The organism is [Mycobacterium] fortunisiensis (assembly GCF_019050325.1).
GTDB lineage: Bacteria > Actinomycetota > Actinomycetes > Mycobacteriales > Mycobacteriaceae > Mycobacterium > Mycobacterium fortunisiensis.
The window spans coordinates 1-57,671 of the sequence record NZ_VOMB01000010.1; the positions used below are offsets into that span (position 1 = coordinate 1).

48 protein-coding genes and 2 pseudogenes (1 of these 50 running past the window's edge) are annotated in these 57,671 nt (G+C 67.0%); 27 read left to right on the top strand and 23 right to left on the bottom strand.

The features are described from left to right. Window positions 1-502: 502 nt before the first annotated feature. The 3 genes from FR943_RS06680 to FR943_RS06690 are packed head-to-tail and all read right to left on the bottom strand — an operon-like array spanning window position 503 to window position 2,388. Complete coding sequence (locus FR943_RS06680) at window positions 503-1,510, bottom strand: hypothetical protein (RefSeq protein ID WP_217155580.1); 1,008 nt, start codon at window positions 1,508-1,510, stop codon at window positions 503-505. Then, window positions 1,503-1,916, bottom strand: a complete 414-nt coding sequence (locus tag FR943_RS06685) for a type II toxin-antitoxin system RelB family anti-toxin (protein WP_217155581.1) — start codon at window positions 1,914-1,916, stop codon at window positions 1,503-1,505. Before FR943_RS06685 ends, FR943_RS06680 begins: the two co-directional genes overlap by 8 nt. Continuing rightward, entirely contained in the window at window positions 1,882-2,388 is a 507-nt protein-coding gene (locus FR943_RS06690) for a hypothetical protein (RefSeq protein WP_217155582.1), read from the bottom strand. Before FR943_RS06690 ends, FR943_RS06685 begins: the two co-directional genes overlap by 35 nt. 213 nt (window positions 2,389-2,601) lie before the next feature. Here FR943_RS06690 and FR943_RS06695 point away from each other — a divergent pair, with 213 nt between their 5' ends. From FR943_RS06695 to FR943_RS06715, 5 genes are all read left to right on the top strand, one after another. Continuing rightward, window positions 2,602-2,994: a hypothetical protein gene (locus tag FR943_RS06695; RefSeq protein ID WP_217155583.1), complete on the top strand. Its 393-nt coding sequence runs from the start codon at window positions 2,602-2,604 to the stop codon at window positions 2,992-2,994. Between the two features lie 61 nt (window positions 2,995-3,055). Next, window positions 3,056-3,442: a hypothetical protein gene (locus FR943_RS06700; RefSeq protein WP_217155584.1), complete on the top strand. Its 387-nt coding sequence runs from the start codon at window positions 3,056-3,058 to the stop codon at window positions 3,440-3,442. 20 nt (window positions 3,443-3,462) lie between these two features. After that, entirely contained in the window at window positions 3,463-4,107 is a 645-nt protein-coding gene (locus FR943_RS06705; RefSeq protein WP_217155585.1) for a vWA domain-containing protein, read from the top strand. Between the two features lie 32 nt (window positions 4,108-4,139). Continuing rightward, a complete protein-coding gene (locus tag FR943_RS06710; RefSeq protein ID WP_217155586.1) occupies window positions 4,140-4,913 on the top strand; it encodes a hypothetical protein in 774 nt (257 codons plus the stop codon). A gap of 99 nt (window positions 4,914-5,012) precedes the next feature. Then, window positions 5,013-5,960 carry an RNase H family protein gene (locus tag FR943_RS06715; protein WP_217155587.1) on the top strand — a complete coding sequence of 316 codons (948 nt, stop codon included), beginning with the start codon at window positions 5,013-5,015 and terminating at the stop codon, window positions 5,958-5,960. 35 nt (window positions 5,961-5,995) lie between these two features. Here the strand turns inward: FR943_RS06715 and FR943_RS06720 are convergent. From FR943_RS06720 to FR943_RS06730, 3 genes and pseudogenes are all read right to left on the bottom strand, one after another. After that, window positions 5,996-6,457 (bottom strand): annotated as a pseudogene (locus tag FR943_RS06720) (hypothetical protein); the annotation flags it as partial. Between the two features lie 3 nt (window positions 6,458-6,460). After that, complete coding sequence (locus tag FR943_RS06725; RefSeq protein WP_246584896.1) at window positions 6,461-6,709, bottom strand: hypothetical protein; 249 nt, start codon at window positions 6,707-6,709, stop codon at window positions 6,461-6,463. 407 nt (window positions 6,710-7,116) lie between these two features. After that, entirely contained in the window at window positions 7,117-8,472 is a 1,356-nt protein-coding gene (locus FR943_RS06730; protein ID WP_217155589.1) for an IS256 family transposase, read from the bottom strand. Window positions 8,473-8,522: 50 nt separating this feature from the next. On the opposite strand from FR943_RS06730, the gene FR943_RS06735 reads away from it, so the two are divergent. After that, window positions 8,523-10,031 (top strand): transposase, encoded by a 1,509-nt coding sequence (locus tag FR943_RS06735; RefSeq protein ID WP_504970597.1) that lies wholly within the window; start codon window positions 8,523-8,525, stop codon window positions 10,029-10,031. A gap of 378 nt (window positions 10,032-10,409) precedes the next feature. Here FR943_RS06735 and FR943_RS06740 read toward each other — a convergent pair whose 3' ends face one another. The 3 genes from FR943_RS06740 to FR943_RS06750 all read right to left on the bottom strand — a co-directional run bounded on the left by FR943_RS06740 (window position 10,410) and on the right by FR943_RS06750 (window position 19,347). Next, window positions 10,410-11,108, bottom strand: coding sequence for an endonuclease/exonuclease/phosphatase family protein (locus tag FR943_RS06740; protein ID WP_217155591.1), 699 nt, complete (start codon window positions 11,106-11,108; stop codon window positions 10,410-10,412). A gap of 104 nt (window positions 11,109-11,212) precedes the next feature. Next, window positions 11,213-15,481, bottom strand: coding sequence for a hypothetical protein (locus tag FR943_RS06745; RefSeq protein WP_217155592.1), 4,269 nt, complete (start codon window positions 15,479-15,481; stop codon window positions 11,213-11,215). An 11-nt stretch (window positions 15,482-15,492) separates the two neighbouring features. Then, window positions 15,493-19,347 (bottom strand): hypothetical protein, encoded by a 3,855-nt coding sequence (locus FR943_RS06750; RefSeq protein WP_217155593.1) that lies wholly within the window; start codon window positions 19,345-19,347, stop codon window positions 15,493-15,495. Window positions 19,348-19,477: 130 nt separating this feature from the next. Between FR943_RS06750 and FR943_RS06755 the strand changes: the two genes are divergently transcribed. The 3 genes from FR943_RS06755 to FR943_RS06765 all read left to right on the top strand — a co-directional run bounded on the left by FR943_RS06755 (window position 19,478) and on the right by FR943_RS06765 (window position 22,847). After that, a complete protein-coding gene (locus tag FR943_RS06755; RefSeq protein WP_217155594.1) occupies window positions 19,478-21,235 on the top strand; it encodes a DUF6398 domain-containing protein in 1,758 nt (585 codons plus the stop codon). A gap of 191 nt (window positions 21,236-21,426) precedes the next feature. Continuing rightward, entirely contained in the window at window positions 21,427-22,569 is a 1,143-nt protein-coding gene (locus tag FR943_RS06760) for a hypothetical protein (RefSeq protein ID WP_217155595.1), read from the top strand. Between the two features lie 62 nt (window positions 22,570-22,631). After that, a complete protein-coding gene (locus FR943_RS06765) occupies window positions 22,632-22,847 on the top strand; it encodes an antitoxin (protein WP_217155596.1) in 216 nt (71 codons plus the stop codon). 137 nt (window positions 22,848-22,984) lie between these two features. Here FR943_RS06765 and FR943_RS06770 read toward each other — a convergent pair whose 3' ends face one another. From FR943_RS06770 to FR943_RS06780, 3 genes are all read right to left on the bottom strand, one after another. Next, the gene (locus FR943_RS06770; RefSeq protein ID WP_217155597.1) at window positions 22,985-23,188 is read right to left on the bottom strand and encodes a hypothetical protein; all 204 of its coding nucleotides are present in this window, start codon (window positions 23,186-23,188) and stop codon (window positions 22,985-22,987) included. 68 nt (window positions 23,189-23,256) lie between these two features. After that, complete coding sequence (locus FR943_RS06775) at window positions 23,257-25,245, bottom strand: OPT family oligopeptide transporter (RefSeq protein WP_217155598.1); 1,989 nt, start codon at window positions 25,243-25,245, stop codon at window positions 23,257-23,259. A gap of 92 nt (window positions 25,246-25,337) precedes the next feature. Beyond that, entirely contained in the window at window positions 25,338-26,300 is a 963-nt protein-coding gene (locus FR943_RS06780; RefSeq protein ID WP_217155599.1) for an ADP-ribosylglycohydrolase family protein, read from the bottom strand. Window positions 26,301-26,367: 67 nt separating this feature from the next. Here FR943_RS06780 and FR943_RS06785 point away from each other — a divergent pair, with 67 nt between their 5' ends. Beyond that, entirely contained in the window at window positions 26,368-27,006 is a 639-nt protein-coding gene (locus FR943_RS06785) for an NUDIX hydrolase (RefSeq protein ID WP_217155600.1), read from the top strand. A gap of 123 nt (window positions 27,007-27,129) precedes the next feature. Beyond that, the gene (locus tag FR943_RS06790; RefSeq protein WP_217155601.1) at window positions 27,130-28,092 is read left to right on the top strand and encodes a mechanosensitive ion channel family protein; all 963 of its coding nucleotides are present in this window, start codon (window positions 27,130-27,132) and stop codon (window positions 28,090-28,092) included. Window positions 28,093-28,259: 167 nt separating this feature from the next. Here the strand turns inward: FR943_RS06790 and FR943_RS06795 are convergent, their stop codons facing one another. From FR943_RS06795 to FR943_RS06805, 3 genes are all read right to left on the bottom strand, one after another. Beyond that, window positions 28,260-28,793 carry a hypothetical protein gene (locus tag FR943_RS06795; RefSeq protein WP_217155602.1) on the bottom strand — a complete coding sequence of 178 codons (534 nt, stop codon included), beginning with the start codon at window positions 28,791-28,793 and terminating at the stop codon, window positions 28,260-28,262. Continuing rightward, window positions 28,790-29,329 carry a hypothetical protein gene (locus tag FR943_RS06800; protein WP_217155603.1) on the bottom strand — a complete coding sequence of 180 codons (540 nt, stop codon included), beginning with the start codon at window positions 29,327-29,329 and terminating at the stop codon, window positions 28,790-28,792. The genes FR943_RS06795 and FR943_RS06800 overlap by 4 nt, the downstream gene beginning before the upstream one ends. Window positions 29,330-29,507: 178 nt before the next feature. Beyond that, window positions 29,508-29,750, bottom strand: coding sequence for a hypothetical protein (locus FR943_RS06805; protein WP_217155604.1), 243 nt, complete (start codon window positions 29,748-29,750; stop codon window positions 29,508-29,510). A gap of 324 nt (window positions 29,751-30,074) precedes the next feature. Between FR943_RS06805 and FR943_RS06810 the strand changes: the two genes are divergently transcribed. The 10 genes and pseudogenes from FR943_RS06810 (at window position 30,075) to FR943_RS06855 (ending at window position 39,337) form a co-directional block, all read left to right on the top strand. Continuing rightward, window positions 30,075-30,722, top strand: coding sequence for a DUF2510 domain-containing protein (locus FR943_RS06810; protein WP_217155605.1), 648 nt, complete (start codon window positions 30,075-30,077; stop codon window positions 30,720-30,722). Between the two features lie 54 nt (window positions 30,723-30,776). Further along, the gene (locus tag FR943_RS06815; protein WP_217155606.1) at window positions 30,777-33,209 is read left to right on the top strand and encodes an AAA family ATPase; all 2,433 of its coding nucleotides are present in this window, start codon (window positions 30,777-30,779) and stop codon (window positions 33,207-33,209) included. Between the two features lie 5 nt (window positions 33,210-33,214). Beyond that, complete coding sequence (locus tag FR943_RS06820; protein ID WP_217155607.1) at window positions 33,215-33,577, top strand: hypothetical protein; 363 nt, start codon at window positions 33,215-33,217, stop codon at window positions 33,575-33,577. A 7-nt stretch (window positions 33,578-33,584) separates the two neighbouring features. After that, complete coding sequence (locus FR943_RS06825; RefSeq protein ID WP_246584897.1) at window positions 33,585-33,992, top strand: hypothetical protein; 408 nt, start codon at window positions 33,585-33,587, stop codon at window positions 33,990-33,992. Between the two features lie 13 nt (window positions 33,993-34,005). Then, window positions 34,006-34,191, top strand: a pseudogene (locus FR943_RS06830) (alpha/beta hydrolase); the annotation flags it as partial. A 101-nt stretch (window positions 34,192-34,292) separates the two neighbouring features. Next, complete coding sequence (locus tag FR943_RS06835) at window positions 34,293-36,623, top strand: esterase-like activity of phytase family protein (protein WP_217155608.1); 2,331 nt, start codon at window positions 34,293-34,295, stop codon at window positions 36,621-36,623. A 185-nt stretch (window positions 36,624-36,808) separates the two neighbouring features. After that, window positions 36,809-37,882: a calcium/proton exchanger gene (gene cax, locus FR943_RS06840; protein ID WP_217155609.1), complete on the top strand. Its 1,074-nt coding sequence runs from the start codon at window positions 36,809-36,811 to the stop codon at window positions 37,880-37,882. 40 nt (window positions 37,883-37,922) lie between these two features. Next, window positions 37,923-38,165, top strand: a complete 243-nt coding sequence (locus tag FR943_RS06845) for a type II toxin-antitoxin system VapB family antitoxin (protein WP_217155610.1) — start codon at window positions 37,923-37,925, stop codon at window positions 38,163-38,165. Next, a complete protein-coding gene (locus tag FR943_RS06850; protein WP_217155611.1) occupies window positions 38,162-38,554 on the top strand; it encodes a type II toxin-antitoxin system VapC family toxin in 393 nt (130 codons plus the stop codon). Before FR943_RS06845 ends, FR943_RS06850 begins: the two co-directional genes overlap by 4 nt. An 81-nt stretch (window positions 38,555-38,635) precedes the next feature. Next, on the top strand, window positions 38,636-39,337 hold the full coding sequence (locus FR943_RS06855) for an LpqN/LpqT family lipoprotein (protein ID WP_217155612.1): 702 nt from the start codon (window positions 38,636-38,638) through the stop codon (window positions 39,335-39,337). A gap of 9 nt (window positions 39,338-39,346) precedes the next feature. Here FR943_RS06855 and FR943_RS06860 read toward each other — a convergent pair whose 3' ends face one another. After that, complete coding sequence (locus tag FR943_RS06860) at window positions 39,347-40,969, bottom strand: peptide chain release factor 3 (protein WP_217155613.1); 1,623 nt, start codon at window positions 40,967-40,969, stop codon at window positions 39,347-39,349. A gap of 207 nt (window positions 40,970-41,176) precedes the next feature. On the opposite strand from FR943_RS06860, the gene FR943_RS06865 reads away from it, so the two are divergent. Beyond that, window positions 41,177-42,433 (top strand): L,D-transpeptidase, encoded by a 1,257-nt coding sequence (locus tag FR943_RS06865; protein ID WP_217155614.1) that lies wholly within the window; start codon window positions 41,177-41,179, stop codon window positions 42,431-42,433. 7 nt (window positions 42,434-42,440) lie between these two features. Here the strand turns inward: FR943_RS06865 and FR943_RS06870 are convergent, their stop codons facing one another. Next, entirely contained in the window at window positions 42,441-43,001 is a 561-nt protein-coding gene (locus FR943_RS06870; protein ID WP_217155615.1) for a TetR/AcrR family transcriptional regulator, read from the bottom strand. An 86-nt stretch (window positions 43,002-43,087) separates the two neighbouring features. Between FR943_RS06870 and FR943_RS06875 the strand changes: the two genes are divergently transcribed. Then, window positions 43,088-43,969: an SDR family oxidoreductase gene (locus FR943_RS06875; protein ID WP_217155616.1), complete on the top strand. Its 882-nt coding sequence runs from the start codon at window positions 43,088-43,090 to the stop codon at window positions 43,967-43,969. Window positions 43,970-43,980: 11 nt separating this feature from the next. On the opposite strand, the gene FR943_RS06880 is transcribed toward FR943_RS06875, so the two are convergent. Next, window positions 43,981-44,622 (bottom strand): TetR/AcrR family transcriptional regulator, encoded by a 642-nt coding sequence (locus FR943_RS06880; RefSeq protein WP_246584898.1) that lies wholly within the window; start codon window positions 44,620-44,622, stop codon window positions 43,981-43,983. A gap of 146 nt (window positions 44,623-44,768) precedes the next feature. Here FR943_RS06880 and FR943_RS06885 point away from each other — a divergent pair, with 146 nt between their 5' ends. From FR943_RS06885 to FR943_RS06895, 3 genes are all read left to right on the top strand, one after another. After that, on the top strand, window positions 44,769-46,580 hold the full coding sequence (locus FR943_RS06885; protein ID WP_308170486.1) for an alpha/beta hydrolase: 1,812 nt from the start codon (window positions 44,769-44,771) through the stop codon (window positions 46,578-46,580). Window positions 46,581-46,685: 105 nt separating this feature from the next. Further along, the gene (locus tag FR943_RS06890; protein ID WP_217155617.1) at window positions 46,686-46,835 is read left to right on the top strand and encodes a hypothetical protein; all 150 of its coding nucleotides are present in this window, start codon (window positions 46,686-46,688) and stop codon (window positions 46,833-46,835) included. 247 nt (window positions 46,836-47,082) lie between these two features. Beyond that, window positions 47,083-47,232 (top strand): hypothetical protein, encoded by a 150-nt coding sequence (locus tag FR943_RS06895; RefSeq protein ID WP_217155618.1) that lies wholly within the window; start codon window positions 47,083-47,085, stop codon window positions 47,230-47,232. On the opposite strand, the gene recD is transcribed toward FR943_RS06895, so the two are convergent. From recD to FR943_RS06920, 5 genes are read right to left on the bottom strand one after another with little or no spacing between them, the layout of a single operon-like run. Continuing rightward, window positions 47,229-48,890 carry an exodeoxyribonuclease V subunit alpha gene (gene recD, locus FR943_RS06900; RefSeq protein WP_217155619.1) on the bottom strand — a complete coding sequence of 554 codons (1,662 nt, stop codon included), beginning with the start codon at window positions 48,888-48,890 and terminating at the stop codon, window positions 47,229-47,231. The two genes, FR943_RS06895 and recD, sit on opposite strands and share 4 nt — an antisense overlap. Further along, window positions 48,890-52,144: an exodeoxyribonuclease V subunit beta gene (gene recB / locus FR943_RS06905; RefSeq protein ID WP_217155620.1), complete on the bottom strand. Its 3,255-nt coding sequence runs from the start codon at window positions 52,142-52,144 to the stop codon at window positions 48,890-48,892. The genes recD and recB overlap by 1 nt, the downstream gene beginning before the upstream one ends. Beyond that, window positions 52,141-55,326, bottom strand: coding sequence for an exodeoxyribonuclease V subunit gamma (gene recC, locus FR943_RS06910; protein WP_217155621.1), 3,186 nt, complete (start codon window positions 55,324-55,326; stop codon window positions 52,141-52,143). The genes recB and recC overlap by 4 nt, the downstream gene beginning before the upstream one ends. 24 nt (window positions 55,327-55,350) lie before the next feature. Beyond that, window positions 55,351-56,550 (bottom strand): MFS transporter, encoded by a 1,200-nt coding sequence (locus tag FR943_RS06915; RefSeq protein WP_217155920.1) that lies wholly within the window; start codon window positions 56,548-56,550, stop codon window positions 55,351-55,353. 47 nt (window positions 56,551-56,597) lie between these two features. Continuing rightward, on the bottom strand, window positions 56,598-57,074 hold the full coding sequence (locus FR943_RS06920) for a MarR family winged helix-turn-helix transcriptional regulator (RefSeq protein WP_217155622.1): 477 nt from the start codon (window positions 57,072-57,074) through the stop codon (window positions 56,598-56,600). Between the two features lie 123 nt (window positions 57,075-57,197). On the opposite strand from FR943_RS06920, the gene FR943_RS06925 reads away from it, so the two are divergent. Further along, window positions 57,198-57,671, top strand: the 5' portion of a protein-coding gene (locus tag FR943_RS06925) for a hypothetical protein (RefSeq protein ID WP_217155623.1). The gene runs 366 nt beyond the window's last position; 474 of the gene's 840 nt are visible here — the first part of the coding sequence; the start codon lies at window positions 57,198-57,200; its stop codon lies off the right edge, out of view.

The following is a 57,671-nucleotide window of genomic DNA, read 5'->3' on the forward strand; positions in this document are numbered from 1 at the left end:
CCGATACCGGAGGCCCTCACCTGTTCACCGGCGCCACGCCGTTCACAACCTCCCCGAGAGTTACAGCTAGCCAGGCCGGACATTCTCTAGTCGCAACTGCCGCAAACGCCCGTCAGTGAAAGCTCCATACCGCAGTCGCACAGGGCCGCTTTGCGTCGGACATCGCGGGAGCGTTCACTTCCCACCCGAGCCTGGTTGACCGGATGCAGGACGTACCACGTTCCCTTTCGAGAGCTGGGCCCGCGGCCCACCGCATTGGGGGCGATGTGGAGGGCCTCCGCTTCGGAGTCGAATCCGTTCGTAGCCCCGTACTCGATGTGTAGGTCACGACCGCCGGCGCATCGTGTGGCAACGACATACGACTTGCCAACGTGGTGAACGACGCGATACCCGCTGATGCCGACGGCATTGGTCATGTCGCGGATGAAGGCGTGATTCTCAACCGGTATCCGTGCCTCCGACAATGCCGCGATGAGAGAGTCTGACGACTGATCTGATCTGTTCATGGTTCCCGGTCCTCTCCAAACGTGGTTGTGGCCTGCACCTGTTCCCAACAGGCGCGAACGTGCTCTGCGGCCACCAGCAACGGCGTCGAATCGTCACTGCCGTCCGGTCCGGTGTCGCCGTCGCTGTTCACCGCGTTGCGCGACGTTTCTATTGAAGCTCCGAGAAGATCGACTGCTTGACTCAACACCTTGAAGGCATCTTCCATTGCGATTTGCGCTACTGCATCGTCGATTTCGGCCAAGGCGGCGTCGGTGGCCGCATCCCCGTCGGTTGACCGCAAAGCTTCCACGGATTGGCGTACCGCGGACTCTCCGTATTCACGCACCATCCAGGCCACTGTTACTTCCTGGGGAGGCGGGAGCGCTGCCAGCGCGTCGAGCAGTTCGTCAAGCTCGGGCGTCTGTCCCTCTCCGCCGAAACGCGACACAAGCCCCGACTCCTCGTCGACGAAAAACTCGGCAATCTCCTCTTCCCCGTTGTCGCTGGTTCTTGTTGCGATGCCGTGCATCAAGAACTCTGAGGGCTTCTCCTCGACGATGGGCTCGTCCTCGACGGTGAGTGTGAGATCTCCGGCGTGAAGCAACGGCAACGGCGACGCCGGTATCGACATCTGGGCGGCGAGCGAAGCTATTGCCGACCTGACGTAGGGGTACACAGCCAGGGCACCGACTTGCTCGGTGAATTCTTGTACGATCTCGGGCTTGCCGCGCGAAACTGGTGTCGGCAGAAAGAAGATGGCCTCTCCCTCGACCACGAAAGATCCATAGGCGTTGCAGGTTTCGATTCGACATCGCACACCGAGTTGTTCATCTTCCAATCGCGTGCAGAGATTCACCGCGGCCTCATCGTCAGGAGTGTCTGGTGCATGCAACTCCTCGGGCCGTGAGTCCAATGCACGAAGGTCGGCCGTCGCATTGCGATTGCCGATGAGTTCATGGATGACAACCTGCCGAAGTTCTGCGACCTTGATGAGCTCTGCGGCCGTTTCGATCTCGTCAGCCATTGCGGGTCTTCACACGAGAACGCTTCGGCACGCGCGCCACGTAACGCTTCTCGGTGACCGCCGGTTGCGTCGGCGACGCCGGGCGGCGGCGTGATTCACGTGGCAGTTCAGGCAGGCCCGGTTTCAGTGGTGTCGCTGAGATTCGCGCTTCATAACCGAGGGCACACAGGTAGCGGGCCACGGCCGCGATCTTCATATTGCCGTCACCGTTGAGAACCTGTGACACGCGTCCCTGCGTGACGTCGAGCTTCTCGGCGAGAGCTTTCTGGTCCAGGGCCGAGGCGTCGAGTGCCTCGTGCAGAAGTCTCATCGTCTGGCTCGCCAGGGCGGCAGCGGCCAGCCCTTGCGCACCGGCGTCGGTGGCCTGCTCCTCATCGATCAACGTCGGATCGGGCTGATCGGTCATGGCCTAGGTCCTCCTCTCTGACTCTCTGCGATTCCGCGAGGTCGTGCTGTGGGGTTTTCTGGCCCACCTTCGTGAATGCGTGGCCCAACCGGATCAAGCGGTCAAAGTTGGGGATCTGCCAGAATTCGCTGTCGGGTGCATCGGCCTCAGCGTGACGTTGGATCGGTAGCTTCGGTGTGTAGCCGCCGCTACCGTCGGTGTCGAAGAACGTGAGGCGCTTATCGCCGTGGCGGAACTCCCAAACGCCCTCGTCGAGGGCTTTGACAGCATCCCGGTAGACCGGCTCGCCAGTATTTGCCCAGTGTCTTAATGCGTTGAGAAACCAGTGGTAATCATCGATCTGCTCGTCTGACGGTTCGGCCCGTCCCGTGCGGTCCCAGGCTCCCTTTTTCAAGGCGTCCAGGAACAGCCCAGCAGGTGACCGGCCGTCCGAACAGACTGCGCAGTCCACTTGGTGAATCTGTCCTTTCACGATTGCCCGCCTGTCCATTACCCTCCTCAAGTTTAGTAAATGCTAAACCGAATGCGCAAGCTCTCGGGGGGATGGTGGCATTCGCGACCGACAGCGGTGCGCCGACGGATCGGTGCTCAGCGGCAACTCGAGAGCTTGTCGGTGGCCTCTGCCATTCTGTCCGGCTGGCCTGAGCCCGGGGCAGCGCAACCGAGGATGAAAGGCAGGAAAACAATGATCCGCGATTCTCGGGACGGCCGCATCTACGCGGCCGAGTTAGACGACGACCTGTTCGATCGGATCGCCCTCGCCCTTGAGGGCGTCGACGTGATCGAGACGCTCAGCATCAAGCGGCCCAACTGGATCTCCGCGTTCGACCGCACCGGCGTGTGGGTGGAGACCGAACGGTCACGGGCCCGCGGCTCCGGCGCCCAACGCGTACCGGCGTGGATGTTCGACGTGGCCTGGAAGCAATTGTGCAAGAACGGAAGTCTGAGCCAGATCGAGCTGCTCAACGACCTCAACGTCAAGCGTTCGGCGTTCGTCTGCGCGCTGCTCGCGCAGCTGCCCGATGTGGTGGTTGTGCAGAACCGCCCGACGGTGCTCGAGAGGATCACGCCGGCATGAACCGGCCGACAACGAATCCGCAGTTATTGCGGAGTCCGCAATTTCTGCGCTATAGTCGGTCATGTCCAAGTCGAACCCCTACGAACAGATTCGCAAGCATCTGGCCCACGCGGAGTCCGCCGAGAACGCCGCCGACGCCCTGCAACACCTGCGTCTCGTTCTGACCGACGTCGGCCGGCTTCTCGACGAGCAGCTGGCCCGGGCCGTCGTCGACGACGAAATGTCGCTTGCGGCAGCCGGAAAGAATGCCGGCCTCACCGAGAACGCGGTGGGTCCACGGCTGGCCAACACCGCCAGGCTGGCTCCCTACGCAACCGGGGGGAGCCGTGTCACCGCCGAAGACGTCAAGCGTGCCCGCAACGACAAGCACGCCCGCACCCCGCTGCCACCGGCAGCCTCACCCGAACCGATGCGGTTCAAACCGCGCCGAAAATCAAAGCCCACCTAGGAATTTCAGAAAGGACCATCATGGCCAACACAAACCTCACCCACCTCGTGTTCCTGCTCGACCGGTCGGGATCGATGCAATCGATCAAGTCCGACGTCATCGGCGGCTTCGATGCCTTCCTCGCCGAGCAGCGGCAGGCCGACGGCCAGTGCGTCGTGACCCTGGCGCAGTTCGACAACGAGTACGAGGTTGTCTACCAAGGAATCCCGCTGCAAGAGGTGTCGTCGTTGGAGCTGTCGCCCCGCGGCTCCACCGCGCTGCTGGACTCGATGGGCAAGCTCATCACCGACACCGCCACGCAGATCGATGCGTTGCCCGAGAACGAGAAGCCGGGCACGGTCGTCGTGGCCATCATGACCGACGGTCACGAAAACGCGAGCCACGAGTGGGGTCGGCCGGCCATCAAAGCCCTTGTCGAGCAACAAACCAACGAGCACGGCTGGGAGTTCCTCTACATGGGTGCCGACCAGGACGCCGTGGAGGTCGGCTCGCAGCTGGGTGTCAAGGCCGAGCAGTCCGTCACGTACGGACGCGGGAAATCCCGCGAGGCCTGGGCCGCGGCGTCCGACAACGTCCGCCGCTACCGCGGCGCCAAGATCATGGACGCGGACGCCATCATGCCCGAGTTCAGCGACGCGCAACGCTCCGAGCTGGCCGACGACTAGCGGCGACGTCGCCCGAACCGAACTCCTCAGGCGTGGGCGGCCTGATCTTCTTCGTCATCCTGCTCATCGCCATGGTGCCGAAGCCGGTCTGGATCGCCCTCGGCGGCGTCATCGCGATCGTTGTCGTGAGCTGGGCCGGCTACAAGCTCGTCGTCGTGCTGGAGGAACGCAGTTACGAGGCAGCGAAACGGGACCGGGCCGAACAAGCGGCGCGGGCTGCAGAAGCCAAACGTCAACGCGAACAACGTATCCGCACCGCGAAACAGCGCCGTATCGACACGCTCGGCAAGCGCAACGCCGGACTCGTGGAAGCCGCCCTGAGTGACGTGAAACGGGTCGCCGCGTCAGAAGCGGCCCGCGCCGGATGGCTGGGAGACGTCGACTTCAGCGCGGACATCAATGCGATCACGGCCAACTTCGAGAAGGCGTACGCACTGCGCGGGGTGACCGACAAGCTCTCGGCGCTGGACAAGCCCAGTGTCGAGGACCGCAAGATCCTCGCCGAGGCCAAGACCACCGCAGCCAACCTGGAACGCGCGGCGATCGAGCGGGTGGAGCTCATCGGCAAATGCGCCAAGGAAGCCCAACTGATCGACAAGTCATTGCGCACCGAACGCGAGGACGCCAAGGTGGCCGAGCAGCGCGCCGAACTGCACGCGAAGTTGAGCGCCATGCTGTACGGGATCGAGGCCACCCCCGACACCACTCGCGCCGACTCGGCGGTGGACGCGGTGATGGCGCGGGTACAGGCCTACCGAGAGATCAAGAGCCAGATTCAGCGGGCCCGTGACGACGGTGCCGCATAGCCGCGTCGAGGATCCCGCCGGAACTGCCTCGGATCGCCGGGCCGATGTCGGTGCTCGGCCGTATCCTCTCCTCACACGAAACCGACCGGGGGTGAGCCCATGACTGTGGTACCGCAGGCACGGCCGCCGCGCGGCGATCTCGTGTACGCGAAGCCCCGACCTGCGGTGACGGTCGCCATCGCCGTCGCAGAAACCGACCGTGGCTACCACTACGTCGCCTTCACGCAGCTCTGGTCCTGTTCCGCAGTGACGGCCGCGCCCAACGCAGAAGTTGCCGTGCTGGACGCCATCGATGCGGTCCGCGCTCGCTTTCGCGGGCCCGCGCGATTCCGGTTCGTGGTGAACGTGACCAGCGGCAGCCCGCTGTGGCGCTATGCCGGGCAGATCTCCGAGGCGGCACAGCACTGGTGGATCGAACGTCCCGATCACAAAGACCGATCGCTGGTCGAGGCCGCCGCCGCGCACGTGGCTGCCCTCACCGACACGGCCCCTCCGACGTCACCACCGGCGCCGGAGCTCGGACCGATCATCGTGGCCACCGACGGCTCAGTGCGGCGCAAATACGCCGGCTTCGGTTGGCTCGCCTCGTCGGGGGAGTACGGACTCGCCGGCTACCGGACCTCCTCCAAGCGCGTCGGGGCCCAGAAGGTGTTGGTGGCCGAGCTGCGGGCGATTCATGCCGCGGTGTGCGGGCTGCCCGGTCATCACGTGGTGGTGCTGTCCGACAGCAAACCTGCCGTCGCGATGGTCGACCGATGGAAGTGCGGCACAGCGGTGATGCCCGCCGGGTACCCGGTGGAGGAGTCCGGCGGGGAACACTGCCTCAACGCCGCCCGGCGTCGCATCTACCTCGAGCGTGACCGCATCGAGGTGCGGTGGGTGCCGGGGCATCGGGGTGAGCCCCTAAACGAGGGGGCTGACGCTTTGGCGCGGCTGGGCTCACGCTATCGCCGCGGGGACCTGGACCTCGACGACTCCGAGTACCACCGCCGTGCGGCCGGGATCGCCCAGTCATTCGCGGCGGAGTTCCGTCGCTCCGGCACCTGACGGCTCCTGGGAAGCTACTGCCGCTCGCTGCGCCGCGGCCGCCCGGTCTTGCGCGGCCACCCCGCGTGGAACTTCCGTACCGCTGCGGCGTCCCACACCGCGCCGCCGCGTAGCTCGGCCAGCGGGGCCGGAAATGTCGCCATCGAACGCAGTTGATGGACACGCTGGCGCGCCACGCCGAGTTCTTCGGCAATTTCGGCGGCCGACATCAGCTCCGGCATCGTCGGGGCCTCCGCGCGCATCCTGTGCACCGATTCCCGCATGATCGAAACACCAACCGGCTCAGCATGAATCACGCTCTTCACTTCGACGGCCATCTTGTCGGCCGCCTCCAGCATGGGGAGGTGCCCGTCGGCATACACCGTGACATCGACACCCACACCGGGTCGGCGGGCGACGGTCCCGTCGAACGCCTCTACGTCATCGGCCCATTGGTCGAGGATGTCGTCGGGAGGACCAACCTCGAACGTATAGGTGATCGCCCAGTCGTCAGTCATGGCTCAGCCTTCTTGTTGCGTTGCGCCCGTTGTTCTTTCTTGTTCGGTACGGGCCACGGAAGTCCCGCTTTCTTGACTTGCGGTGAGCATGTCCAGGCGCCGGCGGTATGGATTGCTCGGTGTTGCCGGATAGCGCGCGACGTAGTTGCCATGAAGGTCGAAGAATCGGCGGTAACCGTTCTTGTCGACCTCGATGGTCCAGCCCTGCGACTCCGCCCACTCGATGATGTCGCTTATGTTGTCATCGCCCATGATGACTTTTTTCTTGCTAGTTGTCAAGAATTATGTGCGGGGTGTGCGCACATGGGTCGCCTTGCTTCGAGGTTGCGACCGACAGCGCCGGCATACGGCGGGCTCGTGGCGCCCGGTCTCGCGGGCGGAAGTGGTTAGCCACACTCTGTGCGGCGGATGGCGGCCACTATGTGACTGTTGCAGAATTTGGCGGCTGAAGTCGGCCTGGTTGCGTGACTTGGAGGGTGGTTCTCGAGACACTTGGGTGTGGCTCGTGGGTATCGTCCAGTGGTTCGCGATCAGCAGTTCTTGTTGCCGCCCAACATTATTGACTGGTTGCCCGAAGATCACCTGGTCTGGTTTGTGATCGAGGAGCGTGTCAAGTTCTCTGTGTAGGTCGTTTTAACTGAAACGTTCGGTTGTGGTGTTTACAGATACCGCTCGATGCGGTCTGGGTAGACCAGAGCGAGTTGTTCGAGGGCTTTCTTCCAGTTGGTGACCACCTGTCCTTCCACGAGCCGTCCGGGGGCTGTTCGGCCGCGTTTCTGACCGCGTTCCTTGGCGCGCTCGGCGGCGCGTTTGTCTTCGATATTGCAGATGGCCAGCCACAGCAGTTTGACCACCGCAGCGTCGTTGGGGAACTGGCCGCGGTTCTTGGTGACCTTGCGCAGTTGGTAGTTCAATGACTCGATCGAGTTGGTCGTGTAGATCACCCGCCGCAGCTCGGGCGGGAACGCCAGAAACGGGATGAACTGCTCCCACGCCCGTTCGAAAACCATTGCCACTGTGGGGTTTTTCTTCCCCAGCTCCGACCCGGCGAACGCATCCAATTCCGCGCGAGCAGCATCGGCGTCGGGTGCGGTATAGATCGGTTTGAGCGCGGCGGCCACGGCTTTGCGGTCGCTGTAGGACACGAACCGCAACGCGTTGCGGATCAGATGCACCACACACGTTTGCACCGCGGCTTGTGACCAGGTCGCCGCGATCGCTTCGGGAAACCCGGTCAACCCGTCGCAGCACACGATGAGCACGTCTTTGACGCCACGGTTGGCCAGATCAGCACATACCGACGCCCAAAACGCCGCTCCTTCGTTCTGCTGGACCCAGATCCCCAGAACGTGCTTGACGCCGGCCATATCGACGCCTACGGCGATGTGAGCGGCCTTGTTACGAGTGTGGCCACCGTCTTTGACCTTGACCACGATCGCGTCGAGGTAGATCACCGGGTAGATCGGGTCCAGCGGCCGGCGCTGCCATGCCAGAACTTCATCGGAGATCTCATCGACGATCTTGGAGATCGTCTCATGCGACACCTCGGTCCCGATCGTCGACTGGAGGTGAAATTGAATGTCGCGCAACGTCATTCCACCGGCATACAGCGAAATGATCATGTCGTCGAGTCCGCCGGTACGGCGCTGCCCCTTGGGCACCAGCCGTGGGGTGAACGAGCCGTCGCGGTCCCGCGGCACGTCCAGGGGCACCGGGCCGGCCTCGGTGGCCACCGTCTTGGGCGAGGTGCCGTCGCGGGCATTGGGCAACCCCCGGCCCGCCGGGTCCCCCTTCTCATAGCCCAGATGATCAGTCAGCTCGGCGGCCAAGCCACGCTCCAGGGCCAGCTTGATCAGCCCGGGCAGCAAGCCGCCCTCACCGGTCAGCGCGACCTCGCCGGTGTCGATCTGAGCCATCAATTCATCTACAGCACCCGAGGCCCGCAGCGCTTCGGCCATCTCCACCGTGGAACCAGCCTCGGCCAACGCCATCTCCATGTCCTTGCCTGTCGTCACGTCCTGAGATCCTTCCGTCAGGACCTACACAGACCATCTGACACCCCCTGATCGAGGTCGTCGAGCAGTTGGATACGACGGCGTTTCACGCCAACCGCAAGCTGGGTCGGGCAGGTCGGCGGGCCTATGACCCGGACATGCTGCTGGCGTTACTGATCTTTGCCTACGCCAGCGGGCAACGTTCCTCGCGGCGCATCGAACAGCTCTGCAGCGATCATGTGGCGTTTCGGGTGCTGTGTGCCCAGGACGCGCCTGACCACACCTCGATCGCCCGGTTCCGCGCCGCCCATCACGACGCGTTTACCGATCTGTTCGCCCAGGTCCTGGCATTGTGTTCGGCCGCGGGGATGGTCAAAGTCGGGGTGGTGGCCATCGACGGCAGCAAGATCGCCGCGAACGCGTCCCGGGGAGCCAACCGGTCACCGGAATCGGTGCAGCGCGAGGTCGAGCGGATCAGCGCGCAGATCGCCAAAAACGTCGTGTCCGAAGCGGCGGCCATCGATGCCGCCGAAGACGCTGAAGACGATCGGCCAGGTGAGGGCAGCGATGGCCTGCCCGAACAGTTCGCCCGTCATAGTGGTCGGGCGGCCAACATCGCCAAAGCCGTCGCAGAACTGCACCGCCGCCGCGACGCCGACGCGCACGCCGATGCCGCCGATCTCCAGGATGCCCAGGAGTATCTGAAGCGAGTCGAAGCCGGTGGTCCGGTCGGTCGGCCACCGGGAAATGTCGACCCGGTGCGCTATCACCAAGCGCGAATTCAACGTGCCCACAATCTCATTGAGTCGGTCGAGGGCATCAAAGGCGCGGCCGCCGCTAAAACCCGCCGTGATGCCCGCTGCAAGCTCAAGTCCGCGCAGAAGGCGTTGGATAAGGTCCGGGCCGACATCGCCGCCGGTTATCAGCCCGACCTGCGCGGCAGGGCCGCCCAGCGGCGCCATCTTCGGGCCAGACGGGCACACGCCCGCGGCACGTGGGCAGATCCGGTCAACATCACCGATCCCGATTCCCGGTTGATGCTCGAAGGTTCAGGTGGCGGATCGGTGCAGGCCTACAACGCCCAGTTCGCCGTCACCGATGATCACTACGTCCTGGGCGTGCACACCAGCCAGGACGCCAACGACACCCACTGCTACCTGCCGGCCATCACCGAAGCCACCACGCAGGCCAGTGCACTGGGAAAACAGATCGACCTGGTGCTCATGGATTCGGGCTACTTCACCGATGAAAACCTCACCGCCGCCGGGCCTGAGCGGCTCATCGCTCCGGGAAAGAACCGTGACCTGCACACCGAGGCCCGCGACAATCCCACCGACGGGCCCCCACCACCAGAGCTGGACCCCAAAGACGCCATGCGCCACCGACTGCGCAACCCCGCCAACGCGCAGCGCTACAAACGTCGCGGAGCCACCGTCGAACCCGTCTTCGCCCACCTCAAAGACCAGATCAAACTGCGCCGCTTCTCCCGCCGAGGACTACCGGCAGTCACCGCCGAACTCCACCTCGCAGCCACCGTCATCAACCTGCTACGCCTGCACAACGCACAACCGGCCACCTAGAACACCGGCGTTGACAGGCCAAACCCCTCACACGGCCGAAGCCATGCCGCAGGATCGACCCGTCGCGCCAAAAATGCAACAGTCACTATCAAGCAGCAATCCGCCGCCTAAGCCTCCTCGAAGCCCACAGGTGGATGCCGACCTGGACAGTTCCCCGCGGCGCTGTGGCGAACGTGTAGCCTTTCCGCCAAATAGCGTGGAGAAATCCCGGATAGCCTGCACACTCGTCACAGTGCCGGGCTGTGACATCGTCCCAGTGCCCGATGCGCCGGACGCGATCCCAGGACGGGCGAACATGTCATCGGAAATCTGTCCTTCGACGCCCATTCGGACCGCAACGCCACCCTCGTCGTCGATGAGGAACCGCCTTCGGTGGGCTCAATCGAACACCGCCACCAGCCCCGAATGATCCGTCTCGCCGGCAAGCCTGGGCGCGTGGTCGAATTCGCATGCCTTGACCCGCTGAGCGATCTCCGGGGTGGCGTAGAGGTGGTCGAGGCGGAAGCCGTTGTCGCCGGGCCGGCTGAACCACGAGTACTCGCGGTCCGTCGGATGCAGGGAGCGCCACACGTCGATGTATCCGGAGCCGATCAGCCGCCCCGGCATCTGCGGCCCGACGAACTTCGTGCCCCTCGGATCTTTGTCGAGATCGTTGTTGCCCGTGTTGAAGTCGCCGATCAGCAGGTCGACTTCGCTGCCCCGGGCCCGCTCGATCAACGCCTCCCAGTAAGGCAGCTTCGCGTGGGCCTGCGGCAGGTAGACCCCGCACACGATGACGCCATCGACCTCGGCGCACCACAGGTGGCGTGCGTCCAGGTCACGGGTGAACGCGGCGGCGCGGTCGATCGGCGTGCGCGACGCGATGAGCACGCTGTTCTGCGTGGGGCCGGCCGCGGGATGAGTGGTCTCGTACCCGGCGCGTTCGAGTTCGGCGATCAGCAGGGCACCGGTGTCGTTGGCCCGGAACTCCGTCACCACGAGGAGTTCGGCGTCATAGCCCAGCAGCCGCGCGGTGAGCGCATCGGCGGACTTGTTGCCGCCGTGGCGGATATTCAGCGTGGCAATGGTTCTCGTCACCGGAGTGTCCTCTCGCTCGACATGGGATCTCCAGCGAGCCGCACAGTATGAACGACGCCACCGACAAACCGCCCTGGCCGCGGCACCGACCGGCGGCGCACGGCCTACAGCGCGAACGTGTCCGCATACACCAGCCGCTGGCGGACCGGCCGCAAGTTCGGGAACTCCACTGACCCGGTGCGCAGCTGCCACGCGGCTTCGAATGGATCCTCGGTGTCCCCGTCGTCGGTGGGATGAATCTCGAACTCCTGCAGCAATACCCGGTAGGTCCACCCGTCCTCGCGGGTGAATGCGCCCAGGGTGCCCGACCAGGACACGTCACCCAATCCGGCCGCGCCGACGGTCGGCGGCATCGAGATCGGCTCGCCCACGGTTGCCCATGCCAGGTCCGGGTCATCGCCGTCAGCGAGCCGTTGCACCGTGGCGCTCACGTGTCGGGTCAGGGCGATACTGCCGGCCGGGGTGCGACCGGCACCAAGTTCACCGAAGCCGGCCGGACCGCGCAGGGACACCGACGTCCGGCCGCCCAGCAGCGGCCGGACCGTGGCGGTGCGTTCGGGCAGCAGCTGGGCGAACTCGCCGATCACCACCCGGGAAAGATGCTGTCCGTCAATCGAATGCGGCTGATACCGGCACAACCCCAACCGGACGAACGGCTGGTAGGACGCCCCGGCGTCGAGCTCGATGTCGCAATACCAGAGCTTGCGGTCGGCATCGAATTTCGGCGTGTGACCGACAACGGTGACCTTGGCCTTGTTCGTCTCTTCCAGCTCCAGATTGCTGCGCACCGCGGTGCGCAGCGGGAACTGGTGGATGTAGGGCCCGTCCGACGGTGTGGCACTGCCGAATACCGGATCCGCGCCGACCCGGGTGACCAACGTCTCCGGATCCCCGAACTGCGTCACGTCGGCCAGGATGTCGATGACCGGACTCAGCGTCGCCGCGACACCGCTGAGCAGCTTGGCTTGTCCGCCCTCGACCTCGCCGCGCAGCTGGGCGGCGCTCACACCCACACCGCGCAGCAGCCGCTCGGACAACGGTGCGCCGGCCGCTCCGGCGAGCTTCACCGCACCGCGTTCGGCCGCCTTGGTGACGAAATCGTCGGCGCTGCGCTGGTCCGCCAGCTCCACCTCGAGCCCGAGACGCTGATCCAACGGCCAGGTGAGCCAGGGCTGATTCTGCAGGACGACACCGAGCAGCTCGCCGTCACCCGACGAGTACCACGGCCTGCGCAGGTACACCCGCAGGCCACCGCCGTGCCGGATGCGCCGCTGCCCCAGCAGAATCTGTGCGCCCAACCCGCCACTCGTCCGGACCGGCATGGGTTCGTCGGTCCAGCGGAAGGTCGGGATGACATAGGCCACCTCGGGTGGATCGGGGCGACGCGAACTCGGCACGACGAGTTGGGTTTCCGGGCCGGACCGCTGGATCAGCGAGTGCCCGTCTTCGGTCCCGTCGATCACCTTGGGCGGGAAGTACTCGCGGAACCGGGTGGTGGCCACCGCGTGATAGGTCGCGACGCGGTGCCGGGTGTCGCCGAACTCATGCCGAAGCTGATGCGTATTGCCTTGCCCAGTCGGGTTCGTCGCGTCGTCGCGGCCAACACGGCAGGAATCCTCGAACGCTTCCAGGAGAAAATCGCCGACATGTGAGCTCAGGTTGCGCACCCCCAGCCCGTTCACGCCGTCCTCGGGCGCATCCTGCTTCACATCGTCGACCTGCTCGGTCCACTGCGCCTCGATATCCAACCGGCCGGTGCTCTTGGCGTGGTTGGCGATCACCCCGTCCAGCGCGCAGAACGTCTCACCGCGCTTGCGCAGCATCCCGGCGTCCTCGACGGCGATCACCGGATCGGCCAACGGCTTCTCGACGGCATGCACCACCGTCAACTCGATCCACGGCGTGAGCATCCAGTTGCGGCTCTCCAGCGCCTCGTGCCGGCGGTCGTTCCAGTCTTCGGGCAGCACGGTGTTGGCCAGAATCAACTCGTACATGCCCTGCAGCTCGAGATCGGCCGCGTCGACGGCTGAACTGATTCGCACGGTGTACATCTCGGCCTGCGGCACGTGGACAGACAACACCCGGCCGGCCTCGTCCCACACCGGGCCGGCATAGTTGCCCGCGGGCGTCACCGGCGCCGGCGCCGGCCCGTCCGAGATGGTAAGGCGGATCGGCTGACGGTCCCACCAGGCCCCGGTGTCACTGGGCCAGTTGATCCGCCGATAGATCTCCGGATCGAGGAAGAAGCGGTTGAACCGGATCCCGCGACTCGACACGTCCGGCAGATAAGGCAACGAGAGCGCCTCGGCCTCAACCACCTCCGGAAGCGCCCCGGACTCACGACTGGCGATTTCGAACGCCTGTTGGATCTTGGCGGAATCCCCACTGCCGATCGCCTCGTCGAACATCCCGTGCAGCTCGGCCATCTGTTGAGAGGTCTTGGGCGCGACGATCCACCGGTCGTCACGGTCGAGGTAGGGCAGGCCGGTGACGTTGTGATCGGCCAGCTCCTGGACCCGGGGCAGCGCCAGATAGTCGGCGACATTCACACCGTCGGTGCTGCGAATGACCATGCGCAGCTGCGACTCACCCTCGCCGTACTTCCGGCGCGGCAGCACGGCCGGCGCGGGCACCGGCTCCCAGCGGTGGAAAACTGTGGGGGCGCTGGCGTGTTCGTCGCCGATCACTTCACGGCTGACGCTGTTGCCGGCGAGATCCACGGTGCGGGCCCGCAGCCGGTAGGAGCTGCCGTAGCGCAGCGCGGGCAGCGAGCCCGGCGCCGCCCTGAACGACGTCTCCAACGGAAGGCCCTTGTCGAGCGGGGCGCGGCCGTCGAGTTCGTTCTGCTCACGGGGCGATCGGCCCGCGTTCTTTTCGTCCTGCGGTGTCAGGCCGGCACCCGGTCGTGGGGCGACCATGCTCCAGCCGGACCAGGACGCCACCGCCTCGTGCAGATACAGATCCTGGTCGCCGGGCACCGCGGTGGTCGAGGATCCCTTGACGAAACCTTCATCGGGAGAGACGTCGAGGGGCACCACCTCACCGCTGTCCCGGTGATAGCGGTAGCTTCCGACCCGCTCGACCAACGAACGGAAGTCACGATTGCCGTCCCGCTCGGCGTCGTACCGGTAACCACGGATGACGTCGTCAGCCCACAGCTGCATGGATATGCCGTTGCGTTCGGCATCGGCATTCACCGATGTCTGACTGAACTGGTTGGCCACGTGGGCCGCCGCATCGCGCCGGACGATGGTCAACCCGCCGCCGCGCAACGCCGGCAGCGACGACGTGGTCGACGCCATCGTCGCTCCCTGCTCGCTGACCAGGTCGCGCCGGCGGGCGATTGTGGAGGCGGTGTTCGTCGCCTTCAATGCCGAGCCGTCGATGTCGATCTGGTGCACGGCATAGAAATCCGACTGCAGCAGCAGTTGACCGTCCTGGATGTCGGTACGCCCGCCGGGCCGCTGCCGGGGCAGGAAGAACCGGTGGTCGTAGTACTGGTAGTTCATCCACGGCGTCGCCGTCGGTGCGTTCATCCAGTCGACGGCATCACCGCGCACGATCAGCCGATACCGGTGCTCGCCGGCGAGTGCGGCGTCGGCGGGCATCCGAACGTCGATGGCCAGCGCCAGCCGGCGCAGCAACGCCGGATAGTCGCCCAGTGCGGCGACGTAGGAGTGGAAGTCGAGGCCCGGCCGGTCCGGTGGTGGCGTCGGGACGGCGGCTGGGTGGTAGTCGTCGCGGCCCCGCAGCCGCTCCCCGCGGTCATAACGGTCGTAGAACCGGTTCGCCAGCACAAACGACCTCTGCCGCACGGCGTTTGGCTCACTGTTGAGGACGGCCCACGGCACATGATTGCGGCCGTGGAACATCCGCTCGATCATGTCGTGGTCGCCGGAGCGATAGTCCCCGATGCGGCCGAGGTCGTCGGCGAGCGCACCCAGCACCGGATCCTGCACCGACGGAAACTCGGTGGGATTCTGCGACCCGACCGTTGCATACAGCGAGAGCACCTGCTGGGCAACGGCATCGGCCGGATAGGAGTACAGCCGCCGGTCGCCGAACTCCTGCACGACGGGTTCGTCGACATGGACGTGGCCGCCGAACAGCAACTCCCACGTCGGCGGGTCCGGTACCCCCAGCGGCCCGGGATCCGGGGTCAGATCGAAGGTACCCACGCCGTCCACCTCGGCGACGAACTCCAAATTCGCCACCGTGTCGGGCCAGTGCCGAAACAGCGGAAACGCGTCGAGCGGTTCGCAGCCGCCGCCGGTTCGCAGCCGCGGTGTGACAAAGATGGTGGACCGCAACTGATCCGCATCCCGGTCGACGCCGTTGGGCAGCAGGGTCCAGATGACGTTTTCGGTGGCCATGGCTCGTTTCCTCAGATCGGGCAGAACGCGTCGCAGTATTCGTCCCAGGCCCGCGTGCCGTCCGCGGATGGCACGCCCAACATCTCCCGGAAGCTGGGATCCCGGTCGGAGCCTTTGAACTTCTTCTCGCAGGTGATCTCGACGCTCTTCGACAGCATCGCGACCTCGACCTCGACGGTGAGGGTGGCCCGGCCCGTGGCGGTGTTGGTGTCGAAGTCATAGTTGAGTTCGAGGTACAGCTCGATCGACACCGAAATGAGGCCCAGCACATCGACTTCACCGTGCAGGCGGAAGTAGCCGGTGAGCTGACTGTCGTCGCCGGCGGCGGTGGTCTGCAGTTTGAAGTAGATGCCGGCCATACAGTCGACGGTGCCGCTGGCCACCCCGAAGTCGAGTGCGGCCGCCGCACCGAACTCGAACGCCGCCTCCAACATACGGCACTGCTGGGGCGCGACGGTGATTCCGAAGAACCCGCCACCGCCAAACAGCCACACGGTCAACCGGAACGGGTTCTCCCGGGTGCAGAAGCCGAAACTGAAATCCAGTGAGTCACCGATGAACGGGATGTTCGCCTGCGCGGCCAGCGACACGTTGGACAGGCTCATCACCCCGAGCGGAATGTCGGGCAACGCCAGGTCGAAGCCGGCCGTGATGCCCTGGGCGTCGACGTCCAGATACGGCGGGTCGGAGAACCCGTTGAGCGGAATCAATGACCGCAGAACGTTGACGAAGGAGAGCGGCCCGCCGAATTCCACCCCGGGTTTGGCGAGTTCGATGTGCACGTCGGTCTTGCGGCCGGGGGTGGCGGTGAACTCGATGACGTCGATGTTCAGTGCGATGAACGAGTCCTCGCCGCCGAGCAGTTGCAGTTTGAACGGGCTGATCGAACACGTCGTCGTCACCGAGGGCTTGATGCCCGGTTTCGTCGCGGCCTGCACTTCGACACACAGGTCCAGGGTCGCCCGGGCGGCGAGATCCGTTTCGCCGGCTTTGGGACGGGGTTGGAACAGCGGTGCATCCTGCGGCCAGGGCGCCAGCTGGGTGGACCAGGTGAGTTTGGCGTGGACCGTCTCGGGCAGGCTCATGCCGTTCATCAGTTGGCTTGCGGCTTCGATGATGTCGCTACCGGGGCCGACATATTCGCCCAGGCGTTGGATGATTCCGGTGAGCTGGACCCGCACTGTGTTCGGCAGTGCCGAGGCGCCGTCGATCGTCGAGTTCAGCTCGCCCAGATCGGTTCTCAACAGTTGGATCGCTGACTGGGCGTCGTCCAGCGTGGAGATCTTGGCGAAGGCCGTGAGGACCGCCTGCGCCTGGTTGCCGGTATCGGCCAGGGCGGTGAGTAGGCCCTGCAGCCCGGCGTCGGCCTCGGCGGCATAGCGGTTTTGCAGATCGGTGGCGACGGCGCTGATCCGGGCCAGGTCGTCGAGGAAACCGGTGACCTGGTTGACGCTCTTGGCGATGAACGACGGCATGTTCTCCGGGGTTAGCCCGATATCCGCCAAGAGGTCGGAAAGCTCCACCGCCCCAAAGAGTTTCCCGGGGATCTCCAGACCGCCGAAGAAATTCTCTGGGGTCATGGAGCCGCTGACGGCCTCGGCGATTAGCCCGCCGATCGGTCCCTTGCTGCCGGAGAGCCCGGTCACCGCCAGGCTCGGCGTCACGAATCCGCCGGAGCGGTCGGCCTGTTGGGCGAAGCTCATGACCGCGGCGGCGTCTTTTGGCTTCACGACCTCGAGAAACACGTGAGTGTGATTGTCGGCGAAGCCGTTCTCCCGGTAATGCGCGGGTTGCTTCATCAGCACCGGCTCGGCCGCTCCGGCCAGCGCATTCATCGCCGGGACCACCACACCGGCGCTGCTCAGCATGGGCCAGAACTGGGCCTGGTCCTGCTTTTCCACGGCGACCTTCGTGATCAGGGCGGCATCGAATTCCAATGTGTCGACGCTCAACGTGGTGTCCAGACTGGCTCCGGAGGTGGGATCGGTGGCGGCGGCAAACGCGACGCGCTGCCCGCCGAGGTGATGTATGCGCTTGGCGGGGTCGGCGCTGAGGTAGGCCGCCCGCACCGCGGCCAGCGACGCCTCGTCGACGTTGCGCTCCCGCCCGACGAACAACAGCGGACCGCCGTACTCGACGATCTGGTTCTCCCGATCGGTGGCCAGGATCTTGAACGGGAACGGGGTGTTGTTGGCGGTGGGGAAGAAGCAGAACGCCCCGGTCAACCCGCCCTCCTGCTCCGGGTCGTTGAGGTCGGGGGTGATCCTGGTGAGGATGCTGACCGACGAGAACGGCATCGCCAGATCCAGACGAATCTCGTTGTTGTCCGGGTCGTTCGGGTCGCGCCAGGTCTTCTCGCCTTCGGGATACGTCATGGTCTGTTGGCGCACCACGATGAAGAACCGCTGCCGCAGATAGGCATAGCGACCGGGCAACGGCGCATTGGGCTGAATCTTGCGCTCGGTGACCTTCACCAGCGACGCGGGATGACCGAACGGGTACAAGAACCCGGCATAGACCACCTTCACCTCGTGGTCGCGGCCCATCGCGGCGCGGTGCTTCCACTCGGTGATCGAGAAATCGCCGTTGGGCAGGGTGTCGGTGCTGAACTCGGAGCGCAGCCATCCCCCGAGGGCGGACAGCATGAGCAGGTCGACGTCGACCGCGGGCGGATCCCACGGCCGCCGCTTGCTCTTCAGGGTGAAGTCCGACGTTTCATGGACCAGCATCCGGCGATCCCTGGAGGTCAGCGATTTCGTGAACGAAGGATCGTCGGATCCGCCCATCACATCCCAGTTCCCGTCGTGCGGTGGATGGTCGATGTCGCGGGCCCAGATGGCGCGCACGGTGCGGTCCTCGGAGTTCTCCTCATCGATGCAGATACCGTCGGCGTCGGTGGTGGTACGCACGCCGAGGCGGCTGTGCCACAACTCGATTCGTCCGTCGTGCTCGACCGGGGCCTCGGTGTGGGCGAAGCCGCCGCCGTGGTGGGGCGAAAGTTGCAGGCGCCAGGGCAATTCGATCGCGGTCTCGGTCGACGTCGGCGCCCGCGGGGCCGGGGGACGCAGCAGCACCGTCGGCCGGGCCGTGATCTGCGCGGAGATCCCGAGGTCGACGGCCAGCCGCGATGTCGCGGTGACTCGGGCACTGATCTGTTTGCCGAGCCGATGGTCCAAGACCCGGGCAGTCGCCGCGGATCGACCGACGGCGCCGATCACCGACGGCACAGCCTGCGCCTGATTGGTCAGCAAGACCTGCTGCACCCGTGCGGTCGTGATGGCATCCGCGATCTGCTCACCGATCGGGATCAGGATGCGAAGCGGGTTCTCGGCATGCGGGGCGACGCTGAGCGGGAGTCTGCTCATGGCTGCCAGCAGCCCGTCGAGCGACCAGGCAATGGTTTCGTCGGCCACCATGAACGCGAGCCGGGAGTGCGCGCTCAGCGAGGCCAGCACCGGCGGAGCGAGCGGCGTGACCTCCTTGTTGGGAGGCGTCGCCTTGGCCTCGTCAGTGAATTCGAATCCGTACGGTGGCTCCGGCGACGCGACGAGGTCGGCCGGGCCTTGCTCGGAGAAAGCCTGCTCGACCAGATGCTGGGGCGGGAAATCTGCGATGAGGAACGCCGGCCGGGCGTCATCGCGGCGGGCCAGGGCCAGCGTCCCGTCGACCTGGACGCGGTGCAGGTTCTGGAACGAGAAGCGCACCAACAACATGTCAGCCGTCCGCAGCACGGTGACCGGTGACGGGCTGCGGGCCAACGCCTCGGCCGGATTCGGCAGGTCGACGGGACGGCCCACCCGACGCAGGGTGACCCGCTGTCCGAGGCGTCGTTCCAGGATGGGCGATATATCGTCTCGTCCGGCCATGACCGCCCCCTGTCGCCTGCGCTGATCCCAGCTCAAATCGTCCAGGCACGGGCGCCGGCGCACATGCGTAGTGCACTACTCGAATTGTTTGCGCTCAGAAATTGGATCCACGGCGACTAGCCTCGATCCCATGTCGAAATCGAACCGCCAGCGCCGCGCGGCCAAGCATCGCAAGGCGCGCCGAGACGACCGTTCGATGCGCCACCAGGCCGCCGAGCCGGATCTCTTCACGCAGATACGCACGGCTCTGGTCGACCCCGATCCGCTGCACCTGCTCAGCTATGTCAGTAGCCTGCTGACCGCCGTCGACCCCCGGGGCAAAACCCATCCGTTCGCCCCAGCGGGTGAGGGTCCGGATGGGCCGACCCGCGAAGAACTCGCCGCGATGTTCATGGACGTCCCGACCCCGGAAACCACCGCGCTGCTGTCGGTGGTCGCCGAGTTGGCCGGCGACGACGAGCTCCTGCATGCCCGCATCCGTCGTGAACTGGCCACCCGGCCCGAGGCCGGTCCGCACTGGATCAGGAGGCTGGCGGAGGCGTCGGCCTACCGAGCGGTGCGGATGGCGCATGTGCTCGGCGACGGCGACAACATCATGATCGGGGTGCGCCTCGGGGACCACGAGCTCACCCTCGTCGTCTACGTCGATCACAACCTCGGCCAATTGGTCAAGGACGCCTTCGTGGTGTCTGAACCGATTGCCGTCATCCTCGCCCAGTATCAGACCATCGCCGACGAACCCGACCTGATATGGGAGGAGCTCAGCCTGGCCGACGCACGTGCCTGGGTCGACGAGGCAATCGCGATCGGTGCCATCACCTACCCACCCATCGAAACCGAATCCTGGCCCGGGTGTCGTCCGCTGATCGAGTGGATCATCCGCAGCTTGCCCGAAGGTGGATCCGGCTATCAACGGCCCCAATGGGATTCGAAAAAGCTAGACCGGTTGGCGGATCGATTCTTCGCCTCGCAGTGGGGGCGTTCGCTTGACGACGCCGACCATCGCGGCCTACTCGAGTCTCTGCTCTGGTACGGCACCGACTACGGCCCGGGCGATCCGCTGCGATGGAGCGGGGTGCAGGTCGAGATTCTGTTCATGGACTGGCTGCCCCGCAAGGTCGTCGCACCCACCGAATATCTGGCCGAGGCGCCGGAGCTGCTGCGGGCCTTTGTGTGCTTTGCGCACAACGAATCTGACGTACGTGCCGACCTGACCGAACAGACGCTGGCCGCGATCGATTACTACGCCCCGGAGTATCAGAAGATAATCCGCTCGCCCCGGCCGCAGGGGCCCGCGGCGTTGCTCGACGCGCTCGGAGAGTTCGACGAGCCGTACTGGTACCAGGAGATGGAGCTGGAGACCCTGGCTCGGCAGGTGGGCGGTGAAGAACAGCTGGACCAGTTGGACACCGTCCCGCTGCCCGACGAGCCGTTCGACTGGTCGGGCATTCCCGACGACGTGACGCCGCGGGTGGCCGAAGTGCTGGAATTGGCGGACGGCTGCTGTGACGCGTTGCTCGACGTCGAATACCGCACCATCGCTCGGCGGGTGCTCGCCCGCGTTGCTGCCACGGGGCCGGCAGTATTCCGGCGCAAAGCGCGCGCGGACACGGCGGCCGCGGCGGTGGTGTGGATCGCCGGCAAGGCGAACGGCCAATGCGAGCTGGCCGCCGGACGCCAACGCCTTCGATCTACCGACATCACACGGCATTTCGACATCAAGGGCAGCCCGTCGCAACGCGGGGAGGTCATGCTGCGGGCGGCAGACTTCCCGAGCCACGGCTACGACGTGGAGCTCGGCTCACCCGACTATCTGACCGCCGAGCGTCGCGAACAGATCATCCGGCGGCGCGACGAGCTACGGGAGCAGATCGCGTCGGACGACTGAACGGGTTTTTGCAGGTTTCTGCAGTCGGTGCGGACAGGACTGCGCGGACGGCACTGTGACGAATGTGCAGCCTTTCGGGACAATCTTGCCAAAATACCACCAAAGGCTGCACATTCGTCACAGCGTTTGCGCAGGGCATGTGGAAGCGCGACGCCGCCGGACATGTCAGAGCCCCTGAGTAGCCTCCGCCTATGGGAGACAAACGACGTGAGCGTAAGGCCAAACAGGCTCGTCGTGACGTGCGGCGTGCGAAGAAACGCGACCTGGAATCTCGTCCCGACACGACCTTCAAAGACGCGATCCTCAAGGTGGGTAAGGGCAGACATCCCCTCAGCCTGCTCGCCATCGCCGGCTATCTGATCCATCGGACCAAGCCAGACCCACTGGCCTGGCCGAAGGTGGAACCGGACGCCGGCTTTCTGGATCGGTTCGTCGCCGGCATGATCGGTGAGCGGAATCGGGAGACGACGGAACTGCTGGCTGTGCTCACCGAACTCCTCCTCGACGACCCGGAGTTGGCGCTGCGATGCCGAGAAGCGGTCTCCAAACGCGATGACTCTCTGCCGCAATGGATCACGGCGCTTCCGCAGATTGAGGTATACCGTGCGGTGCGCGTAGCCGACGTGCTCGGCGACGCCGACGAGCTCATGATCGGTGCGCGCCTCAACGACCAATATGAGCTGACCGCGGCCGTTCTGATCGACCACAACGCGCTGTCTGACGTCATCGACGCTGCCGTTGTATTCGAGCCGATCGACAAGGTTCTTGCGCGGGCGGCTGAATCCAGCGGTGACACCTATGTTGTCGAGATGACGCCGGCCGATGCCCGGACGTGGATCGAGGATGCCCTCGCAGAGTCGACTTTCACCCGGGTTACCGAAAGCTGGCCGCAATCGCAGCCGCTGATCCAGTGGCTCGTAGGGCAGCTGCCCGAAGGCGGTGCGCACCGGCCACCAACAGACTGGATGGCAGCCGGGCAGTTGTGTGACAGGTTCTTCGCCACCGATGCGGCAGCACCATTCGCCGACCCCGGCCACCGGGACTTGTTGCTTGCGCTTTTCGAGACTGGTTGTGGTGATCCGCTGCGGTGGAGCGAGATCCGCGTTGAACGCACGATCGGAAGCCCGTGCCTTGACGACGTTTACGGTCCTTTGGAGATCGTGTTGGATGCGCCGGATCTACTGCGCGCCTTCATCCCGTACGCCCACGCGCAGAGCGGGATTCACGACGATTTGACCGCTCGAACGATCGCTACGATCGACAAGCTGCGGTCTAGCTACAAGCGGGCGATCTTGAGGCAGGCGGAGCGTTGGGATCTCGACGATGCCGGCTAGGGACACAGCTGATGCAAGCAGAATTGCGACCAGAATACAAACAACCTGCTTACAGTTGGAGTGTGCGAACCCTGCATCTGCGTAACGTCCCCGACGACGTCATGGATCGCCTGGAGCGGATGGCACGCGCGGCGAGCACGTCGGTGACCGCCATTGCGATTCGTGAACTCGATGCCGCGACTCGCCGAGTCGACAATGCGGCGTTGGTCGCTACGCTGCCCGATCTGGACATCCCGACGCGGTCCATCGTCGAGCAGTTGGGGTCAGAACGCAGGTGATCGTCGTCGATGCGTCGGCGGCCGAGAACGCCAGTAAGATCTGCGTATTCGTCACAGTGTCTCGCTCCCGACTTCATTGCGAGGCTGCCACTGACGCGCGCCTTCCGTAAGCGGCGCGTCACCGGCGCGGCGGCTGATTACCCGCGCACTGCGGCAGCAATCCGCAGCCCGAGATCCTCCAGCTCGTCGAGCACGAAACCGGCACCCCAGATCTGGTCTCGTTTCCGATCGGTCAACCCGCGGAGAACACCGGCGCCGCGCAGCCGGCCGATGGCGTCGAACACGCTGCTGCGCGGCGCGTCGACCAGAGCGACCGCGTCGTCAGCAGACAAAATGAGCACTGATCTGACTTAGTGGAGATAAGTCGGATGAGTGCGGGCCGTAGTCCGGGTTGCGCGGGCCCGATGCCTCACTCCCGCACCAGCTCACGCCCCGAAATCTGCTGCGTCCGCTTGTACAGCCACGCCAACACAGCCGCGAACCCCACGATCCCGAGAACCTCGGCCAACGTCCCGTCGTTGTTGAAGATCGCAAACGGATCGTCGCTGCCGGTGCCGGCGACGAAACCGGCGAACACCACGCCGTAGAGGCTTTCGCCGACGATCATGCCGGTCGCCAGCAGCACGCCGAGCCGTTTCCGGCGTTCGGTGCCGGCCGCGGAACCACCGGTGCGATCCGCCCACCGGTTGTAGAAGTACCCCAGCACCGAACCGAGCGGGATGATCAACGTCAGGCTCATCGGCAGGTACATGCCCATCCCCACAGCCAGCGGCGGTAGTGAGAATCGTGAAGTGCGGGCGAGGATTTCGTCGACAACGACGATCACCACACCGATCGCCGCGCCCAATCCGATCAGCGACCAGTCCAGCGATCCGCCGAAAACCCCTTTGGTCAACGAGGAGATCAGCGCCGCCTGCGGTGCGGCCAGGGCGTGGTCACCGGCCCCGGGTGCGCCGAGGAACCCGAACGCACGTTGCATCAGGTCGAGCACCGGCGGGATGATCGCCGAGCCGAACAACACCCCGATCACCAACGCCACCTGCTGTTTCCACGGCGTGGCACCGACCAGCTGGCCGGTCTTGAGGTCCTGCAGGTTGTCGTTGGAGATGGTCGCCACCCCGAACGTGACCGCCGCGACGAACAGGGTGAACGCCACCAACGCGGTCGACTGCCCCTCATCGGCACCGCCGTACACCAGCTTGATCACCAGCGCGGCGATGAGCACCGTCAGGATGCCCACCCCGGAAATCGGGCTGTTCGACGACCCGATCAGACCGGCCATGTAGCCGCACACCGCCGCGATCACCAATCCGATCAGAAAGATGAACACCACACTGGCCACGATGATCCCGGCCGAACTGCCGTGCAACGCGGTGCCGTGGCTGAAATCCCACAGCAGCACCGCAATCGGGATCAGCATCGCGGCCACGACGCCGGCGACGAGCGGGAACGGGATGTCCCGCTCGGTGATGTCGACGAGCTGGCCTTCCCGACGGTTGCGGGCCGACGCCAGCGCCTCGGTGATGCCTTTGATGATGGGACGCAGGATCTTCAGCAGTGTCCACACCGCGGCCACCGCGATCGCCCCGGCACCGATGAACCGCACCTCGTGCACGAACACCCCGTCGATCGCGTCGGCCACCGACGCGTCGGCGCCGAAGGACCCGATGGTCCGGATCGGCAGCAGCACCCCGAACGAGATGACCAACCCGACGAGCATCGCGATCCCGACGGTCATCCCGACCAGATGTCCCACCCCGATCAACGCCAGCGACAGGCTGGCGCCGAACATCGAACCGCCCGAACCGATCCGGAAGTACGCCGCCACATAGTTGGCCAGCACTTTGAGATTGGCCAGCAACCCGAACCCGGCCGACACCAGGGCGCCGAACGCGATGATCCGGATACCGACGCGGTTCTCGGCCGCGCCGCCGCTGCTGTCACCGACCTTGAGCACCTCGGCGGCTGCCACCCCTTCGGGATAGGGCAGGTCCGAGCCGGTCACCAGGGCCCGGCGCAGCGGGATCGAATACATCACGCCGAGAATGCCGCCCACCGCGCACACCGCCGCGGTCATCCAATACGGAAAGCCGGTCCACCAGCCGATCATGATCAGCCCGGGCAGCACGAAGATGATCGCCGAGAGTGTGCCGGCCGCCGAGGCGACAGTCTGCACGATGTTGTTCTCCACGATCGAGTGGTTGGCGAAGTTGCGCAGGATCGCCATCGAGATCACCGCCGCCGGAATCGCGGTGGCGAAGGTCAACCCGACTTTGAGACCGAGGTAGACGTTGGCGGCGGTGAACACCAGCGTGATCGCGCCACCGAGCAGGATGCCGCGGACGGTGAGCTCACGCAGCGTCGGCGTGGCGGGGTTGGCGGAGCTCTCAACGACCAACTCGGCATCCTCTCGGCAGCAGTTGCTGCTAACGGTAAGCCGGGCCGCCCGTTGAGCGGCCAGTTATCGCACGCTCACCCCGAAACGGCGTGTCACAAGTGGCCGCTCGGCCCCTTGGTGTGAATCGCGGTCGCCAACCCTGCCAGGTCGCGGCCGGTGATGCCGGGCCAGCCGTGCAACTGATTTCCCCACTGCTGCGGAACCGCCGAGGCGCCGTAGGCCCCACCCAGTAGCCCGCCGGCGATCGCGGCCACGGTGTCGGTGTCATAGCCGGCGCGCACCGCCGCATCCAGACCGCGGCGCAGGTGCTCGGGCCCGCCGCCGTCGGCCGCCGTGGTGACGATCGCCGACCAGGCGGCCTGCAGCGCCGCCACCGCCCAGCCGTTGTTGGGAATGTCGGCCGGGCGGGTGGCCTCGGCATGCTCGATGCGCTGCGACCACAGGGCCCGACGTTCAGAGTCGATGTGCGGCAACCCGATTCGAACATCCAGCTCGGTGGTCAGCACCGCGTGCCGGATCGCGCAGCACCACAGCACCGCCGCGTCGGCGGCTTCCGGGTCGTAGTGCGTGAGCTCACTGATCGCCCGCGCGGCCTCGACCATGGCGTGCTCGTCGTCGAGATAGGCCACCGCCACCGGCGCCGTGCGCATCAAGGACCCGTTGCCGGCCGAGCGCCCGGTTTGTTCGTGCAGCCGCGCCGATGCGGCACGCGTGCCCGCGGCGGTCGGGGAGCCGTCTCGGGCGGCGGTGTTGAGCACCGAGCGGGTCTGGATGCCGACATCCTTGGCGTCCAACGACCATTCGTGCCAGCGGGCGACGATTGCATCCTGCGCGGCCGCGTCGCGCAGATCCGCTCCGCCGGCGGCGACTTCGGCGATCGCAATCGCCATCGCGGTGTCATCGGTCCATTCCCCGGGCTCCCAGGCGCCGCCACCGGCCATCTCCACCGTCAGCTCGGGCCCGCGGGGCGGCTCGAACTCATACGGAGCGCCCAGCGCGTCGCCGGCAGCGGTGCCCAGCAGTACTCCCTCGACCCGATCATTTCGTGATGGCATCGGTGCCCTCCTCTATTTTGCGCACCTAAGCGCTAATTGTCGGATCACCGTACGCTGAGGCACTGACATGAAGCAGGGCGCTGGCCGCAAGAGCCTGCAGGACTACCCGCGACCATCCGTCGCGGTCGACACCGCGGTGCTGACGGTCGACCCCGACGCCGGGCTGGCGGTGCTGCAGGTACGCCGCCCCAACGCTCGGGGTTGGGCATTGCCGGGCACATTCCTGCATCAGGGGGAGATCCTCGCCGACGCCGTGCAGCGCTCACTGGCCGACAAGGCCGATATTCACGGGCTCGACCCCCGCCAGCTCCACGTGTTCGACGCACTGGGCCGCGACGACCGGGGCTGGGTGCTCTCGGTGGCGCATGTGGCCGTCGTCCCCGCCGAGCGGTTGTCGACCCGGTTTGCCGGCACCACCCGGTTGGTTCCCGTCGATACGCCCGGACGCCTCGTCTACGACCACGCCGCCATCATCGAGTTGGCCGTCGCCGACGTACGCGCCCGATACGAAGCGGCGCCGGACCCTGACCGTCTGCTCGCCGGCGAGTTCACCTTGCGGGAGCTGCGGCTGGTCCACGAGGCGGTCGCCGGGCGCGACCTGCAACGCGACACCTTCCGGCGGGCGATGGAAGCTCAGCTGAAGGCCACCGGCGCGCTCGCCGGCCGCGGCCGGGGACGTCCCGCCGAACTGTTCCGCCGAGTGTGACGTGAGTCTCGTGAGGAGTTCTCGGCCCAATTCGACGGCTGAGCAAGCAGTTTGCCGCTGCGAGAAACGTGAGCCGCTCCGCTCATTCGACGCGTGCGTCAGGGCTGTCGTACGGTCGAAAACGTGGATGTCTACAACCAGGCTTTTGAATGGACAGATACCAATCGACATTGGCTCATCGAGGTTCCCATCAGGGTGGTTGCGTACATCGTCATCGTGTTAATCGTGCGGTTTTTGCTGCACCGCATGATCGACCGTGCCACCACCGGCAGGGCGAGAAAACCCAGTAGCGGAGAACTGGAAGGGCAAGCAAAGAAGCCGCCGCTGCTGCGCTATTTGCGGGACCGGGCCTCGGCGACGAACAGTGCGCGCGCCGCCGAACGGCGCCAGCAGCGCGCCCAGACCATCGGCTCGGTCCTGAAATCCACGGTGTCGATCGTGCTGCTGGTCTGGATGGTGCTGGCCATTCTCAGCGTGCTCGGCGTGAACATCGCGCCGTTCATCGCGTCGGCCGGCGTCGTCGGCCTGGCGATCGGCTTCGGTGCGCAGAACCTGGTGCGCGATTTCGTCAGCGGGGTCTTCATGTTGCTGGAGGACCAGTACGGCGTCGGCGACACCGTCGACCTCGGCGAGGTGACCGGCGAGGTGCAGAGCGTCGGACTGCGGATCACCACCGTCCGCGACATCGACGGCACCCTCTGGTACGTGCGCAACGGCGAGATCGCCCGGGTGGGCAACATGAGCCAGGACTACGCCGTGGCCCGGGTCGAGGTGCCCGTCGCGCTGACCGCCGATGTGGACCGCGCCGAGAAAGTGGCCGTCGACGCCGCCCGCGATGTGATCGCCGACCCGTCGATGGCCGGCAAAATTCTCGGTGAGCCGGAGATGCTCGGCGTGCAGTCGCTGTCGGCCGACCAGCTCACGTTGCGGATGACGGTCAAGACGCGGCCGAACGCGCAGTGGTCCGTGCAGCGTCGGCTACGTCGGGAGATCCTGCGCGCCTACGACGAAAACGGGATCGACCTGCCCTACCCGCAGGGACGTATTCACGCCGTCGTCGGCGGCCGGGACGGTTCCGAGGCGTAATTGCCCGGGCGGATCCCGTTTCCGCCCGACCACCTGTCAACGGAGGTGGAACCCCGTCCGCCGCCGAAGGCAGGGCGAACACGGTGCCGTTGAAGGTTCCGGTCGCCGACATACCACGGCGCGGACCGGTGACAGCCATGGCAATCGGCAACTCCACGAGGAGTTCATCAGCTGCCACGATTGACCGCTGCTGCCGCATCAATAGCGGCTTTGAGGTCGTCGTAGGTACACTGCTCCGGACCGAGCGCGATCAGCGGTCCGAGCCGAATCCTCTTCTGCGTCGGAACTTTTCGGTTGAGAACACTCGTCGGCAGCACGTAGAACTTCCATTGCGCTACCTCGAGCGGATCGATATGCTCGCGGTCCTCACCCTCGAGCAGACAGAAGACGTACACGTCGGCGCTTCGCCCCGCACTGGCCGCATAGGTGTTGGTGCGGGCGTCCCACCCCTTTGCCGGGCCGATGCCGAACTCGATCACTGAAGACCGGGTTTGCTCCCACGTTTGCACGTAGGCAGCCGATTTCACTTCCACCCCGACACCGTCGATGTCGAGGTCGTGCTTGTCCCATTCGAGGCGCTTCGTGTCGCCAATGCCGAGTGCTTTGGCCACGATGTACTCAGCCAGCACTCCACGGGTCGTGTTCGTGAGTAGGTCGTGGTACGCCCAGGCCTGGAATTCCTGTTTGTTCAGGCGGGTCATCGCCGAGCCTTCATCGCTTGAGCAGTTCCCTTGCCCAGTACGGTCGTCACTTTGTGCCGGTCGATGTCGTCGAGGGTCAGCACCGCTTCGGGCCTGGTGATCCGCTTTATGTCCTCGGCAAGCGGCTGCGGCACCAGCAGCGCCAGCTCGCGTGCCTCATAAACGTCGATGTTTGTGTGAATCCACTGGCTCTGATCGGTGAGCTCGTGGTCGACGCTCACGAACCAGTTCGCCATGAATTCCTGCAGGTACGGGATCAATGTCCACACCTTGCGCCGGGCCAGTGCCGACCGCGCATCTGGCCGGGTGAATGCGAGCCAGGCGAGTGCTCCACTGTCGGCGTCGGTGAGCTTCCAGAACGCCCGGCCGTTGAGCGCCAACGCCGGCCGATTGGCGGCAATCTCCAGTCCTTTTTCGCAGGCTAGCCTTCTGTAGTCGGGAAGAGTGTCGCTGTAGTCGGGAACGCTCTCGAAGTAGTCGTGCGGCGGCATGGTTGGCCTACGCCGTCCCAGCCGCTCGCCACGAACGTCGTCCATCAATCGCATCCCCTCACTCCGGTGGAACCACTGCGCCGGCCTTGTCGACCGGCGTCGAGCCGCCGGGCCCCGCGAAGTTTTCGCCCAGGAATTATGCCGGAATGGTACGTCAGCCATCCCGCGCTGAACGGCGGCCCCGAGGGACGAGGTGGTGTTGGCTGCCGCAAGTCGACGTGTCTCACGCCGATTCCAAAATGACATACGGATGACAGTCCGTTTTGAGAAAAGGACCCGCTTTTTGAGAATCGACAGTCCACGCACGCGGTGTAATCGGTCCAGTCGTGCAGATGTTTCGGCGAGCCCCGCCGCCAATAGTGGTGTGGTATGTGGGCTGGTCCCGGTCGGCCTGGCTGATCTCCGGGCCTTTGAGCGGCGTCTCGATTGCGCGGTACAGCGGATCATTCTCGGTGGTGGCCGCCACCAGGTGAGCCGTCTGCCCGAACGGTGCGCTTGTTCCGTACGGTGTTTCGACGATGGCGATCGACTCCTGGCGCTCCGACAGGCCGTACGTGCTCCGGGGCGGGGGTTGTCGGTACGCCGATGCGGGACGCTGTGACGAACGTGCAGGATTTGGTGGCGGATTCACGTATTCGGCCGGAAAACCTGCACATTCGTCACAGTGTCCGGCGCGGGACATCACCCAGCCGCGGGCCCGAGTCGGGTGCGGCCCGCATTTGTCGGTGCCCGGTGTCATTCTGATCGGCTCGCGTGAGCGCGGTGTCACCGCTGACGAGAGGACCGACCAATGGCAATCCAGAGAAACCCCACCCCGCAGCCCGGCTGGTACCCGGACCCCGAGGGCCGGCCCGGCCAGCGCTACCACGACGGTCGGCGGTGGACCCAATACTTCACCCCCACGCCGCCACCGGCACCCACGCCGCCACCGGCACCCACGCCGCCACCGGCACCCACGCCGCCACCGGTACCCGCACCGCCGCCGGCAGTCGCGGTCGCAGTGGCCACCGGCGGCGGCACCAACCACGCCCTGCATCTCGTCCTGACGTTGCTGACCTGCGGCGCCTGGCTGCCGGTCTGGATTCTGGTCGCGCTGTTCAGCGGCGGCTCGTCCTCCGCGGTGGCCGTGTCCGGTGCGGGCGTCATGGCCAAGACGTCCAACCGCCGGCCGGCGTTGGTGGTGGCCGCGGTGCTCGGCGGGCTGTTCGCCCTCGGTGTGATCGCTGAACACCCTTGGCTGATTGCGGTTTTGGCGGTGATCGGGGTGATCGCCGGTATCGGTGTCTATGTGCTCAAGTCCGCCCAGCAGCGCGACGAGCAGCAGCGCCGCGACCAGTTTGACCGCGACATGCTCGCCGACCGCGCCGACTATGAGGACCGGCTGTATCAGGAGGGCGATCCGCGCGGAACACATGGTCGGTACCCGCCGGCGCCATAGGATGACTCTGACGGTCCCGACAAATTTGTCGGGCGCACATTGTTAAATCGTTGCATGCCGCAAGAGGATGAGGCGGGGGCCGAGGCTGCCGCGAGTGCTGAACAGTCTGTTCACGACGTGATCTTGGAACTGCTCGGAAGCGACGCCGCACTATCCGACGCCGCCAAGGATGTCGTCCTGGGTGCGCTGGCCGAGGTGGCCGGAGGCGTCGGGGAGTCTGCTGAGGATAAGCAAAATCAGCCCACCGCAACGTTTCTCGCCTCGATCGAAGTCTGCGGATTCCGGGGCGTCGGCCCGGCCGCACGCCTGGACCTCTACCCGGCGCCGGGCTTGATGGTGGTCAGCGGCCGCAACGGCTCGGGAAAATCCAGCTTCGCCGAAGCGCTGGAGCTCACGCTCACCGGCACGAGCTACCGCTGGTTCAACAAGAAAGAGAGCCTGTGGTCGGAGGCCTGGCAGAACCTGCACCACCCCGACCCGTGCGAGATCCAGGTGGGGTTCACCCGCGAGGCCGCCGGCCCGTTCACCGTCGGGGTGCAGTGGAACGACGGCGCGACACTGGAGCACTGCACCACCTGGACCCAGACCGGCGGCGGCAAGCGCGTCGACGGCACCGGTGACCTCGGCTGGTCACGCGCCCTGGAACTGCACCGTCCGCTGCTGTCGTATGAAGAGCTCGGCCGGCTGTTCGACGGCGGGCCCTCGGCGCTGTACGACGCGCTGGCCAAACTGCTCGGCCTCGACGCGCTCGCCGACACCGAGAAGATCCTCACCGCACGCCACAAAGCGATCAAGGCCGCCGACGACACTGCCGACGCCGAACGTAGACGGGTGCAGAAGGCCCTGAGTGAGCACACCGACGAACGTGCCGCGCGGGCCGCCAAACTCCTGCGCAAGCGCCCGGTGCCGCTCGACGAGGTGCGCGCCCTGGCCACCGGATCAGGGGAGGCGCAATCCGACGTCGTCCCGGCTTTGCGGGTGCTGGCCGAGCTCCCGACACCGACGCTGGATGCCGTGGCGGACGCCACCCGCCACCTGCGCACGGCGATCAAAGCCGCCGCCGACACCGCGACCGCCGCGATCGACCTCACCAGCCAACGCGTCGAGCTGCTACGCACCGCGCTGCGCTTCCACGACACGGCCGGCGACACCGACTGCCCGGTGTGTGCGCAGGGCCGGCTGGACGCCGCCTGGGTGGCCACCGCGCAGGACAGCATCACCAGCAGCGAAGATCTTCTGGACGAATACCGCGCCACCGCACAGCAACTCAAAACGGCACGGTCCGGGCTGACCGCGATGATCCAGGAGCTTTCCGTGGTAGCCGAGGTGCCGGGCGTCGAACTTCCGGCGTGCCCGGCCTACAACGCCGCCGTGGCCGCTGCCCGCACGATCCCCGTCGGCGACGACGCGCTGTCGGCCCACGCCGAGACGACGCTGACCGAGGTGATCGCCGCCGCCGACACGCTGCGTGCACAGGCAGCCGACGAACTGGACCGTCGAGAAAGCGCGTGGGCGCCCGTCGCCGCGCAACTCGGCGGCTGGGTCGGCCTGGAAGAACAAGCCCGGGCGGACGACGACGAACTCAAAGCCGTGGCCGCGGCCAAGAAATGGGTTAACGAGCACGCCGCTGCCTTCCGCAATCGGCGGCTCAAACCCATTGCCGCGCAAGCCCGTCACATCTGGCATCAACTCCGGCAGGAAAGCAACGTCGACCTCGTCGAGATCTCCCTGGAAGGCACCGCCACCCGACGCAAGGTGGTGCTGGAAGGCGCGGTGGACGGCAGGCCCACCAAGGCGCTGTCGGTGATGAGTCAGGGCGAGCTGCATGCCCTGGCGCTGGCGTTGTTCCTGCCGCGGGCCACCTCGCCCAAGAGCCCGTTCCGGTTCGTCGTCCTCGACGACCCGATCCAAGCCATGGACCCGTCGAAGATCGACGGCTTCGTCCAGGTGCTGAGCGGGATCGCGAAGACCCACCAGGTGATCGTCTTCTCCCACGACGACCGGCTGGCCTCGGTGATCCGCGACACCGGCGTCGACGCCCGACTGATCGAGGTGGTCCGCGAGACCGGTTCACGAGTCACCGTGCGCGACAACGTCAATCCCGCCCTGCGACATGTCGGTGACATCTTCGCCTTGCTCAAAGACGACCGGATGCCCGCGGACATCAAAGGTCGAGCCGCGCCGGCGCTGTTCCGGATGGCGCTGGAAGCCGCCGCCAAACAGGCCTTCTATGCCAAGGCGGCGCTGGCCGGCGACGCGCTGACGGAATGCGAAGACAGGTGGTTGTCGGCCAAGAAGACATCCAGCCGGCTGGCCCTGGCCGTCCACGGCAACGCCGCGACGGATCTGACCCCGTGGCTCAAGCCCGAACGTAAACGGGCCCTGCGGATCTGCAACGCCGGGGCACACGGGGACGCACAGCCGGTGTCCATCCACGATGCCCGGGATCTGGAGAAGACTGTGCGCGAAGTCCTGGCTTTGCGGTGAACGAGGTGAACGCCACGAACCTGCTCGGACAGGCGCAGCGCGTGCTGCGCGCACCCGGTGCGGCCGAGGGCTTGTCGTCCCGGGTGGCGGCGTTTCTCGCCCGCCAGGCGTTGGAGGAGATCATCGATCAGCGCTGCACGGCCCTCGATGCCCAGGCGACGTGGGCGAATGCGCGCAGCAAGCTGGTGGTGCTCAAATCCCTGGACACCGCGGAGGCCGCCGACCGGGCTGCGCTCGCCTGGAACCGGCTCAGCGTCGCCTGCCATGTGCACGCATTCGAGATGCAGCCGTCCACCGCGGAGATCGAGTACCTGTGTGGGGTGGTCGCATCGCTGATTCCGGCCGGTGGCGCCGGAAAAGAACTATGATTCGACCATGGCTCGGGCCATGTCGGCGCTGTTGTCAGGGGTGGTGATCGCGGGGCTCGCCAGTGTCCCCGCGGCGACCGCGCATGCCGACCCCGCCCCGCCCTGCGCGTTCACCCTGTCGCCACCGGCGGTCGTGCACGTCGACGGCGCCGCCATGGTCAGCGTGACGGTCACCCCGAGCGCCTGCGGCGCGCCGGCCGATCCCCGCTTCAGCGTCGCCTGCGTGCAGCGTCAGGACAACGCCTCACCCGTGCAATGCAATCAGGGCCGTGGAACCCAACCGGCCCAGGTGCTGGCGCCGTTCGAACCCGGAGCGACGTACGTGTCGACCGGCCGGGGCTGCGGCGGGTGGATGGGCATCGCCGAGATCGCCCCGCAGTGCCAGCTGCTCGGCCCGCTGTCCGCGCCTCTGTAATCGCCCGGACCTGGCGCGCCCCGGTCTGTCGCTGCTGGCCACCGAGGACCCCTACATCGGGGCGAACGACACCCGCGGGCGAGCAGCGGCCCGCGCGGGCGCTGACACCGTGGAGCTGGACGGGCTGGGCCACTGGTGGATGGTCCAGGACCCGCAGCGGGGCGCGGCACTGTCGGCGTTCTGGGAAACCCTCGAATAACGCCGCGACGTCGCCCGCTGTTTACCCGCGCGCCCCCGCCTGCTCACCCGGTCACGCCAAGCTCTCGGGCGACGCGTCGGCACAACTGAAGAGGGTGACGGATGAGTTCGAGCAGAGTGCGCGCAGCGGTCGCGGCCACTGTCGGAACGCTGATCCTGGCGGGCTGCAGCACCGAGTCCACCGAAGACGAGCGGCCCACCGACACCGCCCTGAAAGCGACCTCACCGATCGAGTGGAATCTGCCGGCCGACCAGAGCTACCACCGCACCGCCACCTACCCGGTATATCTGAACCGAGCGGCCGAAGAACCGGCCGAGACGGAGACCGTCGCCGAGATCTCCACCGTCACCCCCGACGGCAACACCCTCATCTACACCGATGCCGCCGCCAAACGCATCGGCTTCCTCGACATCGGTGACCCCGCCAAACCGGTTGGTGTCGGCACACTTTCGCTGGCCGAACTGGGACACCAGGACGATCAGCCCACCTCGGTCGCCGCGGTCGGCGAATTCGTCCTCGTCGTCGTCGACACCACCGGCGGCGACTTCGCGCACCCCTCCGGACGGCTCGACGTCGTCAGCACCGCCGACCGGACCCGGGTACACAGCATCGATCTGGCCGGCCAGCCCGACTCGATCGCGATCAGTCCCGACGGCGCCTTCGCCGCGATCGCGATGGAAAATCAGCGCGACGAGGAGTTCACCCCGACCGACAAATCCGAAGGCGACCTGCCGCAGCCGCCCACCGGATTCATCCAATTGATCGGCCTCGCAGGCACTCCGAACACCTGGACGCCGCGCCGGGTCGACTTCGACGTCGACGCCGCCCGTGCCGCCGGCCTGGACACCCCCGAAGACCTCGAACCGGAATACGTCAGCGTCAACTCCCGCGGCCAGGTCGCGGTGACCCTGCAGGAGAACAACGGCATCGCCGTCATCGACGGCCACTCCGGCCAGGTGCAGAAAATCTTCAGCGCCGGAAGCGAATCCGTCGACGGCATCGACACCAAAGAGGACGACGTGATCGACCAGACCGGCTCGATCACCGACACCCCGCGCGAACCGGATGCCATCGGCTGGATCGGTGACGACCACCTCGCCACCGCCAACGAGGGCGACTGGAAGGGCGGCACCCGCGGCTGGACCATCTTCGACGCCGCCACCGGTGACGTGGTGTGGGACGCCGGCACCTCATTCGAACAACTCGCGGTGCGCACCGGCCTGCACATCGAAAGCCGCGCCGAGGCCAAAGGTCCCGAACCGGAGGGCTTGGCGATCACCGAGCTCGGCGGCACACCCGTCGCCCTGATCGCCTCGGAGCGCAGCAACTTCGTCGCCGTCTACGACGTCAGCGACCCCAAGGCGCCCAAGTTCCGGCAGATCCTGCCGACCACCCCCGGCCCCGAGGGCATCTTGGCGATCCCGTCGCGCAACCTGCTGGCCATCTCCTCGGAGGCCGACGACGCCGAGGCGCGAGTGCGGGCCTCGGTCACGCTCTACGGCCACGGCGAAACCTTCGCCGGCACAGGAAAACCGAGCTTTCCCTCGATCGTCTCCGGCGACCTCGACGGCGCACCGATCGGGTGGGGCGCGCTCGGCGCGTTGTCTGCCGACCCGCGCAACGACGACCGGCTCTACACCGCCACCGACCTCGCCTACGGCCCGGCCCGCGTCCTCGGCGTCGACGTGGCGCAGGAACCGGCCCTGATCGACACCGAATTGCCGATCACCAAAGACGGTAAGCCCGTCACCCTCGACATCGAGGGATTGTCCGCCCGCCCCGACGGCGGCTTCGTGCTGGCAGTCGAAGGCGAGGACGGTCCCGGCAATCAACTCGTCTACGTCGACGCAGCGGGGAAGATCGAGAAGCGGGTGCCGCTGCCCAAAGACATTGCGGCACAGCTCGGCAGCCAAGGACTCGAAGGCGTTGCCGTCCACGGCGATGTGGTCTGGGTGGCGCTGCAGCGCGAGCTCAAAACCGACCCCAAAGGCGTAGCCCGCCTCGGGCGCTACACCCCTGACGGTGACAGGTGGGAATGGTTCGGCTATCAGCTGGAAACCACGACCGCCGCGGACGACTGGATCGGGCTGTCCGAGATCACCGTGCACAACGGCGAATTGCTGGTGCTGGAACGCGACAAACTCAACGGACCCGACGCCCGGGTGAAAGCGCTGTACCGGGTGGCCATCCCCGACGGCGCGGGCGTGACGGCATCCACCCAGCCCCCGCGCGTGCTGCCGAAGACGTTGGTCCGCAATCTGCTGCCGGATCTGCGGGCCACCAACGGCTATGTGCAGGAGAAGGTCGAAGGCGTCGCGGTCGCCGGCAACCAAAACCTGTACGTCGTCACCGACAACGACGGCCTCGAGGACGCCAACGGGGAGACGGTGCTGTTCAACCTCGGCCCGGTCGCTGAGGCGTCGACGGTGTAGTGGGCGGTGACCTGTGTCGAACGTGCAGTCTTTCCTGACGAAACGTCGAAAATATCTGGAAAGGCTGCACATTCGTCACAGCGGGTGGAGCACGATGCCGCCGCTGGGTCCTGATTTCAGGACGCGGGTGACATCGATCTGAGTTTCAGGGTGAACGTACCGGCCCGCGTGTCATGATGACGCGCATGAGGACGGCGGTGCTGATCCGGTCCGACAAGCTACTGATCTTCGGTGGCCTGGCAATCTGTGTGGTGGCGGGGCTGTCGCACTACGGCGGCTGGCCGCATCTCGTCGGCTTCGCCGTCAGCGCACTGGCAGTCACCGTGCTGGCCTCCCTCGTCGGCCTGGCCGTCGACCAACTCGGGGACCGGTTCGGCCCCGGGGCCACCGGGGTGCTGCAGTCCGCGCTCGGCAACCTGCCGGAGTTGTTCATCTGCATCTTCGCGCTCAAGGCCGGGCTGGTCGATGTGGTGCGGGCCGCGCTGATCGGTTCCATCCTGGCCAACCTGCTGCTGGTGCTGGGCCTGGCATTCCTCGTCGGCGGGCTGCGGCACGGGCCGCAGAAACTCGGCTCGGCCCAGGTCCGGACCATCCTGGTGCTGATGGTGCTCTCGGTGACCGCCATGGCGATTCCGTCCATCGCGCACGAGGTGCACGCCCCGGCCTCCGAGCACGAAGTGTCGTTCTCGATGATCGTGTCGGTGGTGCTGCTGGTGCTGTTCGCGCTGAGCCTGCCGTATTCGTTGCGGCGCGAGAAGACCGGTCACGCTGCCCCGCAGCCGCACAAAGAGCCACCGCGCTGGCCGGTCGGCTTGGCCATCGGCATGCTGGCCGTCGCCGGAGCCTCGGCCGCATTCGTCTCGGACTGGTTCGTCGCCGCTCTGGAACCGGCGATGGAATCGCTGCACATCTCCCAGGCCTTCGCCGGTCTGGTGATCGTGGCGATCGCCGGCAACGCGGTCGAAAACGTCGTCGGGGTGCAGATGGCGGCCCGCAATCAGGCTGAGTACGCCTTTTCGCTGATCCTGAACAGCCCGATCCAGATCGCCCTGGTGCTGGCCCCGGTACTGGTGCTGGTCAGCCATTTCTTCGGGCTGGCTGCACTGACCCTGGTGTTCGGGCCGATGCTCATCGTCGCGCTGCTGGTCGCGGTGGTGCTGGCCGCGATCATCGCCTTCGACGGCGAGTCCACCTGGCTAGAGGGCGCGGCGCTGATCGCGTTGTACTGCATCGTCGCCGCGTCGTTCTGGTGGGGCTGACGCGTGCTAGGTACCATGCAAAGGGTAGAAAGGTACCACCATGGCGCTCAACATCAAGGACACCTCGGTACACGATGCGGTCAAGCAGATCGCGCAGATCACCGGCGAGTCGCAAGCGCAGGCGGTGGCGACGGCAGTCAACGAACGCCTGGCCCGGCTGCGGCAAGATGATCTCGCGACCCGATTGCTCGCCATCGGCGACAAGGCGGCCAACCGGATGAGCCCGGAAACCAAACAGTTCGACCACGCCGACCTGTACGACGAGAATGGGCTGCCGGTGTGATCATCGATACCTCGGCGATCATTGCCATCCTCAAAGCAGAAGATGACGCCGCGCTCTACGCCGCTGCCATCGCGTCGGCCGGCACGCGAAGACTTTCCGCCGCAAGTTATCTCGAATGTGGGATCGTTGCCGACTCCCAGCGCAACCCGATCATCAGCAGAAGCCTTGACGAGCTGATCGAGGAAGCCGATGTTGTGATCGAACCGGTGACCGAGCGGCAGGCCCGACTGGCACGTGCGGCCTACCTGGACTTCGGCAAGGGCAGCGGCCATCCTGCTGGACTGAATTTCGGCGATTGTCTCGCGTATGCGTTGGCGGAGGATCTTCGAGAGCCGCTGCTATGGAAGGGCGACGATTTTGGCCATACCGGCGTCCAATCAGCCCTCTGACCGCAGGAGCATTTCCCGTCATGGACACGGGTAGCCGGCCGTTAAGGTTCCAGGAAGACCGGTAGGGGGAAAGAAGTGATCATGCAGCTGGCACATCGATCTGTGCGCAGCGCCGCTGCGTTGCTCGTAGCCGTCGTGTCGCTGTCGGCGTGCAGCGGCAGCGAGAAGCCCGTGTCGCTCGAGGACATCATCAAAGACCACGTGCCGAGCCCCGCGAGGACACCCACCGCTCCAGTGGGTGATGCCATGGGAGATCCGAACGCCTGCACGCACTTCGACGGGCCGTTGCTCGATATACCGTCACGTGGCGCCGGGGAGCCGCAACTGCGGGTACCCGAAACGGAAGGATGGAACCGCACCACCAAACTCGACAGCGAAATGGTCCGATTCGTCCTCGTGAACACCGACCTCGTGGCCAATCAGTTCGCCCCCAATATCGTGGTCACGCTGGAGGACGCCCCCAAGGCTGATGTGCAGACCATTTTCACCCAACAACACGCGAATCTGGTGAAGTTGGCGGGGGCGAAGAACCTCACATCCGAGTCGGCGACGGTCTGCGGGCTGCCGGCCGAGACCATCAAGTTCACCGCTGATCCGACCGGCCCCGGGGCGCATGGTCGCGTGTTGACCGTGTTGTCGGTGCCCACCGTCGTCGGCGGCCACCAGTACTTGGTCACCGCGACCGTGCAGACAACTGACCCGGACAATCCGACCTACCAGCACGACGCCAAGGCTCTCCTGGATGGATTCCAGGTGCTGCCACCTCAAAGCGGTGCGCCGTGACGGTGTGAACTACCCCTCCGCGGCCACCAACGACCCGAGCTTGATGTCGGGGTTGTCGCGCTGGAAACCCTCCAGCCGCCACGGTGTGGAGAACAACACCAGCATGACCCCGTCGGTGCGGGTCAGCACCTCGCAGGACACCTGCCGATTCACGAAGTCGGCGTCCTCGGGCCGGACGACCCGCGCGACCTGATAGGGCAAGTTCTCCAGTGCGATCGGCGCGCTGAGCTCGGTGGCCATCCGGTGCGCGGCCACCTCGAACTGCATGGGCCCGACGGCAGCGAACACCGGGGCCTGGTCGCCCCGCTTATCGGAGCGCAGCACCTGCACGACGCCCTCCTGCTCGAGCTGCTCGATGCCCTTGCGGAACTGCTTGTGCTTGCTCGGATCGGTGCCGCGGGCCACCGCGAAGTGCTCGGGGGAGAAGCTCGGGATCGGCGGGTACACCACCGGGATGTCGCGGTAGAGCGTGTCACCAGGACGCAACGCCGCGGCGTTGGCCAGGCCGATCACATCGCCGGGCCAGGCGTCATCGAGGGTGGAGCGCTGCTGACCGAACACCGACTGCGCGTACTTCGTGACGAACGGCTTGCCGGTGGCGGCATGGGTGAGCACGTCGCCGCGCTCGAAGGTGCCCGAGACCACCCGGGCGTAGGCGATCCGGTCGCGATGCGAGCTGTCCATCCCGGCCTGCACCTTGAACACGAACGCACTGAACGGGGAGTCGACGGTCCGGCGATTGCCGTCGACATCGAGTGACCCGCTCGGCGACGGGGCCAGCTCGACCAGCACGTCGAGCAATTGGTTGACGCCGAAGTTCAGCGCGGCCGAGGTGAACAGCACCGGTGAGGACTCGCCGGCCAGGAACGTTTCCCGGTCGTAGTCGGACCCGTCGGCGCTCAGCAGCTCGGATTCCTCGACCGCGGTATCCCAGTCCTCACCCGCGGCGGCGTGCGCGTCGGCCGCGGCGATGTGCTCCTCGGGGGCCGCGGTGGCGCCACCGGCGGTGCGGGTGAACCGGATGAACTTCTCGGCCCGGCGATCCATCACGCCCTTGAAATCCCCGGCGATACCCACCGGCCAGGTCAGGGGAGTGGTGCGCAACCCGATCCGGTCATGGATCTCGTCCATCAGCTCCAGCGCGTGCCGGCCTGGGCGGTCCCACTTGTTGATCACCGTGATGATCGGGATGCCCCGGTGCTTACACACCTGGAACAGCTTGAGGGTTTGGGGCTCAAGGCCTTTCGCGGCGTCGATGAGCATCACCGCGGCGTCCACGGCCGTCAGCACCCGGTAGGTGTCCTCGGAGAAATCCGCGTGTCCCGGGGTGTCGAGCAGGTTGATGACGCAGTCGCGGTAGGGGAACTGCAATGCGGTCGAGGTGATGGAGATGCCGCGGGCCTTCTCCATCTCCATCCAGTCCGACACCGTGGAGCGCCGGCCCGCCTTGCCGTGGATCGCGCCGGCCTCGGTGATCACCCGGGCATGCAGCGCCAGCGCCTCGGTCAGCGTGGATTTACCGGCGTCCGGGTGGCTGATGACGGCGAAGGTGCGGCGACGAGCGGCCTCGGCGGCGATCTTGGCAGCTTGCGGGGTGTTGGCGGGGGCGGTGTCCAGGGCGTTCTCGGTCATCTCGACTAGAGATGGTATGGCCGTTCGGGGGCAAACCAGTAATCGGTGGGTTTGCGCGCTGGTGCCCGCCCGGCAACGGGACCGTCACGACTCGCCCACATCCGGAGAGGCGCTGCGCCCAAGATCCGGTGCTCCGGCTACGATTGAGGCACTGATCAGGTTGCCTACCAGACCTAATCAAATTGGCCCTCGCCGAACCACATTGGAGTGAAGTTGACGTCTGTTCGCCGTGCCTACCTGGCGGTCGCACTTGCCGTGCTGGCCGTGGCAGGTGGTGTCGTCGTTTCGGCCCTGCCGGACTGCGCCGAGCACTGCCAGACGTTGGCCGCACCGCCCGAAGGCGTCCCGCAGCCCTCACCCACCGAACCGGCCAAGCTGACCATCACGCCGGCGCCCGACGCGGAAGTCGAACCGCTGTCCCGGGTCATGGTCACCGCCGACACCGGCACCGTCGTGAGCGTGAAAATGCTCAACGACGCGGGCAAGGAGATCCCGGGCATCCTCACCCCCGACGCCAAGGCCTGGAAGCCGACCACAGCACTGGGCTACGGCCGCACCTACACGCTGAAGGTCGACGCGCGTGGCCCCGGCGGCATGCCGACCCGAAAGACCACGACGTTCTCCACCGTGACCCCCGGCTACCAGGCCCGCGTCTACCTCAACGGGACGAACTACGCCCCGCTGCAGGACGGCGCCACCTACGGCGTCGGCATGGTGGTGGTCGCGCGGTTCGACGAGCCGATCACCGACAAGGCCACCGCCGAACGGCGGATGAAGGTGACGACGGTGCCGAAGGCCGTCGGCTCGTGGAACTGGATCGACGACCAGACCGCGCACTGGCGCCCGGAGCGCTACTACGCGCCGGGCACCAAGGTCACCGTCGACGCCGGCATCTATGGCGCCAAGCTGGGCGCCGACCTCTACGGCGCCCAGGACGAGAAGGTCTCCTTCACCATCGGCGCGTCACACGTCACCGTCGCCGACGACACCGATAAGCAGGTCCGGGTCTACGACAACGGCAAGCTGGTGCGCACCATGCCGACCTCGATGGGCATGGGCGGCACCGAGACCGTCGGCGGCACCACCATGAGCTTCTGGACGCCGCGCGGTGTCTACACCGTGATGGACAAGGCCAACCCGGTGATCATGGACTCCTCCACCTACGGCCTGCCGGTGAACTCCCGGCTGGGCTACAAGACGACGATTCCGTGGGCCACCCGGATCAGCATCGACGGCATCTATCTGCACCAGCTCAACTCGACGATCTGGGCCCAGGGCAAACAGAACGTCAGCCACGGCTGCCTGAACCTGTCCGGCGAGAACGCCGAATGGTTCTACAACTTCTCGGTGCCCGGCGACATCGTCGAAATCCGCAACACCGGCGGCGAGCCACTCAAGCCGGCCAACAACGGCGACTGGACCGTGCCGTGGGCCGAGTGGGTCAAGGGCAGTGCGCTGCGCTGACGGGCGTCTAGTCCTGCAGCCCGGGCAACTCCGCCAGCGTCGTCTCGACGACCGTTGTCAAGCCGTCGGTGGTGTCGGCGCGCACCCACCGTTCGAAAGCCACCTTGAACACGGCCATCCCGACCTCGGCAGCCAGATGTGCCGCCGGCGCGGCGACACCGCGGCGGACCAGCGCATGGGCCATGGCATCGGTCAGCAGGGCGAGCTTGATCAGCTCGCGTTCCTGCAGGCTGGGGTTGGCATCGACGATGTCCTGACGGCGACGCGCGTGGTCGCGGCGCCCGTCGAGCACCGCGCCGAAGGCGCTCAGTGCCCGCCCCACCACGGCCAGCGGTGCGACACCGGCGGGCGCCTGTTCGATCGTGTGCGCCAAGAGCTCCGTCAACGCGTCCTGGCCGCTGAACAGCACCTCACGCTTGTCGGCGAAATGCCGGAAATACGTGCGCTCGGTCAGCCCGGCCCGCTGCGCGATGTCGGCCACCGTGGTCTGGTCGAACCCGCGCTCGGCATAGAGCTCCAGGGCCGCCTGCTCCAGACGGCCCCGGGCATTCGGTTCCCACCGGCTCACGGTTTTCGATCCTAGGGAATGACAGCGACTGTCATCGCGTTGATAGTGGACAGAGTGAAGACAGTCACTGACATCAGGAGGTTCTCATGAAGGTCTTCGTCACCGGTGCATCCGGCTTCGTCGGCACCGCGGTGGTCCGCGATCTCGTCGCGCACGGTCACCAGGTCACCGGCCTGGCGCGCTCCGACGCCTCGGCCGCCACCGTCAGTGCGCTGGGTGCCCAGGTGCGCCGCGGCGATCTGCACGACCCCGACAGCCTGCAGGCAGGGGCTGCCGACGCCGACGGTGTCATCCACCTGGCGTTCCACCACGACTTCGACGAGTTCGCCGACGCCGGCGAACTCGACCGGCGCGCCATCGAGGTGCTCGGCGAGACACTCGCCGGCTCGGGACGCCCGTTGGTCGTCACCTCCGGGATGGCGGGCCACACCCCGGGCCGGCTGCTCACCGAAAACGACGCCGCCCAACCCGGATCGCCGCGGGTCTCCGAGCCGGCCGCGCTGGGCTTCGCCGAGCGCGACGTCCGCGTCGGCATCGTGCGGTTGTCACCGACCACGCACGGCGAGGGCGACCACGGATTCGTGCCACGGCTGATCGAGATCGCCCGCGACACCGGGACGGCCGCCTACCCGGGCGACGGCACCAACCGCTGGCCGGCCGTGCACCGGCTCGACGCGGCGCCGCTGTTCCGGCTGGCGCTGGAAAAGGCGGACAGCGGCACGGTTCTGCACGCGGTCGCCGAAGAAGGGATACCGAGCCGCGACATCGCCGAGGCCATCGGCGGCCACCTCGGAGTGCCGGTGGCCGGCGTCCCGCTGGAGCAGGCGTTCGATCATTTCGGTTGGATCGGAGGGCTTTTCGCGCTCGACATGGCTGCCTCCAGCGCGCTCACCCGCGAACGGTTCGACTGGCAACCGAGCCGGCCGGGACTGCTCGAGGACCTCGGCGGCGGCCACTACTTCGACTGAAAGCCCGGGCGTCAGAACACCCGGCGCGGCGGCGGTGGCTGCGTGACGATGGCCGGCAGCACGAACGTCTCGATGTATCCCCGGGCCACCACGGGATCGTTGCGCACCGGCACGGCCCGAACCAAGAAGCTCAGTGCGGTCGCGATGATGAACTGCGCCAGATCATTCGGATGCACACCGGGCCGGAACTCGGCCGCATCGTCGGCGATGATGCCCTCGACCGTGGCGGTCACCAATTCGGTCAGATCCGCGTCCTTGGCGATCAGTGACGCGATCGTGCCGTCCGGGGTCTGGTCGGCGATGGTGTTGAGCAGCGGATCGGCGACCAGTTCGGTGGCGACGATGACCATGCTCTCGACCAGCAGGTCGATGGGCCCGGCATCCTCGGGCAGCCGGGTCAGGATCGAGGCCATGTGCCGCTGGGTGGTGCGTTGCACCATGGCGGCGATCAACTCGTTGCGGTTGGCGAACTGCCGGTAGATCGCGGTCCGCGAGTAGCCGGCCTCGTGGGCGATGACTTCCATGGTCGAGGCCCGGTAGCCACGGGTGGTGAATAGGTGCTCGGCGGCATCCATCAACACTTCGCGCGCCTCTTCGGCACTGTTGCCGCCGCCCACCGGGCGCCCGCGGGCTCGGCGTTGTGGTGCTGGCAATCGACTGTCCTGCTCGGGCGGTGTAGTGGGGCTTCAGTATGCCCGACGGGCGCGGGCACTCCGCGCTACGCCGCAGTAAAAAAACATTTATGGAAATTTGTTCTATTTTCCTGCGGGCGGTCGCCGGCGCCGGTTAGCGTGCCTGCGTGATCACACGGGGGAGCGCAGGCAATGCGGTACTGACGATGGGGTGGGGCGCGCTGGTGGTCGCGCTCTGGATCGGGTTGATGACAGCCGTCGGCGCGACAGGCGGTATCGCGACCGCGCACGCCGAGTCCGGCGGCGGCAACTCGACGCGGCACTCGGCGAACGACTCCGGCAAGTCGTCAACCACATCGTCGTCGACCGCATCGTCGTCGACGCGACGCGACAAGCCGGCACATCGCGCCCCACGCACGGAGAAGCTGCGCCGGGCCGGCGACCCGTCGGTGCGCTCGCACTCGCTGCGCTCGCTGCCCAAGCCCTCGCTGCGCTCGCTGCCGACGCCCGAGGAGGCTCGTGGCCTGGTGGGGAGCATCACCGACCAGGCCCGCGCCGCCGTCACCGACATCGTCAACCGGTCATCGGAAGTTCGTACTGCACAGAACCTTTCGCGGCTCAAGCCGGCGAGGAAGCGCGACGTGCCAGAAGTTCCGCGACTCGTCGACAGCACCGTGGTCGAGAAGTCGGTGCCCGAAGTCGCCGAGGCGACCGGCGTCATCGCCCACCCGGACGAGGCGAAGGCGCCGCCGGCGCAGCTGAACACGATCGCCAGCATCACCACCCAGGGCCGGGCCCTGCACACCGGTGTCGCCGAACAGGTTTCGAAGACCCGGGCCGCACGCCCGATCGCACAACTGGCCGCGGCCATCGGTACTCCGGCGATTGACCATGGCCCGGTGCCGCTGGTCAACCTCGTCGGCTCGGTGGTGTTCAACGTGGTCGGCGCGGCGCTGCAGGTGTTCTCGGGCTCGCCGGTAGTCCCTGCGGGGAGCAATGTCACGGTGCACACCTCCACGCTGACCATGCCCGGCAGCAACCGGGCCGTGCGCGCCGACTGGTACTTCCCCGAAGATCCGGACGCCGCGACAGGAGTCATCTACCTGCAGCACGGGTTCATGGCCACCGGTCCGATGTACAGCTACACCGCGGCATATCTGGCCGAACACACCAACAGCATCGTGGTGGCACCCACGCTGTCCTCCAACCTGTTCGACCCCGACGGTGAATGGATCGGCGGCGAACCCATGCAGCAGTCGGTGGCGGACCTGTTCTCCGGCGACCGGGCCGAACTCACCGCGAGCGCCAGTGCGGCCGCCGGTGAGCCCGTCACACTGCCCACGAAATTCGTCCTGGTCGGCCACTCCCTGGGCGGAATGCTGGTGACCGGTGCCGCCGGACGCATGGTCGACAACGGCGCGGTCGAGGATCTCGCCGGGGTGGTGCTGCTCGATGCGGTCGACACCGACGGGGATATGCCCGATGCGCTCGCCGAGCTGAGTGGGCCCAATTACCGTCCCGTGCTGGTGATTTCCTCCGAGCGCTACGTGTGGAACCTCGACGGCACGGTCGGCGACGAGCTGGCGGCAGCCCGTCCCGGGCAATTCAACGGCGTGATGCTGGTCGGTGGACGACACATCGACGGACTGCAGGGCCCCAACCCGATCCTGCAGTTCGCCGAATATCTGATCGCCGGATTCTCGCAACAACCGAACATCGATGCCGTCAAGACGATTTCGGCCGGCTGGATCAATGACATGTACGACGGCACGCACAACGGCGTCTACGGCGCACCGCAGCAGCGCATCGACATCCCGACCGCGTCGGGGACGGCCACCGCGGTGGTGCTGCCGTTCACCTCCACCGAATCGGTGCAGGCCACGCCGTGGGATGGCGTGGCCAAGGTGATTCTCGACGTGCTGTTCAAATACGCGGTGTACGAGCCGCCGGCCGGACAGTCCGTTGCGCTGGCCGTCTGACATCGGTCGGCGACAACACGATCCGGAATCGGTTTGCCCCATTGATGTGATTCAGTCCACATCCGCTCTAGAATTGTGATGACAGTCACATATGGAGGTGGGTCAATGCTCGGTGTAGTTGTTGGCGTACTCATGGTGTTGCTCGGCGTCGGTTCGATCACCGCCGTCATCGTGGCCGTCGCGGCGGGACTGCCCACGCTGGCCCTGGCCATCGGCCTGATCTCGAGCGCGTTCTTCGCCGGTCGGGCGGTCTAGAACCGTCCGCAGTTCTGCGAATGCAGCGACGACACTTGTCGGCGCCGATTTCTTCGTTAGCTGGTGATTCATCACCGGTCGGGCCGGTGTGCGCGAACAACGGCCCGGTAGCAGCCACGGCGCGAATTCATCAAGCTCAGCTATACATTTTGCCGAGAATTTGTTAACTCGGAAGACTCACGATCCGGCTGTGATTCAGCCCACGCATGAAGTACATTGTGATCGCTGTCATAGGAAAGGGCGTGCAATGTTCGGTGCATTTGTGGGCGTGCTTCTGCTGGTGCTTGGCATCGGCGCGGTCGCCGGCGTCGTGGTGGCAGTGGCCATGGGCCTGCCCACCATCGCCATCGCGATCGGGCTCATCTCCGGCGCGTTCTTCGCCGGCCGCGTCGTCTAAGGGCGCAGCCGCTTCCTCAGCCCGGTCGCCCGGACTGCCTGCCTGGAGATTGCCGCGCGGATTTCGGCTTCCGAGCCGACCACCCGCACCCGCGTCTTGGCCCGGGTCACCGCGGTGTAGAACAGCTCCCGCGTCAACAACCGGGAATCCTCCGGTGGGAGCAGGACGGTGACCTCCTCGGCCTGGCTGCCCTGGGACTTGTGGATCGTCATCGCGTGCATGGTCTCCACTTCGGTCAGGCGGCCGGTGGCGAAGGACGCGGACCCGCCGGCCATCCCACCCACGATGGCGCGTAACCCATCGTCGGTGGCGACCGTGACCCCGGTGTCACCGTTGTAGAGCTTGAGCCCGTAGTCGTTGGCCGTCACCAGGATCGGCCGTCCCACGTACCACGGTGCCCACGTCGGATCCCCGGTCGCCTCGGCCAGCCAGCGCTGCACCTGCCGGTTCCACTGGGTCACGCCGAACGGGCCACGCCGGTGCGCGCACAACAACCGATGCTCGTCGAGAATGGCCAGCGCGGCACCGGCATCGCCGAGGACCGCGGCCTGCCGCAGCGCAACCGCATGCGGCACAAGCACTTCCCGCAACCGCTCGGCCGGATCGGACGACACCCACTCCACGTGCTCGCCACCGGACGCCAGCACCTGCACCGCCGCCGAGGCATCCCCGGTCCGAATCGCCGAGGCCAGCGCACCGATCGAGGCGCCGAACCGGTGCGAAGTCCGCAGTGCCGCAACGCCGCGCGAACCCAGCCCGTCGACCAGATCGGCCAGCACCGCGCCGGCCTCCACCGAGGCCAGCTGATCCGGATCGCCCACCAACAGCAGCCGGGTCTGCGGCCGCACCGCCTCCAACAACCGCGCCATCATCGTCAGCGACACCATCGAGGTCTCGTCGACCACGATCACGTCATGGGGCAACCGGTTGGCCCGATGATGACGAAACCGCGACGAGGTGTCCGGGCGCGGCCCCAGCAGTCGATGCAACGTGGTGGCCTGTAATCCCGAAATCCGTTCGCGGTCCACCGCATCGAGTCGGCTCACCTCCAGTTGCACCGCCTCCTGCAACCGGGCCGCGGCCTTGCCGGTGGGGGCGGCCAACGCGATCCGCAACGACGGACGCCCGGCCAGCGCCGCCTGCTCGGCCAGCAGCGCCAACAACCGCGCCACCGTGGTGGTCTTGCCGGTGCCCGGCCCGCCGGTGAGCACCGTCAGCCCCTGGGACAGGGCCACCTTCGCCGCGGCCCGCTGCTCCTCGAAGCCCGGTGGAAACAGCCGGGCCACATCGGGAACCGAGCCGCCGGGCCGGCTGTGCACCAGGGCCAGCACGTCGTCGCACACCTGCTGCTCTTCCAGCCAGTAGCGATCCAGATACAGCAGATCCCCGAACAGCCGCAACACTGGCGGCGTACCCAGCAACGGACTGGCCGCCACCGCGGCCAGCCAGTCATCGGCCGGCGGCCAGGGCAGGTCGGGCAGCTGGGACTGCTCGGCGACCGACCGCAGGTCCACACACACCGAGCCGCCCCGCAGCGCCCGTACCGCCAAGGCCAGGGCCAGCGCGACCCGCGGATCGGTGTCCTCGGCCAGCGTGCTCAACCGTTGCGCCACATGGACATCGGCCGGCTCCAGGATCTCGGCGAAATCCGCCAGCATCACCGGCCCCCCTGCTCTAGCAGTTCCGAGAGGGCCAGCACCAGTGTGGCCGGCGGCTCCCAGCTGAACACCCCCGCCGGATGTCCGTCGACCACGGGTGTCTGCGGCCCGCACATCCCGCGCACGAACAGGTACAGCACGCCGCCCAGATGTGTCGCCGGGTCGTAGCCGGGCAGCCTCCAGCGCAGGAACCGGTGCAGCACAACGCTGTACAGCAGGGCCTGCAACGGGTAGTCCGAGTGCATCATCGCCTCGGCCATCCGGGCCCGGCCGTAATCGGCTGCGGTGAGCGATTCGTCGCCGGTACCCAGCCAGTTGGTCTTGTAGTCCACCACCACGAAGCGCTGCCCGATCCGCAGCACCACGTCCACCGAACCGGACAGGTACCCGCGCAGTGGCTGCCGGCCCAGCAGTCCGTCCGACAACCGCTCGGCGTAGCCGGCCATCGGATCCCCGGCAGCCAGATGCTCGTCCACCAACGCCCCGACGTCGGCCAGCCGGGCGAACGCGCCGCCCCGCAGATCCCCGCCGGCCATCGGAAACTCGAAGTCCAACTCGCACAGGCGATCAGCCAACCCGATCTGACGCAGCGTCCTGCCCGCGGCGAGCGGCCCCAGCGGGGTGTCGTGCATCGGCAGCAGCGCCGCGGCCAGCTCCTCGGCCTCGACCTCGACGGGCCAGCGGGCCGCGTGCCGACGCACCTGGGCCCGCAGCTCGCCACCGAGATCGGCGGCCAGCGGATCGGTGGTCTCCAGCACCGCGTGCACGAGCGAACCGAACGCGGCCCCGGTCGGCAAGGCCGCCATCGGGGAGGGCACATCGGCACCCTGGGCCCCAGCGACGACCGCGACATCGCTGGACTCGTCATCGAGCTCGGCGACCTCAGGCTCGCTGGACACCCCGATGGTGCCGTGCTCCTCGGCCGCCCGCAGCAACCCCGAGTACGACGTGCGCCGCCACGCGGTGTCGATCGGCCGGTGAAAATGCCGCGCCGCCAGATCATCCGGTATCGCACGGGCCGGCATCGGCGGGGCCGGGACGATCAGCGACTCCTCGAGCACCGGACCGCCGGCGGCCTCCCAGGCCCGCAGCCGGGCCAGCGCGTCGTCATCGGATATCCTGGGCGGGGCACACCGATCGGGCACCGCATCCTGGCCGGGGGCACGGCCCCGCAGCAGCCGCGACAGGCCACCGTTCGGCTCGTCGTTCGACGGCGCCCACCAGGCCACCACCTGCGACTGGGCCCGCGTCATCGCCACATACGTCAGCCGGCTGTCGTCGGCGGCCGCCTCGACCCGCCCGGCGCGGGCCACCGCCGGATCCGGACCGCCGATGTGCAGGCAGCGCACACCCTCGTCATGGAACAGGACCAGATCCGGTTCCGGCACATAGCGATTGAAGGCGAACGGCAGATACACGATGGGAAACTGCAGCCCCTTGCTCACCCACACCGTCATGATCTGCACGGCCGCCGCGTCGCTGTCCAGCCGGCGGTTGCGTTCGGACGTCCCGCCGCCCTCGGCGCGCTGGGCGCGCAGCCAGTCGCGCAGCGCGGCCAACCCGAAGCCCTCCCGATGCGCGGTGTCGCCGAGCAACTGGGCCAGGTGCGCCAAGTCGGTCATCAACCGCTCACCGCCCTGCCAGGACAACACCCGCTTGCCCATGCCGGCCAGCTGCGCGGCCTCGAAGATCGCCGCCACCCCACGTTCGCGGGCATGGCCGGCCCACGTCCGCAGCGTATCGGCCACCCGATCGGTGAGCGCATCACCGCCGGCAGCAAGGGTTTCCGCGGTCTCGCCGAAGAACATCGTGGCCGCCGCGGCCCGGACCAGACCGGGACGGTGCGGCTGATCGAAGGCCTCCAACAGATACAGCCAATCCTCGGCCGCCTCGGAGTTGAACACATCGGAATCGCCGGTGTAGACCGCGGGAATCCCGGCCTGCAGCAGTGCGGCGTGGCAGGCCCGGGCGTCCTTGTGGGTCTCGACGATCACCGCAATGTCGCCGGCCCGCAGCGGCCGGTCACAGAACGTGGCGCCGCCGGCCAGCAGCGCCCCGATGTCGGCGGCCAGATCCTTGCCGATGTGGTTGCGCAGATCGGCGATCGGAATCACCCGGGTGCCAGCGCGATTCCGGGCCACCACCCGCAACCGGAACGGATCGTTGTGCGGCGCCCCGGCCAGTCGATGGCCCTGATGATGGGCCTGCACGTCATGGACCACGATGTCGGGCCCGCCGAGTTCGGCGCCACGCAGCACCGCCTGCAGCCGATCGACCAGCACGCTGTCGCTGCGCCAGTTGGTGCCCAGCGTCTGCTTGTCACCGGCGGTGGCCGCCGCCCGCAGATAGGTGTCGATATCCCCACCGCGGAACGCATAGATCGCCTGCTTGGGGTCTCCGATCAGGATCAGGGTGGAGCGCCCCGAAAAAGCCCGCTCGATCACCTGCCACTGCACCGGATCGGTGTCCTGGAACTCGTCGACCATCACGATCGGCCAGCGCTGCGCCATCCTCGTCCGAGCCGCGGAATCCTCGGCCTCCAGCGCCGCGGCCAGCCGGGTCAGCAGGTCGTCATAACCCAGCACACCGCGACGGCGTTTGCGAATCTCCAGCTCCGCCAACACTGCCCGGGCGAACCCCACCCGGACCCCGGCCGGGGACTCCGGCTCGGGATCCCGCGGCCGCAGCTCGGTCGCCGGATTGGCCACCACCACCCGCGCCAGCCGCAACGCCTCGTCATACCCCAACTCCGGGACATCGCGCTGGGCACCGAAGTGGGCCAGATACAGGTCGTCGACGATCTCGCAGACCAGCTCGTCAAGACTGTCCACCAGCGTCACACCCGAATCGCTGTCCCCGGCCACACCAAGGGATTTCAGGACGATCTGGCAGAACTGATGGGTGGTCGCGATCGTCGCGGCATCGAAGCCGGCCAACGCGTCACGCAGCCGCTGACCGCGGGCCTGCCGATCGTCGGCGACCAGATACTCCAACAGGTCGTTGTCGGCCAGGGAAGGATCCTCCAGCGCCGCCACGGCACCGACGATCTGGGCGCGCACCCGCTCCCGCAGCTCCTGGCTGGCGGCCCGGCCGAACGTGATCAGCAGCATCTGATCCAGCGTCGCGACACCCTCGGCCACCAGCCGGGTCACCAACCCGGCCAACGCGAAGGTCTTGCCGGTGCCCGCACTGGCCTCCAACACCGTGGTGCTGTTGGCCTGCGGCAACGGACCGAGCAGATCGAAGACGTTCACCGCACCGACCTCTCAGCCTGCAGGACTGGGAGCCACAACCGCTCCGAGTACTCACCGAGCCCGACCAGCCGGCGCAACGGCGCACCCCGGCCCCAGGCCAGGACATGCGCCGGGGCCTCGTCCTCACCGGGGAACCGGCCGCTGCGCCACCGGAATCCGGCCTCACGTTCCGGGTCGTCACCGGCGTGCCGCGCGGCCGCCCACGCGTAGGAGGTTTTGACGGGCAGCGGCAACGGCTCCCGCCGGCCGGCGTCGTAGATCGCCACCAGGTCGGCCAGCAGCTCGACCGGATCGGCCGGGCGGGCCAGACCCTCGACCCGCGGGGTGTCACCGCGACGCGGCCGCCCGATGCACACCGCCGTGAAGTCCCGGTCTGGATGCTCGGCAGCCAACGCCAGCAACGGAATCCAGGACTGCAGCAGATGCTTGCCGTCGAGCTTGGAGTACGTCACCGACACCAGCCGGTCATCGAACACCGGGGACACCGTGCCGGTCAGCCGCCGGCCGGTACCCAGATCGATGTCGACGTCGAAGGCTTGCGGATCGGTATTGCGGTGGCGCAGCGCTTCGGCGGCCAGCAGCGCGCACTGGTCGCGCAACGCGATCGCCCGTCGCCAGCCCAGCTGCCCCGGCGGCAGGGTGCCGCGTCGCCACTCGGCCTGCTGGGCGTCGGCCGGGGTCATGCCGCGCAGGATGTCGTGCAGCATGCGATCGCCGACGGTCCACTCTGCCAGCGCATCGATGTCCACCGGCATCACATCCGACACCCCGTCGACATCCCAGGGCAGCGTGTACTCCAGGGCCCGGAAAAACCCTTTCACCGGGTCCTTGAAGAACGTGACGAGATCCTGGAGCGCCACGTCCGCGGGCTCGGGGGCGGGCAGTGGGTCGGCGAAGAACGCCGGCCGCTCACCGCGCTGTCCGGCGCCGGCCCGCGCGGCCGTGAGCGCCGTGGGATCGAACGTAAACGGCCCCTCGGGGATCAACGCGCCCGGCGTGACATTGCGAATGTCGAAGGGCTGCAACGGGTGTGCGGTGACCACATCGGGCGGCTGCTCGGTGGTGACGCTCAGGGCGTCGATCAGCTCGGCCAGTGGCACCGCCGGCGGCCGGGGCTGCCCGGAGATTTCGTTGGCGCCGGTGTAGGTGATCACCAGGGTCTGGGTGGCCGCGCCGATCGCGTCGAGCAGCAGCTGTCGATCCTCCGAACGGATGTCGCGCTCACCGGTGTGCGGATCGCGGGCCAGCGCGTCGTCGCCGTCGATCGCGCCCAGCCGCGGGAAGGCGCCGTCGTCCAACCCGACGAGACACACCACCCGGTGCGGCACCGAGCGCATCGGCACCATGGTGCACACCGTCAGGGTGCCGGTGCGGAAGTTGGCCCGGGTCGGCCGCCCGGCCAGATGACGATCGAGCAGCGCGCGGATGTCGCTGAGCCGCATGGGTGTTTCAGCCGCCCCGGCTGCCTCGCTGATCTCGGCGAACTCACGCTGCACTTGCGCGGCCGGCCACTCCTCGTCCGAATGCGCCAACGCCTCGATCCCGGTGCTCAGGGCCGACAACCACACGTCGAGCGGATGCACGCCGTGGAGTTTCTCGACAGCCTGCCTGAGGGTATCGACGAAATCCGCGAACCGGCCGGCCAACTCCACCCGGTTGCTGCTGACATCGTCGAGCGGCAGTGTGGTGCCCAGCCAGGCATGCGAATCGTCGGACATCGCCACCCCGGCCAGCACCCGGTCGATGCCGAACCGCCAGGTGTTGTGCAGGAAGTCGACCCCGTAAGGCCGGCGATGCTCCTGATCGAAACCCCAGCGGATGTTGGCTTCGCGCACCCAGGCGGTGATGGCCTCCAGATCGTCGTCGGTGAAGGAGAACCGGGCCCGTACCGGCGCGGCGCCGGCCAGGTTGAGCACCTCGCTGGCGGTGGCCCGCCCACCGGCCAGGGTCAGCACCGACGCCGCGACCGACAGCAGCGGATTCGTCTGCACCAGAGCCCGATCGGCCAGCCGCACCCGCAGCTTGTGCGCCGGGTGGGCCCCTTTCACCACATCGCCCAACCCGAACCCGGCCGTGATCAGCGGCGCATACGTCTCGATGTCGGGGCACATCACCAGGATGTCGCGGGGCTCCAGCGTCGGGTCGTCGGCCAGCAGGCCCAGCAGCACCTCGCGCAGCACCTCGATCTGCCGGGCCGGGCCGTGGCAGCTGTGCACCTGTACCGAGCGGTCCCCGGCCCGGTGCACCCGCCCAATCGGCCGCACCGCGTTGGCGGCGAGGTCGGCCTGCAGCCAGCCCAGCAGCGTCTCGGGATAGTCGGTGCCGCTGAGATATTCGTCGGTGTCCGGCACTGGCAATGCCCGCTGCAGTTCTCGTAGATCGCGGCCCAGGGTGGCCAACAGTGGATGGTCCACGTCCCGGTGGCTGGTGTCTTCGCGGCGGGGCAGCGGGCCGGTGTGGGCCGGCGACGAGCGCCACAGGTCGTCACTGGGGTGGGGCAGCCACAGGTGCAGATCGTGATGGGTGGCCAGAGCGGTGAGCAACTCGACCTCGGTGGCCGGCAGCCGGGTGTGCCCGAACAGCGACAGCCGCGCGGGTAGGTCGCTGGGGGATTCGGCCAGCCGGGCAAGGGTTTTCGCGTGCCGGAGGTGCGGCGGGTCGGCATCGATCCGCTCGGCCAGTGCCTGCCACAGCGGGGCCTGCCAGGCCAGGTCATCGGGCAGGCCGGCCCAGTCGATCAGCAGCTGCGGCCGTTGCCGCGCATAGGAGCCGAACAAACCGGCCAGCCGGCGGGCCACCGCGTAGCGCCGACCCTGCCGCAACTCGTGTTCGTCACCCATCTCGAAGTGCCCGAGATGGGTGGCCACCGGCGCACACCACGGCTGGTCCAGGTTCTCGTCGATGACGGCCAGCAGTGGCCACGCCAGGGCATCGGCCGACCAGGGATCGTCCTCGTCGGTCCCGCTCAGCTCGGCGATCAGCGACCGCGGATTGCGGAACTCGACCGCGGCGCACACCCCGAGCCGGTTCGACAGCCGCTGACTCAGCCAGCGCTCCATCCCTTTTGCCGGCACCAGCACCAGCTCCCGGGCGAAGGGGTCAGCCGGGGGTTCTGCGAGTAGATCTGCCAGCCCGTCGGCGAGCAGATCGGTGCGCTCGGCCCGGTGCAGGTGCAGTGCCATCGACAGACACGATAGGAGACCGGCTCAGACTGTTGCTGCGTTTGGCCCCGACAGGGCGGCGGGTCGGGCCGCCAGTGCCATCGCCAGCGTCACGGCGCCGGCGATGACGAACGCCACCCGCACGCTGAACACGTCGGCCGCGCCGCCGAGCAGGGCCGCGGCAAACGGGCGGGAGCCGAGAAAGCCGACCAGCCACAGCGCCATGATGCGGCCGCGCAATTCCTCGGGGGCACGCTCCTGCACGACGGTGCTCAAACCCGTCATCGCCCAGCCGAACCCCAGCCCGGCAACCGCGAACCCGGCCAGTGCCACCGGCGTGGCGGTGGCCAGGGCAAGCAGCCCGCAGCCGGCGACCAGCAGCCACAGCCCGATCGCGGACACCGGTGCAGCGGGCAACCGTCCGCGCATGGCGGCCAGCGCCACCATGCCCACCGCCGCGCCGACCCCGAACGCCGCCGACAGCGCACCCACGAGATGTGCACTGCCGCCGAGATCCTCGGCCATCGACGGGGTGAGCGTGATGGACGGATCGGAGGCGAACCCGACGGTCGTCACCGCCAGCAGGGCCAACAGCAGCGGACGGTCCCGCCACACGTACGCCAGCGCCGCGCGCACCCGGTAGTCGCCGTGCGGGCTGCGCTCGGGTCGGGCCGGGAACGTCACCAGCACCAGGAAGATCGCGAACACCAGGTGCAGGCCCGCGCTGATGGCGAAGCCGGGTGCCGCACCGAGACGGGCGGCCAAAAACGCCCCGATGGCCGGACCGAGGATGCGGCCGATGGTCATCGGAATGCTGTTGAGCGCCATGGCCGTCGGCAGCTCGCCGTCGCGGATCAGGCTGGGCACCACCGACTGCATGGCCGGGCCGCCGATGACGAATCCGAACCCGACGAGGGTGGAGCCGACGAGCACCGGGACCGCGGCGGCGGTGCCCTGCAGGCCGGGCTGTAGCGCCAACCAGAGCGCCGTCGACCCCGAGCCGATGATGCACAGCACCCGGCCCCACAGGATCTGGCGGGCCGGGTTGCCGACATCGGCCCACTTGCCGCTGGTGGGGCTCAGGATGAGTTGGGGGAGGAACTGCGCGACGCCGACCAGGCCCACCATCACCGCCGAGCCGGTGGCGTCGAAGATCACGATGGCGGCCACGATGCCGTGTGTCCACACCGCGACGACCGAGAACATCTTGCCCCAGAACAGCGCCCCGAACACCGGGTCGAACATCAGGCGTAGGGCGCCGCGTGGGTGCGGACGGGCCGCGGTGTGGACTGTCACGAACAGACACCCCGCTCGAAATCGGAAACCAGCCGCTGCAACAAATCGACGAGGGTGTCCACGTCCGGCTCGGGCCAGTCGGCCACGGTTTCGGCCACCATCTCCCGGCGGCGTTCGGTGACCGCGGCCAGCGCTTTGCGGCCCTCGTCGGTCAGCGCCAGCAGGCACCGGCGCTGGTCTTCGGCGGCAAGGGTCTTGGTCAGCAGACCGTCGGCGACCACGTTGGCCACGGTGCGGCTGGCGGTCGAGTGCTCCACGGCCATGTATTCGGCCACCTCGCCGATCGAGGGGTGGCGGCCGGCCTTCTCGCCCTGCTCGACGGCACGCAGCACCCGCAGCGTCGACAGCGACGGCACACTGCCCGACGTGTCGATCAGCCGGCGCCGCCAACCGGGGCGTTGCCGGACGACGTGGATGCGCACCAGAAGCTCGTCGAGTTGGCTGTAGCGGGACACCAAATATGCATAGCACATAGATATATCGGTGTCCGAATCCGTTTCAGCCCGCGTATGAAGCGTTGTGGCGGAAAAACGGCCGAAAAATCGCCACAGCGCAGCACACGCGAGGATGTCGGTAGGCGTCGGCAGACTCCGCCCATGGGGGATCCATTCGTCGGGAGTGAACAGGTGGCCTCGGGTGCGCTGACCAGGCATGAGCTGAGAACTCGGTTCAGGGCCGTCCACCACGACATCTACGTCGCCAGGGATGCCAGGCCGACCGCGCTACTACGAGCCAAGGCCTGCTGGTTGCGATCCCGCGGGAACGGGGTCCTGGCCGGGTTCTCCGCGTCGGCCTTCCACGGCGCGCGGTGGATCGACGCGAGCCTGCCGGCCTACGTCATCAACAAGCGCAATCGAAGGCCGACCCGAGGGATCGTCACGTGGGCAGACGCGATCGAGGACGACGAGATATGCCGGATCGGAGATATCCGCATCACCACCCCGGCGCGAACCGCGGTCGATCTGGCCTGCAAGTTCGACGAGGACACTGCTGTTGCTGCGATCGACGCCCTGGCCAGGGCTGCCCGCCTGAAGGTGGCCGACATCGAACTGGCGGCCGAGCGCCACGCG

What these genes read in the sequence shown, in the direction of transcription:
- FR943_RS06680 (WP_217155580.1), bottom strand. Translation starts at nt 1,510, where the DNA reads ATGGCTGACGAGATCGAAACGGCCGCAGAGCTCATCAAGGTCGCAGAA.
- FR943_RS06685 (WP_217155581.1), bottom strand. Translation starts at nt 1,916, where the DNA reads ATGACCGATCAGCCCGATCCGACGTTGATCGATGAGGAGCAGGCCACC.
- FR943_RS06695 (WP_217155583.1), top strand. Translation starts at nt 2,602, where the DNA reads ATGATCCGCGATTCTCGGGACGGCCGCATCTACGCGGCCGAGTTAGAC.
- FR943_RS06700 (WP_217155584.1), top strand. Translation starts at nt 3,056, where the DNA reads ATGTCCAAGTCGAACCCCTACGAACAGATTCGCAAGCATCTGGCCCAC.
- FR943_RS06705 (WP_217155585.1), top strand. Translation starts at nt 3,463, where the DNA reads ATGGCCAACACAAACCTCACCCACCTCGTGTTCCTGCTCGACCGGTCG.
- FR943_RS06715 (WP_217155587.1), top strand. Translation starts at nt 5,013, where the DNA reads ATGACTGTGGTACCGCAGGCACGGCCGCCGCGCGGCGATCTCGTGTAC.
- FR943_RS06725 (WP_246584896.1), bottom strand. Translation starts at nt 6,709, where the DNA reads ATGGGCGATGACAACATAAGCGACATCATCGAGTGGGCGGAGTCGCAG.
- FR943_RS06745 (WP_217155592.1), bottom strand. Translation starts at nt 15,481, where the DNA reads ATGGCCACCGAAAACGTCATCTGGACCCTGCTGCCCAACGGCGTCGAC.
- FR943_RS06750 (WP_217155593.1), bottom strand. Translation starts at nt 19,347, where the DNA reads ATGGCCGGACGAGACGATATATCGCCCATCCTGGAACGACGCCTCGGA.
- FR943_RS06755 (WP_217155594.1), top strand. Translation starts at nt 19,478, where the DNA reads ATGTCGAAATCGAACCGCCAGCGCCGCGCGGCCAAGCATCGCAAGGCG.
- FR943_RS06760 (WP_217155595.1), top strand. Translation starts at nt 21,427, where the DNA reads ATGGGAGACAAACGACGTGAGCGTAAGGCCAAACAGGCTCGTCGTGAC.
- FR943_RS06780 (WP_217155599.1), bottom strand. Translation starts at nt 26,300, where the DNA reads ATGCCATCACGAAATGATCGGGTCGAGGGAGTACTGCTGGGCACCGCT.
- FR943_RS06785 (WP_217155600.1), top strand. Translation starts at nt 26,368, where the DNA reads ATGAAGCAGGGCGCTGGCCGCAAGAGCCTGCAGGACTACCCGCGACCA.
- FR943_RS06795 (WP_217155602.1), bottom strand. Translation starts at nt 28,793, where the DNA reads ATGACCCGCCTGAACAAACAGGAATTCCAGGCCTGGGCGTACCACGAC.
- FR943_RS06800 (WP_217155603.1), bottom strand. Translation starts at nt 29,329, where the DNA reads ATGGACGACGTTCGTGGCGAGCGGCTGGGACGGCGTAGGCCAACCATG.
- FR943_RS06810 (WP_217155605.1), top strand. Translation starts at nt 30,075, where the DNA reads ATGGCAATCCAGAGAAACCCCACCCCGCAGCCCGGCTGGTACCCGGAC.
- FR943_RS06815 (WP_217155606.1), top strand. Translation starts at nt 30,777, where the DNA reads ATGCCGCAAGAGGATGAGGCGGGGGCCGAGGCTGCCGCGAGTGCTGAA.
- FR943_RS06825 (WP_246584897.1), top strand. Translation starts at nt 33,585, where the DNA reads ATGGCTCGGGCCATGTCGGCGCTGTTGTCAGGGGTGGTGATCGCGGGG.
- FR943_RS06835 (WP_217155608.1), top strand. Translation starts at nt 34,293, where the DNA reads ATGAGTTCGAGCAGAGTGCGCGCAGCGGTCGCGGCCACTGTCGGAACG.
- cax (WP_217155609.1), top strand. Translation starts at nt 36,809, where the DNA reads ATGAGGACGGCGGTGCTGATCCGGTCCGACAAGCTACTGATCTTCGGT.
- FR943_RS06845 (WP_217155610.1), top strand. Translation starts at nt 37,923, where the DNA reads ATGGCGCTCAACATCAAGGACACCTCGGTACACGATGCGGTCAAGCAG.
- FR943_RS06855 (WP_217155612.1), top strand. Translation starts at nt 38,636, where the DNA reads ATGCAGCTGGCACATCGATCTGTGCGCAGCGCCGCTGCGTTGCTCGTA.
- FR943_RS06860 (WP_217155613.1), bottom strand. Translation starts at nt 40,969, where the DNA reads ATGACCGAGAACGCCCTGGACACCGCCCCCGCCAACACCCCGCAAGCT.
- FR943_RS06875 (WP_217155616.1), top strand. Translation starts at nt 43,088, where the DNA reads ATGAAGGTCTTCGTCACCGGTGCATCCGGCTTCGTCGGCACCGCGGTG.
- FR943_RS06890 (WP_217155617.1), top strand. Translation starts at nt 46,686, where the DNA reads ATGCTCGGTGTAGTTGTTGGCGTACTCATGGTGTTGCTCGGCGTCGGT.
- FR943_RS06895 (WP_217155618.1), top strand. Translation starts at nt 47,083, where the DNA reads ATGTTCGGTGCATTTGTGGGCGTGCTTCTGCTGGTGCTTGGCATCGGC.
- recD (WP_217155619.1), bottom strand. Translation starts at nt 48,890, where the DNA reads ATGCTGGCGGATTTCGCCGAGATCCTGGAGCCGGCCGATGTCCATGTG.
- recC (WP_217155621.1), bottom strand. Translation starts at nt 55,326, where the DNA reads ATGGCACTGCACCTGCACCGGGCCGAGCGCACCGATCTGCTCGCCGAC.
- FR943_RS06915 (WP_217155920.1), bottom strand. Translation starts at nt 56,550, where the DNA reads ATGTTCGACCCGGTGTTCGGGGCGCTGTTCTGGGGCAAGATGTTCTCG.
- FR943_RS06920 (WP_217155622.1), bottom strand. Translation starts at nt 57,074, where the DNA reads ATGTGCTATGCATATTTGGTGTCCCGCTACAGCCAACTCGACGAGCTT.